Here is a 57,671-nt window from a genome sequence, read left to right on the forward strand (position 1 = left end):
AGCGTACCCATATGATGGAATAGATTCACATAATATAAAAATATTGTTAGGAAGCGTGTCGAAAAATATTTTTTTGACACTCCACCAACGGGTCAAACCGTTGATATATCAACATTTATAGAGGGAGGTGAGATAAAACGATGAGAGGCTTAAAAATAGGCTCTCTCTACAAGACTATTACTATTATTTTGTTCGCACTAATCTTTTTCTTAAATAATTCTATATCTGCTTATGCCGGACGTGTTTATGGGAATGGTTCTATACATAGTGGTTTTAATGCTAACAGACCAAATAACTACATTGATCCAACGATAAAACCACCTTTAGGACACAGCTGGAAGTATACTACTTCATCAGCGGCTCCTACAGAGAAGGGAATTACCCTTACTAATTATCGTATCTATTTTGGTGATGGAAATACGTTAAATGGATTTAGTGACCAAGTATATAGAACCAAGATAAATAGGACAGACCCTCTAGAATCTAGATTTAGGGTAGGGAACCCATTTCAGCTAACATATTCAGGTGGAGGTTCAGTTACTAGTTCTCTTGAGCAGTATAGTGATGGAACTGAATTGGCTTTTTACTTCGGTACCTCCGATGGTCGAGTGGGGAGGTTATATAATACTACTCTTGATCATTATAATGGAGAACAAAGGGTAACTCTGTCGCCTCAAATACCAGCCATGGGAGCCATCCGAGAAATAGTTCAAAACGGAAACATGCAAAGGGTATTAACGATGAGTGATTCGCAATTAGTGAATTATGATGCTGTTAATAAATCTGCTAAATGGTGGTACTACTTGACGGATAAGACACTTACACCAGGAAGATTTTCTGGTATCACTAACTTTACTCCTAACAATACGTATTCCAATGTAGAGGATTCTATTGTCGTAACGGATAATGGATTAGACGAAGGTTGGGGTCTTATCTTCAACGGTGTGAACAATGCAGCCCGTACAGGATGGCAGAAATGGAATTATGAGATTCGTTATAATGCTGGGATCCCAAAACATGTAGCGTATGATTCTGCTACCCAAAATATCTTTGCGATTGACCGAGAAGGTAGATTTTACGTTCACAACAAACAGGGTCAACTTCAGCATGGGACGTTCTTTTATGCCGGTGATCACACAACTAGAGGGTATGATTCAGTCGGTGGGGTTATGTTGACAGATAATTATGCTTTTGTAAGTACACTTGGTTCTACGCAAAGCTTAACGAACAGAGGTACAATCACAAGGTTTGATAAGCTCAATCCGTCAGCGAAAGCTACTTACGTACATGAATCTGCCATTACCACAACACCTTACCTTGTAAGTGGATTGCTTTACTTCGGGGATGAAAACGGGAAAATCTGGGCTATGAATCCAGACACCATGCAACTGGTAAATTGGTACTTGGATGAATCACTTTCTACTCCAAGAGCTTGGTATGATGTTGGAACTGCGGTTCACTATATCCTAGGAGCAGATAATCATATGATTGCTGCTACCGATACAACCATTGATGGATTTAAAGGAAGACCAGATTTTATAGTTAGTGCGACAGTAAACCCTAGCAATGCGGACTTAAATGGAAATCGCTATAACTTTACTACAAGCCCGTCAGAAGTTGCGTTTACCAATCACATCTATAATGCTGGGACATTCGATTATAATGTATACGATGACTTCCTAGGTAAAAACCATCAAAGGACTAATTTCTCCATCCGAAACACAGATAACAATACTTATGTATCTGTTAATAATGCAAATATATCGGCATCTAATGTTGCGCCTAGTCCATATCAGTCGAATTCATGGCCAACAGATCCGAGATTTTTCCAAGTGGGAGCCGGAATGACAGGTACACAGTCTTATCGTTTTACCCCACCAACTGAGGGTAAGTACGAAATTATTACAAGAGCAGATTCAGATGGAGAACAGCAAGAATTTAATGAAGGAAACAATAGTAGAACATCAATAATAGATGTAGTTGATATGAGAAAGCCAACAGCTCAATCAAATAAAACTATTTATAAACCAAATGAGACAGCTACTTTTACTCTCAATAAAACTCAACTTTATAGTTTTACTAAATATATATTCGAGATTTTTAACGAGAATTGGCAACCTGTCTATTACAAAGAGAGCTCTACGTTCGAAACAAATCAATCGTTCTCTACAAGTTATAGAGGGAAATATTATTATCGAGTTAGTATTGATAATAGGTACGGAGACCGAATATATGGTGACTATGGAACGTTTGATGTAGTAAATCAACCGCCTATTGCCAATTTTATTTGGAACCCATCTACCTTGTATAACGACACAAATGTAACATTTACAAATCAATCAACGGATCCTGACAATGACCCATTAACGTATGAGTGGTCCTATCAAGAACCAGGGACCACAACATGGACATCATTCTCAACAGCTCAACATCCTTCTAAAGTGTTAAATAAAAAAGGAACATGGGGTATTAAGCTTGTAGCAACAGATCCTTATGGAGAGAAATCGACAGCTATTAAATATCCTGAAGTAATTAATCGTAGTCCTTCTGTTACACTCACATATTCTCCTAGTTCACCTTACGAGGGAGATACGATTAATGTGTGTGCTAAACCGACTGACCCTGACAATGACCTGATATATTTAACTCTCTATTCTAAAAAGGGGAGCGGAGCTGAACAGGTTGTAATGACAAAAGGGAGTGTTACTCCAGGCACGGATAACTGTTATTCATTTGTTTCTCAATATGATCGTTATGATTTTCGTGTGGTTGCAACAGATGGTCAATATGATGCTACTGCTACTACTTGGGTGCAAGTTAAACCTTTAATTATCAAAGGATATGTAAAGCATACTTCTGATTGGGAAAAAGAACATGTTCAAAAAGGACATCTACCTTCTCAATTTTACTCTGGTGAAACCTTTGTCCTTGAAGCGGATGTTTCAGATTATCCAATCGAGTACGTGAATTCAACATTAAGCAATGCTTTATTAACTAATCAAACTACGTATTCAAAAACAGTACCTCTTTCTTATGCAAGAGCACTTGTTTATGGAGGACAGTTGTACGAGAAAAGCTTCCAAGAACCAAATACAGCTCTATCACAAGGGCCAAAGAATTTCATCTTTGAGGTAAAGTACACGAACGGGATCATAAAGCGTGACACTGTACAAGTCGAGATTATTGGAGACGTACTCTATGAAGGTTTTAAATTTCATAGAAGATATTAGTAAGGACCATAGATTAATCTATGGTCTTTTTACTTGATTACAGTTTCATATATGGTATAATTATTACATAGGTTGAAAGAACTGCATTTTCATAGTTATTGCTCCTTGAACCAAGCATGATTACCCAGTATAATAGATACATATTCTTTTTTCTTTTATTTTTTGCAACCTTATATACATAGGGTTAGCGGGTATTGTTTAGTAAACGGTTCTTTGGGGCCCAGGTTAATAGAGTTATATAGGTTTATTTCCTATACTCTTTTTACCTCTCCAATGAGCCGTTTTTTGTTTGTCTACATACATACTAAATTAAATTATCATTGGAGGAGATCATGATGAAAAAATTATTAAGTATTCTACTGTTAGGAACGTTAGTTTTGACTGCATGTGGGGCTGAGGAAGCAGCAGTAGAAAAGGAAAAAGAAAAAGAAAAGACTGCAGAGGAAAACAAGGAAGTAAAAAAGGAAAAAGAAGAAGAGTCAAAGGTTGAAGGCACAGAGAAAGAAGAATCTGCTACAGAAACTGAAGTGGTTGCTAAAGAAGAAGAGAAAGATGCGAGTACACAAACAGTTGCAACTAATAATCAAACAGCAACTCAAACTCAGTCTAAGCCTGCTACTAGTACAACTACGTCAAGTACAAATAAGACAAGCACAAGTAGTCCTTCAACAGCAACTCAGGCTAAGCCTAGTACAACAACAAGTCAGCCTGCGCCTAGTAAGCCAACGACTACTCAGCCAAGTCAACCGGCTCCTTCGCAACCAGCGCAACCTAGTCAACCGGCTCCAAGCCAACCTGCGCCTAGTCAACCTAGCCAGCCAGCTCCGAGCCAACCAGCTCCAACTCAGCCTTCACAACCAGCTAAAAGCTCAATGGAAATCGCTGTACAAAATGCGTTACCTGGTGGTTATTCAACAGGAAGTGACGGTTCATCAGTCATCATTCTAAAAGGTGGTTCTCAAATCGCTAGTACGCTTCCAGGAATCCTTACATTTAGTGCTTCGTTAGGTGGAGGAGATATGGATGCAGCGATGAGTGGAGCAACAGGTGTAGGAGGAAGCTTTTCCGACATGAAGGCCGTTGTAAATGCACTTTTAGCGGGCGAACCTGTTTCGCAAAGTGGAGGTACGTCAGGTATGAAAAGAAGTGGAGTTATCTATTTAACTTGGTAACTAGAACTTTGGAAGATAAAGACTATGGGATACATAGTCTTTTGACTCGAGTGTTTTACTTATCAAAAAGAGGTGATCATTTTTTGAAAGCAAGAAAAATAAAAAACTTAATAACGTGCACTCTTGCCTCTTTATTGCTAATTTCTACATTTTATGATTATATTTCACCTCCATCTGTGGAGGCGGCCGAATCACGAAAAGTAGCTGTTCCTTATGGAACGATTAATAAATATATGAGGTGGGAAGACCCTAAGATCGTTTCCTATCCAAACAGTGAATATGGAAACTACCCATCAACCTACCAATATAGTGATGGTGGCTTTACCGGAACACTTACTGCTAAGCGAATCATACTACGTCCAAAGCAAAAGGTTTATCATAAAGATGCCATTTATCGAACGGAATATCGAACTTTCACTCAAACTTACTCCAACGTATACGGTGGTAAAAATGATGATTATGTACCGTATTGGGTTGGAGTAAACGAGGATGGTTATAGTGGTAATATTCCTAGAGTTTCACTTTCGTGGACCGATAACTGGGTTCGTGGTAGAACCGCTTCTTTAACCCAATATTGGACTGATTCATACTTCAGAGAATTTTCGAGTGAAGTTCCTGAACCAGCAACTTACAATGGAACACACTATGACGCAACAACAGGGCAGAATGTATCCTATTCTCTCCCGAAGAGTGGGGGATTGTATTCTATTGAAGATAAAAAAATGTGGATTAGATACCGATCTTTAGGTAGGTCTGATTGGTATGATAAGAACGCTAACTATTATCTTGGGTTTATGTCTAATAACTCTACTAGTTATTATGCTGGTAACTGGACGGACGCAGAGCCTGGGGAAGCTCCTGACCGTTACTATGGTCTTCCAAGAAGCCTTTCACCAGCTGATGTTAAAATAGTCGATTGGGGTTGGGACGAACCTGGTGTGGTACATGCTGATTTTTATGCTAGTTTAAGTCCTACAAATGCGGCTAGATTAGTATATTCAAGTGGCTCATATTACTGGCGGTCAGAAAGTGGAAAGCTCAACAAATACAGACGAGGGGTTTGGATTGACTACGATTTGAATGTGCCTGTAAGTAAATATCGACAAGCGTATTCTGGAACCTTTGCACTTCCGGATTATGTACGAGATTATACAGGAACCGCAACATATCAAGGGACTTTATCAAAACAAGTCTTTGACCATTGGGATGAATATTACACATCTGATCAATGGGATGTTGAGGTAGAATATGAAGGAACGGTATATTCAACAAACCTAACAGCAAAATCAATAACGATTACGGATACTAATAACGCTTCAGTCACCCACTTAGTTAAGGGCAGACAATACAAAGCAACCATGGTGGTAGGGAATAATGGAGAATTAAATGTAGGTGCCTATAAGGTAGGTTTTTATGAACAGGGTACTCTTAAAAATCAACAAGATATATCTTCCCATAATTCTGGAACTGATAAGACCTTAACTTATACCTTTACTGCTGAAACAGCAGGTAATCGAACCTTTATGTTTAAGGCGGATAACAATAATGTAATTTCTGAAACCAATGAAACAGACTTGGATAATACCAAACAGAAAACAATTTTAGTTAATACATTGCCAACCGTTGATTTAACGTATACTCCAAACGATGTTTACGAAGGAGATACGGTACAAGTTTGTTCAAAACCGCAAGATGCAGACAATAACCCTTTGACTGTAAAGATTTTTATTAAAAAGGATAATGGGACTGAAACTACTGTCCTTACAAAAACGAATGTGGCTAGCGGTTCACAGCAATGTTATACCTTTATCTCAGAAGTAGGAAGGTATGATATAAGAACAACAGTTAATGATGGTTATGATGAAGTATCTACTTCAACTTGGTTTTACTCCAAACCACTTATTATCAATGGCTATGTTGATCATACAGACCTTTGGAAAATACAACATGCAAAAGAAGGAAATCTAGCTCACCAGTTTTATAGTGGAGAGAAGTTTTTACTAGATGCAGATACTTCACCTTATCCAACTGTTTATGTAAAGGCTACATTGAATGCTATTCGGACGGATAATAGTCTAGTAAGTAGTACCGTACCTTTAGCTTTTAAGACTAATATTCTATACAAAGGTGAGTTGTACGACGAGACTTTCCTACAATATCCTAAGAATTTAAAAGTAGGCCCAGCTACATTTGAATTTGAAGTGAAATATGCGAACGGTGTAATTAAAAAAGATACCGTAAATATTGAGATAATTGCAGATTCATATAAAACATTCTTATTACACAGACGATATTAAGTAGGTTACTTGCAGATCCAACGAAGGATCTGCTTTTTTATTGCCTATATAAAGACGAATTGTAATATACTGGAGTTATCCAAAGGTATAAAAATAATAACATTTATGGTACATTTGGATAGTAAAAACTCTTACATACACAGCAATTCTATAATATAATTACTTCAGTGAAATAAAGACTATTAGCAGAATTAATATATTATAAAACTTTTTTTATCCTAAAAAGTAGACATTAAAGGGAGATTAGTGGGCATAATTACCTAAAAGTCTACCAAAATTAGTTTAAATGGTATATTATGGTGATATAAATTAGAATTCTGAATTAAATTTTAAGGAAAAAATCTTAAGTTAGAATCTAGTAGTTTACCAAAGCCTTAACATGGCAAGGGAAGCGAAGAAATATAATCTTTATATGGACACTTGGATTATGTGGAGCGACTAGTGTAACCGGCCCTCTTAATTAAACAATTTATTTAAGAGGAGAAATGAATAATGAAGAAATTGCGAAACCAGGGTGTTTTCTTATTAGCGTATTCTGAATTTAATTTTGTCTAAATTCCGAATTTGTTTTTTAAATAAGAATATTTAACTTTTTTGAAAAAAATATAATTTGTACCCTAATTTATTGTGGAAATTTACAATAATACCTTTTGTAATTATGTACACTATAGTCAACACACACGGACAAAGGATGATATTTCATGCAAGAATCAATTATTAATGTACTTTATTATATAAAACGAGTAGTATTTCAAGGCGAAAATGAATCAATGACAGAATTAATTTATGTAACAAAAGAGAACAAAACTAATTCAGACGGTATTGTACATGTAACCCCAGAAATTATAGCTTCTTCTCTTAGAACGATTCCTTTAAGTGAAATTAACAATGAATCATTATCGTTTGAAGAAGGCGAAGGAAAAGTCTATATTTCAGAAGAGGAAGCATTAAAATTATCTAACTTAGCTACGATGGAAGTTGATCCAGAATTTCATAATAGAATAACAAAGTTATTTTAACCCTTGTACCTTTCTAGCAAAAAATGATAAAATTTGATTATAGTTTTTTTATGATTTTATTATTTTTTTGCAACCTATTTTAAGGTTAGCGGGTTCTCTATTTTAAACAACAGCGCCCTTTGGGGATGAGACGAAAACACACTTTTTGTTGTGTTTATTAAAGTCCATTCTCAAAGGGCGTTTTTTTGTGTCCTTAAATGGAGCGGCTTGAAGATCATAATTCATAAAACTATCTTAAAGAAACTTTAAGAAAGGGTGTTTTACATGGACTACATTTGTTGTAGTTGTAACAAATTTTGTAATGTTTCTTATTACAAGATTAAGGGCGCAGAGTATTGTTCTGAGGATTGTATTAGCAGGAAGTTAGGAGATGATGAACATGTTTAAAATTACATGTTTTGCTCCTATCGACCCTAGCGACTTAGAACAAAGACTAAAAGGAATCTATTTTAAAACTGTAAGAAAAGGCTTTGAATGGTCAATGGATGGCTCCACGTTTCGTATAGAACCGTTTGAGAATCAACCAAGAACCTCAATGAAAGCCTATCGTATCAGTTTTGATGGAGAGATACATGGAGGACAATATCTATTCGACCTAACAATCGGTTGCTTAGAACCTCTTGTAACATGTGTGGAGTGTATTCTGGATTACCCAACTATGAAAGACGTAGATTGGATGAAGGAATTAAGAAAAAGACCGTCGTATCAAATGATCGACCCTAGAGGACTATATATGAAGAAAGGGATAAGTGCCATTGTAACCAATGATTCTTTAACTCTTAAACTTCATAGTAGAAAAAACAATAATTTAAAATTAGTGGATGCATTGAAAGAGATTGATATTCTTCGAGAGGACTTGGTACCTAACGAAGACTGCAATCTCTTTTCTTGTTTACAGGAGGAAATCGCATGATGATGATCGAGTTTTATACGGGGATTGAAACACAATTTGTAGTGACTGAACACCGCATTTATCGAAATGGAGAGGTTATTGCTGAAGGGGATATTCAAGTTTACCACCTAATGTTAAATGAGCATGCTTTCTTTCACATTGAACAAGGTGAAAACAACCCACCTTTATTTCTTAAGTTAGATAAAGTAACAGCAGTCTTACCTAGTCAAGAAGTGTACAGAGGAACGAGACGTAATCGTACCGCTTTTAAAATGTCGTATTTGGTTCGTAAGCATGAAGAATGGATTCGTAATGAAGAAGTTATTTCTGCAGTTGATGGAACCCATGCACGACAAATTTTGAAAGCCCAACATGGCAATGATTTACGTGGAATTCGTTCTACTCATGTTCCTTCGATGTTGGTATCAACAACTCCAAATCAAAATCAAATGTAAGGTAAAGGTGATTACAAATGGCAGAGTCTAAAAAATATCGATTTCTAGATTATTTTAATCGTAATAAAAGCCGAGTGCTTCGTTTGCTAAAGCAAGAAGGGGAATATCAATCATTCTCTAGTGAGCATGGCTATTTATATCTATTAGAAGTTGGGAAGGTAGCTGGCAAAGCACTCAAATTACAAGTAGGTGTAAAGTCAGGAGAACTAATAATCTTAGATGTTGTAACAGCAGCATAATCAAGGAGGAAATTTCACATGAAGAAAAAACTTTTTAAGGCAACATTAACGAACACTACAGTTAAAGATTGTTTTGTTGGAGAAGATTGTATCGTAGATTTTCTTTATCAACATAGAGATTGTAGCAGTGTTCTACTAAAAGGTGAGATGAATGAATTTTATCTTAAAGCTGAGTATGGGAAAGTCACTGATTGTATGGATAAAGAGGTGGAAGAACGAATTTCTACTTCTTTGAATGACGTTAAATCAGCAGATAAAGAACAGAAATGGTCCCCATTGGAGGTATATAAAATAGACTTTGAAGTATTTACCCTGGAATCGGTTTATATCTATTCACCGAATAGAGAACAAGTTGAACAGGATTTTGCTCTTTGGTCTATCTTTGATCCTACGGACATTTCTCAAGTGGCATAATTTAAACATTTTACTTACTTCATAAGTAAACTCCCTTTCTAGTGGGGCTCTTACAATAAGACTCCCGTTATGCTAGATAGGGGGTCTATGAGGTGATAGAAATGGTTAAGAAAAAAGGACAAAAGGTAAATCAACCTTCGATTGCAGCATCTCTCATAGAGACATTTATCGAGGAAGGGTATTACCCCGAATTGAAACAATCAGAAGGAAAATTAAAAAAGCTTTCATCTTCCATACGAGAACAACTGAAATCGTCAGAAGTGAAGCGTCATGAATTTACGAAACATGGGTTAGTCGGTCGATTCATTGCCAAAAAGGTATATGAGACCGACTATCTTGCTTTAAATGAGTATTTATATGACGTAGGATTATTGCTTCAAGTAGCTGAAATTGATAATAAAGCTATCCAAAGTAATTTTCTTTACTTAGATATGATTCAGGAATTTAAATTGGAAGATACATTCTATGTGAAACCGAATTTCAACAAAGTGGGAAAGGAGTTAAATAAGCTCCCAGACTCTTTTGTGATTTCGGAAGATTGTGCGATAGATGAACTGGCCAGTCAAATAGCTACGTTAAAACCGCGCGTCAAAGAACTCAAGAATGATTACGAACGATTGAAATGGAAGCTCATTAATTTGCCAGAGTTTGTGCAAATGATGCATTTGCCAAAAGAGAAAAGAGAACCCATCCCACATAAGTATGGAAGCATCTCTTTAGTAGCCAACCAACCAAGATACAACATTCCTGTGATATATGAATATATCGGAGAGTGGTTGCTCATTGAGTATGGAAAACCCAACTCGGAGCTACTAGAACGTTTTATTTTGAATGGAACAATATCTAAAAAGGAAATAGACCAATTCAAAACCGTTAAGACGATTGATTTGGAATTTTCCGTTATGACTTTAGAGGATGAAGAGAAATTCCTGACTATGTTGGATAACAAAAATCGAACAGCAGCCGCTAATCGTATGGGTGCTTAATGGAGGACAAGTACTGATGAGACTAAAATATTATGTGGAAATGAAAGACCTAAGCAATGCAGAAGAATGGTCTAACAAGATAGATATATATGGGTATGAAAATGAAGTTACTGTCATGGCTATGGGTTTTATCAAAACTTATCCTATCACCGATTCAGTATCAATGGTCAATTGTATCAATGAGATCGTTGAAAAACTTGAAAAAGTGAATTGTGTTGTCATCAACCGAGAGGATAAGAGAGCAGCCTAACGCTCCACAAACTTATATATCTAGTAAACAATTCAAGGAGGTGTAAGTCCTTGCTAAATGGATGTTTAGCGGGGGCTTTGCCCTCCTTTTCATCTTTTAGTATGGACCTTATATGGCTATAGAGGAAAGAATGTTAAATCGTATTGAATCTGATGATAATTTCATGGAATGGATGTTAAATCCGGAGGAGAAATTAAAGCAATTCAATGACATTAAGGAACAAATGAAAGAGGAGTACTTAAAAGATTGTTTTGATTGGGTACTAACTTTTTCAGGTGGAAAGGATTCTTCATTAGTTGCAGCTCTTGTATGGCAAATGCTTGAAAGTCTACCTGTGGAATTGCGACATAAAAGGGTGCACATTGTGTCTTCTGATACGATGGTTGAAACAAATCAAATCACCAAACACTTACATGCTAATTTAGAATTGATGGCTCAGAATGGTAAAGAACTTGGAATTGAAGTTCATCTAGTAAATCCAAGAATGATTCAAAGATACTTTAGACATGTAATTGGTTTAGGGGTTATTCCTCCCGCTCCGGGTAAAGGTTTCTCCTGGTGCAGCGATCGTTTAAAAATCGGCCCCGTCAATGAGCTAATCAAAAAACTATTAAGAGAACAGCCAGTAATAATACCCGAACCTGAGCATGAGCACAGGTTAACTATATTACTCGGTGTGAGATTGGATGAGTCAATTCGTCGCGCCTCTAAAATTCGGGTTTATACTGGGGACGATGTATTTGGAAAACATGATTATGTACCAAATTCTAGAGTGTACCACCCGATTAAGTATATTTCTACAGATGACTTATGGAATTGGCTATCTTACAATGCGACAACACTCCCATGGGGAACTCCATTAGAAGAACTAAAAGCTCTTTACGGAGGAAATAACTCAAAAGAGTGTCCAGTTATTCGTAGTAAGAGTGAATTAAATCAATCATGTGGTTCTTCAAACAGCAGAAACGGTTGTTGGGTATGCCTTTATTCGGGGAGAAAAGATAAGATGCTGCAAGAATTAATTGATGGAGGAGATACCTCTGTTACCTATCTTGCAGAATGGAAAGCATTCCTTTATGACGTGACCTTTGATTGTAGATACAAGGATCCGATTAAAGGGATTAAAGATATCGAAAAGAAGACTAAAGATTCCTTAGATAATGGCTTTCTAGGTGATGAGAGTCTTTGGTATGCCAATGAATTTGAGCAATACACTGGAGAGTATCATACCTATGAAAGGGCATTTAAAGGGAATGAAAAAGGTGAGTATGATCCTGGGAAGTTTTCATTTGAAATGAGGAGAATCTTGCTCGAAAAGCTTTTCTACGCTCAGCAAATGGCGGGATATTCATTGATTTCAAATGAAGAGGTTGACCTCATTCTTCAGGAGTGGACCAACGAAGGTTTCCACGTTTCTTTAGAAGATATAAAGCCAATCAATCATCAATATGATGGAGCGGTTGTTCTAAAGCGAGATTGGTCTATTAATGAAAAAGAGACGACAAATCCTAACCCTATTTTCTATGTTCAACTGCCGATGAATATGTCCGCTACGGAACTAGCTGTCTATCATAAAGAGCGCCAGCGGTTAACAGGTAGAAGTATTTTCTGCTACTACGACCATACTGATCTTGCTCATATGAAAGCAGTCTATAACTCCGCTACGTTTATTGTATGCAAGGATAGTATCACTACTCAGGAACAAGCTAATGAGTACGTAAATGAGTGGTTTTACTTAGCTGGAACAAAAACGATGGGAACGGATGGACAACCCTTCACGAAAATGACAAAAGAAGCCTTTCATGCCACTTTAAATCATTTGATGTTAGATACTCTTCAAAACTCTTTAATATCGTTAGACAAGGAAATTAAGGGGTTAAAAGAGGATTCTACAGTCCTTGAAGAATTGGACCAGTCCGAACAGGAGAGATTATCGAAAAAGTGGTTACTTATTCAAAGGTGGATCAGGCCAAAACCACAGGAATTAAAAAGAGAAGAAAATTTATTTTCTTTTGAGGAAGGTTTAAATAAAAAAACTAAAAAACTAACAAATATAGCAACTGAACCTATACGAACAAACAATAATGGTCAGCTTGCATTTATAATTTAGGAGGAATTTCATTTATGGAAAAAATTAAAAATTTTATTTTTGGTGATACAGCAATCCTGAGAGTATTGGGTATTGTTTGGCTATCAGTAAGTTCAATAACTTTCTTAGCGGGTCTAATCATAAACAAAGAGTTTGACTGGGTATTCTTAGTTACATTCATTGTTGTCTGGTTCTTCATTCGTCTTTTTATTACTATTTCTAGCGAATTATTTATTAAGCTGGTTTATGGTACGGGACATGCGGAGTTACAGGTGTTTGATAATAATCGTGACCTATCTTTATTCAATGACTATGATAATATTTCTGATTTAGAGACCTTCCTAAAAGGCTTGAAAAAGCTAGAAATTTTATCGAATGGTTATTTAGTAGTTATTAATAAAATGGAACGATTTGTTTTTATGGTTGCTTTACTGTTGATGCTTATTCCAATGCCTTATATTGGTATTGCATTTGCTAATAAGGAGTACACTGATTTAATTAACTGGTTAGCTGTACTTGCACTAGGAATGGCAATTTATCAATCAACTGAGAGCCTAGGGAAGGAAAAATTAAGACAACGCATCACTCTCATTTCCGAAAAGATTGAAGCGGAAAAGAAGGTAGTGGAGGAACAAAAACAGCAAAGAATCGTTAACAATATAGAGTCTATGCTTCAAAAACTATCTAAAATATCAAATCATATGGATAGGATTGATAGGAAGTTAGATAGGTAAATAAATTGAGAGTTACTTTTAAGTAACTCTCAATTTATTACTATTCTTAATAGAGACTAAAAATGATAGTATAAAATAATGGTGGGTTAATTTTCCAATAACCCTGACCACTTAGGAGGAAATACAATGACAACGTCAAAAAAGGGAAGAAGCAAAACTAGTCAGAGTAGCATTGAACAAGAAAAACCCTTAAATTTATTTGGACTTATTTGTTGTTATGTTACAGCTGGATTATTAGTGGCAGCAATTCTTTATACGTTCACAGGAGTGATTGCTGATATAGCTTCCTGGGGACTTAATAAAGAAATAACCAAAGTGAAAGTACTAGCTTCCGTATCAATATTATATTTTGCTTTTGTTTTAATTAAGGGGTTAGGCGGCTTTTGGAGAAGTAGTGAAAGAAATGAAATAGGAAGCGGAATTACTAACTTTCCAAATCCTTTTTATGATCCTAGCTATAAAAAGGGACCGATCCTTCTACTTAAAGAATATCGTGATTTACAAAGACGTCTACGTTTAACAAGTACTCTCGTGAAAAAGAGCCAAAGTGCTTTAGATTCATTACAGAATACAACAAGAGGTCTTGAGGCAAAATTAAGAGTATTACTAAGACATAACGATAATGCCAATCGTCTATTAAAGTCTTATAACTTCCTTTATAAAGAAAATGATTCACAGTTCTCTTATAAGATGTTAAGACATGTTTTATCTGAGTGTATTACTGTACTTGAAAAAGACCAAAGTGATAAATCAATATCATTATTTCGAGTAAATGATGATGATAAACTAGAAATAATTGAGTCGGTACGAATTAATGCAGAGTCCATAGCTAAGCGAGTCTTTTCAAAAGGAGAAGGTTTTGCAGGTTATATTTGGAATACTGGTAAAGCCGAAATAGTAAATACTATTGACCAAGCGGATCATCGCTTTAATGATATGGGATTAGCTGCAACACCAATAGGTTCTATACTAGGTTTTCCTCTTATAGTTGACGACCTAATAGTAGGGGTATTATGCCTCCAATCTGAAAGTGCTAACGGGTTTAATAAAGAAGCTGATTTAAGAACAGTTGAATTCTATGCCCGTCTCTGTACGTTAATCCTATTATATGATAAACTTAATAAAAGTATTGATGTGAGAGGGTGAGTACTATGACTTTGCTTAAAGAATCAGTTAAGAAAACAGGTTATACGGATATTGATGAACTGTTAACCAATACTCATAACGTTCTCCAAGATGTGGATCAGCTACAAAAGGAGATTGAAGCTGCCTTAAAGTATAAGCCTAGTAACTCAAGGTCCCGAACTTCAAAGTGGAGAATTCGATTCAAAAGATAAACTAACGCAAAAGCCTTCTACATCTTGTAGTTGGCTTTTTTATTTTTTATTATTGGCATCATCATTAAGACCATTCATACTTTCCTCAACTAAATTCTTGCTTTGTTCTAATATCCCTCTGGTATAAGCTTTTATGGTCTCAAATTGCTCTATAATAGCTTGTTGCTCCGCTTCTAATTTTTTCTTTCTATTGGTTAGATCAACAGGCCTTGGAATAGTATTAATGTCTATAATTTTACCCACTACTAAAACCTCCGAACAGAATTATATGTACCTCAACATTATACTCTTCGTGGATGTTGTAAAGGGAGTAAGATAAAATACACTTTCAATATTTTTACTCTTAAGGAAGAAAACGTATGTTCGTTGTGGTATAATAGAGAAGACAATTGCATAGTTGCAGGGTGGGGCGATTGAGCCTTCCATTTGGGAGGTGATAAATCGTGGATTTGGATACAGCAATGTTCATGGTAGCATTGGTAACTCTAATCATACTTTTGATTGAAAAAATAAAAAAGTAAAACCCACCCTGTACCTTGGCCGGATCAGGTGGGCTCTACTTTAGATCTCACTAACATTCTGCCAATCGCACCCATTCTCCGATTATGCGTTGTTAAGGTAAGCGTAGTGTTACGAGCACTGCGCTTATTTTTAATATATGGATTATCTAACCCTATTATAGACTAATTTTACAAAAAAATAAAATAATTAAATGTAATCTAATACCAATTTATAAGAATTACTTATTATGTATACCAGGAGTAACTAAAATGAAAGAACGTTTATTATACTTAGATGCAATTCGCGGACTGGCTATTACAGGGATTCTATTTGTTAATATTATATCTTTTGGATGGCCAGAATTATACGATTCTAATCCTAGTTCTTTTTGGTCTAGCTCAACAGAGCAATGGATTCATGAATTTCTTCGAATCTTCATTCAATCTAATTTTTATCCTATATTTGCTATGCTTTTTGGAATAAGCTTAACCTTTGTTTTTAAGAGTGCAGAAAAGAGGGGATTCAACCCTTACTATATTTTTTCAAGAAGACTATTTTTCTTACTTGCGATCGGAGCAGCTCATGCTTTTCTAATATGGTATGGCGATATTTTATTAGTTTATGCGGTACTAGGCTTCATACTCCTTCCTTTCTACCGTTTAAAGCCAAAGAACATTCTTAAAGCAGCAGTTAGTTTATGGACAATCCCTAACTTGCTCTACGGTTTTCTTTTGATTTTATACGAGACAGAGCTACCGAAATATAACAACACAGATGTAATCCAATTAGTCATTAATAATTACCAAAGTAATTTTATTAATGGCTTCACTCAAAATCTTATAGATTGGAGCCAGCTCTATACAGTATCTAATATTCCTTTTATCTTTATTAGCATTTTCCCAATGTTTTTGTTTGGACTTTATTTTGCTAAGAGCCATTGGATAACGAAAATATCTTTAGAGCAATTCAATAGTCTCAGAAGATATGTATTAATCACTACTGGAATCATTGGATTTTCACTAAAATGTCTTCCAATAGTAAAACCAAATTCGCTAATTTCACATCACTTGTCAGAAGCGTTTGGAGGACCTATAATCGGCTTATTTTTTGTAGTATCCGTGTTGGTTCTGATGATAAAAACAAAATGCATGCTACCCTTTTTAAGCAATCTAGGAAGAATGTCTATGACAAACTATCTCTTACAATCAATTATCGGTTTTATACTTTTTAAGATTATTGGGTTGTATGGATTCGTTTCTCCAATAACTTTTATCCTTATACCATTAGGGATCATAGTAATAGAGGTCATTTTAAGTCATTTTTGGCTAAAGAAGTTCTCTTTTGGTCCTATAGAAGCCATTTGGAGGATGTTTACTTACCCCCAAGGTTAAAGAATATACAATAGTCAATAATAGTAAACGAACGTGTTTAGTATCCACACTAGATTTAACCTTTTTGTCTGAGTTTCTTCCCCTACATCTCTTTTCTCAGTTAGCACATAGGGTTAATATCAAATGAAAACTTACACGTTCTTGTTCTTTCTTAATAACGTTCAATTCTAATCAATCTTCCAAACTAACTTCCTATTCTTTTTATACATAAATACAAAAATAGTAATTTATTACCAATAATATCTAACTATTTTCCGTACTATCGTTCTATTTACGGAACATCTACTAAAAAGGTAATATTTTCTTGTACTTACATTATTAGGAGGTTTTGTATGAAGAAAAAACTATTACCTATTTCTCTATCTTGCTCCATTGCTCTAGCTTTATTCTCCCCAGGACTACAACTTGTCAAAGCAGAAGAAACATTACCCACTCCCACTGAAGAACAACCTACAACTATGCTATTTGAATCAGAAGGTTTAGCAATCTACCAAAAACTAGAGGCAGATGGATTCACCTACGAATACCATGAGAAAATTGTAACAGATGGTGATATTCAGGATGTCGAGATTACAAAGTATCGGTTAATTGGAGAAGATCAGAAAGTATTAGTTGATGAAAGTGAACAAACGATAGAAACTACTGAAGAAGGAATTTTATTAACTACAGATCAAACCGCAGAACCTATTTTAATAGAAATTCCCGAGGAAGAAGTAATTGTTGAGCCTGACCCAGATAACCCTGAATCTGGGAGTGTTGTAGAACCAGCTCCACCAATAAGCACAAGCTCTATTAAATCAGGTAAATATTCGGCGAGTGCTGTAAAATCCCAAACTGGTTCTGGTGGTTCATATGTAGCCGATACTCGATGGATTACATATTCTGATGGATCTGCTACCGCTATTATGAATGGCCAAAATCCATACTATAAATATACTCGTACTAGTAATGCGAACTTTTCAGTCTTTAAAGTAATGGCAAGTGATTTAAGAAAGAAAGAGTATGAGCTAACTGCAATTGGGGGAGCTATTACTATCGCGGATGCTTTGATAGATGCTATAAAAAGCGGAAAGATTCTTTCTTGGACATTATTAAAAACGGTTTCAAAGAAAGTATTAAAAAGTATTCCTGCTATAGGAACTCTTTATGCCCTTTATGATTACGCCACAACCTACTTGGATGCGAGAACATATTATCGTAGAATATAACATATAATGTAAAAAATTCTCATTAAGGATGGTAATATGTAATGGCATTTTTAAGTGTCTTACTTGCTTTTTTATATGCAGTAATTGCAGCTATACTCGTAAAGGTTATATCCAACTCTTTTTTAAAGCGAGGGAAACCATATGAGATTGGATTTTTTGTTTCTGCAATTGCACTAGGAGCGATTTCTTTAGGTATCTTACAACTGGATACTCCATTCGGCACTTTAAATTTCTTTTTAAAAGCTGGGATAACATTTAGCATTCTCCAATTGTTAATGTTACCTGTATTACTTGTATTGAAGAGAACAAAAAAACAAACCTATAATAAGTTTATAAAATGGTTTGAACAAACTTTATAATTTAGCACCAGAGGGCCACGTAAACACGTGGCTCTCTTTGTTACTCATATTAAATTTCCTCACCACCCCATCAACCATTAGTGCTAATATTTTACTATGGAGAGTGAGGTTGAAAGTCAATGAGAGCACTTAGTCAACGGGAAGTAGAAGATATTATGTCCAGCCTTTCAGAAGACCAAAGAAGCTATATTATCAAACATACGAAGCAAAGTAAAAAAAGTAAATGGATAGAGACATTAGCTAAGAAAAAAGGTATCGTTTTATCGGAGAATATGTCCCTGGAAGTAGTTGAAGATAAGTTGGATGAATGGATGCTAGTAGATGTATTAGATGGAGGATATGGTAACAGGCCCTATGAGTGTGAATGTGGAAAATCGCTACGTTTCCAGTACATTGTTTACCACAAAGGGGATGACAAAACCTATAAATTAGGAGAAACATGTTTCGAGCATTATACCGATCTTCAACCAGAGGTGCTTAAGGATATCTTAAAGGGGTTTCATCATGTGGATTTGGAAAGAGATGAAATTCTACTTAAGCTTAAGCAGAAGAGGTATCCTGATTTAACTAAATATCTTGTAATAGATAGTATTCCAGCGGAACTAAAAAAACAAATTCAGCTCCTAATTCCTCTTTCAAATAGTCAATTAGGAAATATACAGCATTTAATGAATGAACATGATTTACAAATTAAAAGAAATGAAGTCTATAAGGGCCTTACGTCCCAACAACTTCTTGTATTTAATTCACTAGACTCAAAAGAAAAAGTAGAAGTTTTAACAACAATAAGTAATCGTACCGGATACTTGGTAGATAAGGAGGACGCAGAGATGATTGGAGATCCTGGGATAATACAATTTGCCTCTGTTCATCTCCCACTACTAAAAAGGCATATAAAGATTTTCAAAAAATTTGTTGAGGAGTTAGAAAGAAAAGAATGGGAAGATGCAAAGGAAAGAGCAAGGGCAGTTGATTATGCGACGCTAATAGAAAATCATAAATATCATTTTAAGAAATTATTAGAACTTGAGAATGTAATGTCTCCTGGGCTTAGACAAGAATGTGAAGAGATGAAACAATCTATAAAATCCATCAAAAATGGAGGAACTATTGATTATGAAAGTTTCTCCGTCATTTTGAATAACCTTCTTACTGCACTTAAGATTTAATATCTAGAAAGGGAGTTACCCACAACATGAATGAAACAAAGGATAAGATTGGTTGTTTTGGATGGTTATTTATTATATCTTTAATCTTTATATTTTTAATCAGATTAAGTAATAGTGCTCATGAAGAACAACAACAAAAAGATGAAGCCACTCTTAAACTTGAACAACTTGCGTTAGAACGGAAACTAGGGGAAAAGGCAGAAGAAGATAAAAAGTTAGAAGATGAAACAAAAATGAAATTAACAAATGAACAAATCCATAATGTACCTGGGGAAACAGTTGATATTTATGGTGTTGAGTTTACAATTTCCGAACCATTTGAAACCAAAACTGAACCTAATCAATATGATAAGGAACATATTGATGAAAAAGTAGTAACTTTTGATGTTTCCATAGAAAATAATACAACTGAACCTATCACTATTGAATCATTTAGATTTACCCTATTTGAAAATGGTTATACCGTCCATGCAGGTGGGGTAAGAGAGTATATTGATTTTCCTACTCAAGAAATGGAAAGTTATTGGGGGAGAGACGATTATTTTCAAGGAGGCACAATTAATCCCGATCAGAAGGTTAGTGCCACTAGATCGTACTATATTTCTAAGAAACTAAGTTATTCTGAAAACCACAAAAAACAAGGGGGTGGTAGGTATACCTTAAAAATTGATTTGTCACCTCTACCATTCCTTCATTCTTTTGAGGAGAACATTATTATGTACGACTTTAATTTAAATATTGATACACATAATAACCGTCTTATATTTGAGTAATTAGATTTTATAAAACAATTGCTTACTAAACCATTTAATAGTAAAATTACAGTATATCTTTTTATTATTTTTTAATTTTTATGCAACCACTATTATTGGTTAGCGGGTTATGATATTAAACGTATGCGTCCTTTGGGATGAGATTTTAAGACACTTTATTTCTATGTGTCTATTAAAGTCCATTCTGAAGGGCGCTTTTTGCGTTTTAATATAAAATAATAAACTATTTTATTTCAGAAAGGGTGGTAGTAATGGCTGTAACAATGTCACAGTTATTAGGAATGCAAGAGGATGTAGTAGAGGATTGTAGAAAGAAAAGGAAAGCACTAGCTTCAAATGCGAAATACCGCATGTCAGTAGAGGTTCTTTTAAAAGATGGTACTCGTCGCTTTTATATTGCGAAGGAACTTGATCAAAAGAAAGCTTTACGCGAAGTATTAACATTTGTTGCTGCGATTGAAAGTGCTACAGGAGAAACAGTGATGTGGAGAAGAACAGGCGAAAAAACGTACCATATGAGTACCAATTATACGTCTCGTCCTTCTTTATTAGAGCGAGCAAAAACAGCTTTCTTAGGCTATTTCTTTGACTTAGAAAACTAATAAACTCACACACTAAAAAACTTTAACAAGGGCTACTGACTGAAATGAGTCAAATAAAACTGGAAAAGAGGAAAATGCAAATGAATAGATTAACGTTAACTGGTCGTTTAACTAAGGATGTAGAAATTCGTGGAGAAGAGAATAAAGTCGGTGTTTTTACCATTGCTGTGAATCGTAAATATACGAACCAACAAGGTGAACGCGATGTTGACTTTCCACAAATTAAAACATTCAATAAGTTAGCTGAGAATTGTGCTAAGTATTTAACTAAGGGTAGCTTAGTTTTAGTTGATGCAGAGATTAGAACTGGTTTTTATGAAAAGGATGGAAAGAGACAATATACTTTGGAGATTATCGCCAATGATGTTGAATTCCTTGATAATCGTAAAACTTCTTCTAATAGCAATTCTAATCCATCAAACGGTGATAATTCTTATGAAGAGCCACCATTTAATAATCAAGGTCCATTTACAGGAGCTCAAGAAGTTGATGATCCTGGTATTCCGGATTGGATGAGATAAAGGTTGGCTGAAATTCAAGAAACGTTCATTCTTTTACAGAGTGAACGTTTTTTATTTAATCAAATTTCAACCAAGAGAAACGTTAAAAAATTGCATATGCAAGAGGGAGCAAAGGACATTCGTTTCTTGCTCTTTTTTTGTTTAAGGAGGAATCAAAGATATGCTGCCGCATTGTTACAAGAATAAAGAAGCGGTTGAGCCTTTCTTACAAAAAGCAAAGGAATACCTTCCTTACCTCGCTTATATCACGATTTACTGTGCTTATAAGGATGAGGACCAGATGTTTAAGGTTGTTGCTCTGACACACCTAAAAAACTTCTTTAAAAAGGAAAAGATTTCAAAAGAGATATTTATGGAGCTTATAAGCATGTTAGACACCTTTCGGGATCCATACCAGGATTTTTATGAGAATGGTGGCTATCGCACGTGGGCCGATACAAAAACTAATATTCTAGGAGGATTATGTTAATGAGTCATGTAGGAAATAAGATCCGTGCTGGGTTCTTTGCAACCCCTATGAAACAAGGAGAATACTTAACTCAATTACTAGAAGTAGAGGGAAGCGGAGTTTGGCTGGACCCAACTTGCGGAGAAGGAGAAATCCTGAATCAGCTAGCAACCCCTTTCCAAACTGAGGATTGTAGAATCAGTACTTACGGAGTGGAATTAGATAAAGCCAGAGCCGAGAAAGCAGAAACCATTTTAACTCACCTTATCAATGCTCCTATTGAGAGCATGGTGATCGTGCGAAACGTTCTCCTATAACTCCTATGGAGGAAATGGAGGGACTATTTTGATAATAAAATAGTTACAACTTGTTTAACGAAGGAAGGAATGAAAGCCGTCATGTTGAGCTGAAACTTCCTCTCTAAGCTCCTACATGCGTGTCTACGGTGAAATAGATATGTATGAAGCTAGGTAAAGTCGGCTGAACCATATGAAATCGTATGAGATAGGTCGGGAGGCTACAAATTACTCATGGTGAGAATGTCTAAAGATAGACTGACGAACTTGCGAATGAACGAGTCTAGATGCTTAACTCCAACTCGGAGTGCTGCTAATACGCAGTGTGGGTGTCGGTTAGTACCCAGATGACTAGGAACCCCGATATTCCGAACTATGACGGATTCCATCCCACAGGCTCAGAGCAAGCACCTAAAAGTAAACATGTATAGCTAGTTAAACAGGAACGTTGTAAGCAACAGACTTCTATCCAAAACAGTCACCACTGGGAAGGTCGCTATAAGGATGTTAATCCGAAATGTGTTAACTGTTGTGAAAGTAGGGTCACAGTACCGTTGAAGCTATGGAAACATAGTGGAGGGATAGGCCCAAGTCTTAGCAATGTAAGTGTTAATAATCAAGCTGAATTGCATCTATCGAGTAGGAATGTGGGTAGAACATCGAAAGAAAGCAGGTGTTGCCACAATGCAAACTACTTTACGATATTGGGAGTACTATGAACAAACAGAAACCTTTTCTCAACTTTATGAGGATAGTAAACATGGTAAATCGTTCAAAGACCTTTATGAACTGATTATCAGCGAGAAAAATATCCTGCTTGCATACAGGAGAATTAAGTCGAATACTGGTTCAAAAACTCCGGGTATTGATGGATTCACAATAGATTCTTATAAGAATCTACCCAAAGATGAATTTATCAAAAAGGTTAGGAAAAGACTTTTCAACTACAAGCCCAAAGCTGTGAGAAGAGTATTCATTCCTAAACCCAATGGAGATTTAAGACCACTTGGCATACCGTCTATGATTGATAGACTAATACAGCAGATGATAAAGCAAATCTTAGAACCTATTGCTGAAGCTAAATTCTATAATCACTCTTATGGATTTAGATCGCTAAGAAGTACACATCATGCAAAATCAAGATGTGACTCACTAATAAACATGGGTAACTATCATTTTGTTGTAGATATTGATATCAAAGGTTTCTTTGATAATGTCAATCACAAGCGATTAATCCAGCAACTTTGGAATATGGGGATTAAGGATAAAAGGGTACTAGCCATTATAGGTAAAATGCTCAAAGCACCTATAGAGGGTGAAGGAATTCCAACGAAGGGTACACCCCAAGGCGGTATTCTCTCCCCCTTACTATCAAATATTGTTCTTCATGATCTAGATAAGTGGGTTTACTCACAGTGGGAAGGTTTCCCATCTAAATTTAATTACAAAAGACAAGGGGATAAAATATTTGCTCTCAAACAAACTAATCTTAAAGAAGGTTATATTGTTAGATATGCAGATGACTTCAAAATCTTTTGCAAGGATAGTAAAACCGCACTCAAATGGTTTCATGCAGTAAAACAATATCTAAAAGATAGATTAGGTCTGGATATATCCCCAGAAAAATCAAAAGTTGTTAACCTAAGAAAGAAATCAACGGAATTCTTAGGATTTACGATTAAAGCCGAGGTTAAAGGAACAAAAAGAGTAGCATTTAGCCATATTAGGGATAAGAAGAAGAAAGAGATTCATAGGAGAGCGAGAAACATTATTAAGCAAATCCGAAAATCTCCGACAACTAAAAATATCATGATATGGAACTCTTTTGTCCTTGGTGTTCATAATTACTTCAAGTATGCAACACATGTATATCTTGATTTCGCAGAAATATCTCATAAACTACATCGGTTGATGAAAAAGAGGCTTGGTAAGATAGGTAAGTTTGATAAACCACACAAACCCGGCCCGACTTATGAAAAGTTCTATGGTAAAAACAGTGTAAAAACTTGGACAATTCGTGATGTAAATCTATATCCGATCAAGGATATATCTACTTCAACGAATCTTAACTTCAGTCAAAACCTGACTCCATATACGGAAGAAGGAAGGGAACTTATCTTCACAAAGCTAAAACCAAACATCACAGCAGAACTCATAAAACTTATGAATGCAAACATTATAGGTCGTTCTGTTGAATACATGGATAATCGCATCTCTCGATACTCCATGAAAAATGGTTTATGTGAGATAACAAAAACTTTCCTAATAGCTGAAGAAGTACATTGTCATCACTATAAACCTATCAAGTTGGGTGGGGATGATTCTTTCAATAATCTAAGAATCATTTACAGGGATGTTCATAAGCTAGTACATGCTACTAATAAGGACACGATACTCAAATACCTTAATAAGCTGAAACTTAATGAAGAACAGCTTATTAAGGTTAATAAATATCGAAAGGTTTGTAAGCTAGAACCTATTAATATTACATTCTAAGATGGAACGCCGTATGAGCTGAAAGGTTCACGTACGGTGTGGAGCGGGGGAAAAGGCGGAGATAACTTCAAAGCCTTACCTATCGCTATCAGAATGATGCTGTCTCTTTCCTTTATCTTAACCCACCGTATGATTTAACGATGAAAGGCATGGACGACGATTCAGCAGAACGTAAAGAATGGACCGAGTTATACCGAAATACCCGCTATCTCAAAGAAAAAGGATTAATGATGTATGTTATTCCTTCTTATAGATTTGCGGATAAGAAGATTGCTCGATTCCTGGCCACACATTTTTATAATGTTGGTATGATGCGTTTCTCTGATGAGGATTACGATGATTATCGCCAGTGTATCTGTGTGACCTGTTAAGTGACTAAGCCTAAAATGGCGAAATCACTTGGATTTACTCATTTGTAAATCTAACTTCTGATTCGAAGGTTGGAATGAGGAAACCATGATTTCTGAAACGACCTCACTGATACTCCTACATGCGTTTATTAGGACAGGAATAGATGTATGAAGCTAGGTAAAGTCAGTTGAAAGTTACCGTAATGACAATCTTGTCACACGAAAGTCCTTTAGAGGTAAAGGATGTAACCTATAGGCTGGGTGTCTATAAAATGTCTATGGTGAGAATGACCAACAAAATATAGTCTGACGAAGTTCCGAATGTACGGGTCTAGAACTGGTCAATATCTAACGGTATTGCTGATATGAATATCAGGTGAATTATCGAAAAGTAAAAGTAGATGCTATGAAATTCGTACATCAATCTATGGTGATGTAAATTCACAGGCTCAAAGGAACCACCTAAGGACATATGCACAGATAGAATCAGAGGAACTGGGAAAGCAAAGGACACATCAAAAGGGGACTGTCATTCCTGTGGTTGCTATAAGGCTCCATTTGCCGAAATGCATTTACCTTTGTGAGAGTAAGGGCACTACCGTTGAAGTTTCTGTAATGGAAATGGAGGAATAGCCCTGAGTCTACCAAAAGTTAAACAGATATTCTAAGAGGCTTATTGCAAGGATCAGGTATGAACATGGGAAATCATTCCGAGAAAGGAGTGATCCACTATGCAAACACAATTACGGTACTGGTCATATTACGGTATGACCGAAACTTTCGACGAGTTATACAGAGGTAGCAAGGAAGGTAAATCTTTTGAACGTCTTTACGACATCATCACATCAAGAGAAAACATTCTACTTGCTTATCGCACAATCAAAACTAACAAGGGCTCAAAAACACCGGGAGTAGATGGAAGGACTATCAAAGATTTTCAGAACCTCTCGGAAGAAGGACTAGTTTCCTTTATTAAGAAACGTCTTTCTAATTACCAGCCAATGAAAGTTAGGAGAGTTTTTATACCTAAGCCAAACGGTAGCGTAAGACCTCTAGGAATTCTAAGCATGAGTGACAGAATTATACAACAAGCATTCAAACAGGTTCTTGAACCTATTTGTGAAGCTAAATTCTACAATCACTCATATGGTTTTCGTCCGCTAAGGTCTACACATCAAGCCCTAGCTAGAGTTAGTTCTTTAATTAACCTGACGAAACTCCACTATGTAGTAGATATTGATGTTAAGGGATTCTTCGATAACGTCAATCATACCCTACTACTTAAACAGCTATGGAATATAGGGATAAAAGATAGAATAGTCCTACGAATAATTAGCAAGATGCTTAAGGCTGAAATTGATGGGGAAGGCATTCCAACTAAAGGTACTCCACAAGGCGGTATCTTATCACCATTACTATCCAACGTGGTACTTAACGACTTAGACCAATGGGTATATGGACAATGGGAAAACTTCAAAACTCGAACCGGATATGATAATCCAAGCAACAAATACCGAGCCATCAAAAAAACAAAACTCAAAGAAGGTTATATCGTTAGGTATGCTGACGATTTTAAAATCCTATGTAGAGATTGGAAAACTGCCAACAAGTGGTATCATGCCGTGAGACTCTATCTAAAAGACCGCCTAAAACTCGACATTTCACCCGAAAAATCAAAAGTGGTCAACTTACGTAAAAACAAGTCCGAATTTCTTGGCTTTACATTAAAAGCTGAAACAAAAGGCAGAAAATATGTTGCACGAACTGGAATTACCGCTAAAAAGAAGGAACAGCATAAGGTGAAAGGACGCAGACTAATCAAACAGCTGCAAAAGAATCCTACACCCCAAAATGCACTTCTTTATAACAGCTGGGTACTTGGTATCCATAATTACAGTAAGCGTGCAACACTCGTAAATATACAATTTGCGAATATCGCCTTTCAATTAAGCAGAGCCCTATACAATCGTCTCAATAGAGTAAGTAAATATGGATACCCTATAAATGCACCTCCTTCATACAAGAAATTCTATAAATGTTCCATTAAGACTTATAGATTCGGAGATGTATACCTATACCCGTTGATGGATGTTAAATTTGAAACTCCATTAGGATTTTCACAATATTTAACACCATTCACCGAACAAGGAAGGCAGTATATCCATATGGAACTAAAGGGGAATGTTTTGATTGAAATAAGGAAACTTATGAAATCTAACATACCTAATAGAAGCATTGAATACTTTGACAACCGAATTAGCAGGTACAGCATGAAAAGCGGCAGATGTGAGATAACTGGTAACTTTCTACCAGCAGAACATGTCCACTGTCATCACTATGTACCTATTAGTCTAGGAGGAACAGATGATTTCAAAAATCTGCGAATCATAGACAAATTCGCTCACAAATTAATTCATGCTACAAACTCTGAGACAATAAACAAATATCTAAAATTGCTTAACCTAAAAAGTCAAGCAATAGAGAAAGTTAACAATTACCGTGAGAAGTGTCACCTAGAACCTATCTGTTAGGATAACTGAGGTAGATGGAACGCCGTATGATGGGAAACTATCACGTACGGTGTGGGACGGGGGAAAAGGTCAGGCTGTAATGTCTGTTTACGGAGGAAGTTTAATCACAACTATCCGAAGACTTACCTATCGTCATTCATTGGGAACAAGAAGTCAGGAAAACATAAAGAGTTTAATCAAAAGCTTTTTGATTTTCTTACTCATATGGAATCCGATGAATTTGTCCTAGAGAAAGTCACTCCGATTGATCGTTTTGTTACAGCGGGTAAGAAATGGAATGTACCTACAGGTGTAGAGGAGTTAAAAACCTTCTATACCAAGTTAGCGAATAAATGCGATTACGTGGATAGTATTCGTCAAAGCAAGGGATTCCAAGCCTTTATGAACCGTTCCAAGCCGAGACAATTAGAAATCGGGGGAAATCCTATTTTACCTTTAAATTCTGGTCAATTAGCACTCTTATTAGCTAGTGGAGCGGTAAACGGAGAAATAGGAGAGGGAGACAACTACCACTTAGTTCAGGGACTTGAGATCGTGAAGAAAATTCCTTCAACCGAACGCAAAGTCAATGAAAGTGGCAGTGTATCCGTCATAACGAAGATCAAAACTCGCCGGGAAGTGTCCGTTAAGGTAATCACGCCGAACGGTGTAATCATGAAGCTGGTCTAGGAGGAGAAAGATATGAAACTAGTAGAATCAAACATTACGGTATCTCTTATGCACGAAGGGGAATGGTACTTCATTGAAGTTCATGGTTTCTCTAATGAAATTACAGGTATCAAAATAGATGCAGGTAAGTTTTACATCCAATTTATCGGGGGGGACTTCGAGGAACCGCAAGAGTTTTGGATAGAGTATAACCAATCAGCCTTTAATGAGATGTGGCAATACGAGTTTAGAAGTGATTTTTCCTACTCCATACTACCGGAAGAATTAACACTTGGTATGCTTAACGATCTCTTCATGAGTGCTTACAGTATGGTTAAGGACCAGTCCTATACTTGCAAACACATGGGGGAATCAATGTGAGTCATTATATTAGGGTCTGTTCCTACGGAAATTATGAATTTGGGTATTATCAGACTCCTACTGGTAGATGTGTGGACGAATACCAGGTGGTAGCTCGTCTTTGGCTAAGAGAATTCAACTTCTTAGACGAACGCATTTTATCCTATGAGGATTCGACTCGAGAAGCAATTGAAAGTCTTTCTTTTTATGTGGAAGAGGGGTATACATTCCATAACTGTTACGGAAAGTATATATTTTCAGGTGGGTATCAGCTCGTACAATCAGATTCAGGTATTAAGCCTGTTATGCTGAGTATGGTTTAAAAAAAGAGACTGTAAAGGTCTTGTGGCATATAAAAGAGGTTTTGAAGAATTTATCTTCATGCCTCTTTTTTTACTTTAAAACATTATTGGAGGTTCATTCATGGAAAATCAAATGTCTTTATTTAACGTTGAAGAGAGTAATGTAGCGGTATTAGATATACGTTCGGAGCAACAAATCAATAAGAAGGTTTCGTACGATGTGGGAGAGAAGATCGGATTGGCACGTAAAGACTTAGCGGCACTAAGAAAGGGATTCGAGGATAATCAAACTTTTTCTGCTTTAGAAGAGATTGAAAATATTAGCTCTGTCCTTGCTGCTCAAATTATAACAAAATCTGAACTATTTAAAAGCTTTTCTTTGGAAAAAGAGAAAGAGAATTGTACAAAGCCTTCTGTAGCTCGTGCAAAACAATTGATCATCCAACGAGTAGATGCTACTCCAATGGGTGATTCAAAAGAAAGTCGTGAGCAATATATGAAGGCAGCGCAATTTGTGCTTCACCGCTTTGAAATGATTAAAGAAATGGAAGAGTTGTATTCATTTATTTCCGACGTTTCTTCTATCATTCGTAACGAAGGTGGAAACCGCTCTTTTTATGAGAAGAGAATTGATGAACTGTTAAACATGCAGAATGAACTAGAAAAAGGGTCAAAGGACTACGAAATAGTTGTCAATCGGTTAGAGAACTGCAAGGTCGTTATGAGAGGTATTGATCGGTCCAACCGTCTAGGGTTAAGCAGTTTAGGAAAGAAGTTCTGTAATCTTTTCAAAAGCCAAACAAGCTACAGTAGTACGATTAGGAATGCTCTTAAGGTTGAGTCGTGGGATGATCTATTAGGCAAAAAAGAGAAGAAGTCTTCAGGGAAGAGAAAGGCTGTTTGGGAGCGAACATTACCTGAACGTCCAGACCGTATCGGTGGTGCTCAAAGTACTGTAGAAAAGCCAGAAGATTTAGTACAATTCTTTGGCTTTCGTGGGGTTGAGTTCGGCCATTATGTGGATGATTCTAAAGCTACTGAACATCTTCTTCGTTCATCAGAAGCGATGATGGATCTTGCTGAATTACTCGAGGTAGATTATTCATTTATATCTCTTGATGGAACGCTTGCGATGGCCTTCGGAGCTAGAGGAAGAGGCGGTTCTGCCCTTGCACACTATGAACCATATTCTAATGTCATTAACATGACAAAACAACGTGGTTGTTTGGGTATCTTCGCCCATGAATTTTGGCACGGGTATGACTGTTACCTATACCGCATAAGCCATAACGGTAAATATGGAAAGTTAGACTATGCTTCAAACCCAGATACTTTAGGTTCACATATTGATCCTTTAGTTCCTATTCTGTTCGCAGAATTAATCGAAGTGATTAAGAAAGGGAAAAGCGTAGCTTACTTTGAGAATACGAATGACGATAAAACCTTTTGGAGAGGTACCGAGTTTAAGTCTTGTTACCGTCGTCACAACGGAGATTTATTGGCTGCTATGAATGAAAAGGTTGAATCGGCTAAAGCCCAGCTAGAGTCAGATATTCAATTCTATTCACGTATTAGTATCCATGCTGATCAAAGAATCGAAAAAGCGAAAAAAGCTTTCGAGAGAAATATAAAGAAGTTTGCTCAAGCCTTGGCTTGGTTTCATGAGCAACAAACCGGTGAGCGCGTGGAGAGAATTCCATATCCAACGGATAAGTCCAACTACTATCAAGCTTCCATCTCATTAGATAAGGGGAAGGTAGATAAGTATTGGAGTTCCAATGTGGAGCTTACCGCTAGAGCCTTTGAATCCTATATCCAAGATAAGCTTGTAGCAAGCGGAAGAAGAAGCGATTATCTTGTTGCAGGAACTAGGACGGATAACGTTGCTTTTCCTATGGGAGAAGAGAGAACAGCCATAAATGATAAATTCGATTTAATTTTCAAGTATCTACGTGATATTGAAATTTTAAAATAGGGGGAAAAGAGTATGACGTATTCATATCTATGTGTAGGTTGTAATCAAGGACTCAAATACAACGGATTTAAGGGCCAACAAGTGGTTCTGAAACATATCCGACATGGTGAGGTAATAGAGAGTATTCAAGGCGAATATGACGGTTATGGTCAGGTCATAAATGATAGCTGGGATAGTCTAAAAGAGGTTCAACGTTCTCTATGGTGCTTTGAGGATTCGATCGATTATAACAAGAAAGTCTATCAAGGTCAGTTGATGAACTGGATTGACTTCCGTATCCTAAAAGCAAAAGAACGAGGAATTGATATGGTACCAGGAGACAAAACATGGAAGTCGGGATATGATCTCACTCAGCATATGATAAACGAGTGGGAGAACATCCCCTTTATCCCTGTTGAACATCCACGTTCCGGTATTGAAGCATGGCATTTACCTTGTCATGAATCTTCTAGTAAAGAGCAGCTGGATTCTCACACAATCTCTAAGGTAGATCCTTACTTAGCGATGGGGGACTTATAATGGCTAAGCTATTTTATGACGAAGAGAAGATGAAACGGTTTGTCGATAAGGATCGTTACCTATCGTTTGTATATGAAGACCTACTCATGAGAAAGCATTCAAAGTCAGAAGCTTTGCTAGTAATCTTTAACAGTAACGTGTTGGGAGATACAGCAATGGAAGATGAATATAGCAAACTATAAAAGGCAAATTAGAGAGGATTTCCAATGGAAGTCCTCTTTATCATTAGGAGGAAAAAACGATGAATTTAAAGCTAAAAAAAGTATATAGTGTATCGAAAAAAGGAAAGCCTGAAAGGCCGAGATTATTCCTTCAGCATTTGATTTGCGAGGCTGCAGGGTTTGAACCAAAAGGTGAGATTCACATTAAGATTTTGGAAGAAAAGGAAGAGATTATCCTTCAAAACTTCCCCTTTGATGGAGAAAATGATATTCATACGGTCCATGTGTCCTCAAGAAAAAGTAAATTGAGTCAGCAAGAAAGACCTCTAATCGATACTGCTGGGGAACGTTACTCATTTTTAGACATTAATCAAAAGGTTGAAATGAATGTCTTTAGAAAAGGCAAAAAGGGTAGAGTCGTAATCAAAACACTTGAATATAAGTTGTTTGAGAATAATACGATTCCCACTCCGAAAGACCAGCGGATACGTTTTCTCAGTTTATGTGCGGGAGCTGGTGTAGGCACTTCAATTCTTGAATCAACAAATTATTTTACACCTATACAGGAGATAGAATTAGAAGATGATAGTACTGAAGTGTTACTACATAATTTTCCTAATTCTATGGTCTTCAATGGGGATCTTCGTGATTGTATGGACGTGGCCGAAGTGGACATGGCATTTGTCACCTTGCCATGCAATGAATTCTCAGTTTTAGGTGGATTGGAATCAGGCATTATGGATGATTTAGTACTTGCTACTTCAAAGATTCTTCAATCTTCAAAAGCAGAGGTACTCTTTTTCGAAAATGTACCTTCCTTCTTCCGAAGCAATGCTTGGGATAGTTTGAAGAGCTTACTACAAGAAGAATATCCTTATTGGGCTCAAAAAGATATTGAAGCATGGGATTTTGGAAGTATAGCCATGAGAAAGAGGACGTATGCAGTAGCTTTTAGGAGTGAAGAAAGATTCCTTCATTTTCAATTTCCGACTCCACCAAAGGGGAGAAGAAAGAAACTAAAAGACTTTCTAGACAGAGGGAATGTAGCGCATGAATGGAAGAGTATTGAAAAATTCATGGCATCATTTAATAGCCGTGCAGCCTGGAAAGAACGTAGTTTAGAGTTAACTTTCGTGGATAAGAACGTTGAACGAATTTCTTGCATTCCCAAGAGATATACCTCTCAATGCGCGTCTAATAGTCACGTTTTAAGCGAAGATAAGAAGTGGTTTAGGTTTTTATCACTTAACGAAATTAAACGCATTCTAGACATCCCAGAAACCTTTACATTCACTGATAATATCCAAAAGATAAGAAAAGTAGAAATGTTGGGGCAATCCGTCGACGGACGTGTTATAAAAGCAATTGCAAATCGAATTGCCTATACGTTCATGAAGGTAAAAACCGTTGCTACTGAAAATGTCAAAAAGATCAAGACGAGTTATAGTATTAACAACGGGGGACAACTTGAATTATTATTGACTTAATCAAAGACCAAAGGTGGGGCTTACTCTCACTTTTGGTCTTTTTTATTTAGGTTATGTTAAAGTTTAGGGTTGAAATTGATGGTATGTTGAAATTGATGGTATGTTGAAATCTAGTATAATTGTCGTAAGAACAAACATTTTGAAAGGCGGACGTAATGGAATGACTGACAAACCTAGATATTGTCAAAGTTGTGGAGATGAGGTACCTAAATCCGAGGTGTACGAACCTGTTGATCCTATCAACAAAAGACCTGTTTATGATAAAAGTAAAGAAAATGAACCACAAGTTATATTTGTTTGTGGGCATTGTTACCAAGATATACTGGGGATTCGATAATAATCATGGTTTAATATATTTATATACATAAGCAAAAGGAGATCTATTATGAAAATAAGAACAACTAGAAACTTCGCTTACATCGAACTATTTATATTTTGTATAGTTCTTTCAATGATAATCTTTATTTTTAAGTTGCCAAGCTTTCTATATGTTGTATTGGTGTTTGGATTTATTTTTAACACTATAGCAATAACAATAAAGTCTAAAAGGATCCGTCCTTAAAGGAATTTTAATATAATTTGTCACTGTTTTTAATTAAAAATGTCATAGAATTGTATGTAAGAATGTCATTAATATGTACAAGTATGTTCAGTACAAAAAGGAAAAGAACAGCTGATATTAATATAATTTTCATTGTTTGTAAGCAGTACGCAAGGGTAGTTATAGAGCTTCAATAACTTTTCTATCGTTTCTCTTTTTGGTTGGACTTCATCTCTTTCATAATATCGAATAGAGTCAACCGACATACCAATGGCATCAGCAACTTGTTTTTGTGTAAGATTCTTAGCTAATCTAGCTTGTCTCAGACAATTACCTAACGTATTAATCATACTAATCTTTCCTTCTTTTCTTTTTAATGGATATATTATGGGTAAATATCCCTATATAATATTTACTATAAATCATGGTTTAATAGATGTATAGAATTTTTTCGAATATCAAAGGGAAGAACCCTAGACAATTGCCGTACACGTATACGGTTTATTTTGTCTAGGGTTTTTTTAATGTATTTTCGGCCATTTCTTTTTCGAGAAATTATATTAGATTAGTAAATTTTTTTTATTAGTCTACCGATATTAAAAATACTATTCAAATTAAAATGAGAAAAAAGACACAAAAAAACCCACCCGCTCGTTTTCAAACATCTAAAACAGTTTGGCCGCTGACAGATGTTGAAAATTCTAAAGGTAGGATTTCTTACTAATTATTATGTATTTATTTTATCATGAGTACGATAATTTACAAGTAGGAAACCTTCGACAACACATGTTATTAAAGCTGGTCGGGAGAATCGGAGGAGACAGTGATGGAAGAGGAGTATCTCAATTTAAAAGGGAAGAAGGACAAACTAGAATACTTTAGATTGATTGATAATGGTAATCTATCCCCCAGGCTGAAACTTGTAAAAGAGGAAAAAGAAGAAAACTTATTAACACGTACTTATTGGGTTCCTGAACAAGATAAAGTGATCTATAGTGAGGATGAAGTACGAAAATTCTCACTGGACTCTTATGGTGAAAATATTCCTTACATAGATGGGGAATTAACCATCTTTAATAACTATTTGTTTGATTTTTGGTCTTACTACCTAAACGCGGAGGGACTAGCACTATACGGTCATTTGAAGCGTTTTGCTTATGGTTCTAAGGATTTCTGTTATCCGAACTTTGAACTAATCAGCTTAAAAATGGATAAGTCTCGACCTACTATTCATAATTACTTAGAGATATTGGAAAGATACGGTTTTTCATACAAATTCGGAGTGTACAACCGTTCAAGAGAGGGAGTAGAAGAAGGACCGATCTTTAAAGTTAGAAAGAAAGTACCCTTGCTAACAGAGGCACTTATTTACGGTAATCCTGATATAGAAATTCCGGATGATGCTCCAGGACATATTAAAAAGGCTCTCAAAAAAGAGCAAAAGGGATTACCGGAAAGACTCCGGAAGGAACATGAAAAGTACGTTGAAAGCATGATTAAGAATAACGAAAAAGTATCTATTGAAAACAAGATTGATTTTGAAGAAATATATAAACAATGGCAGAAATATGGTGAGCTTATTAAGGCTTCGAGAAATGAAGCAGCTGCCACATTAGAAAAAACACCTACCATTCAAGTAGCAATGGATAAATCGGAAACGATGATCTTAAAACATTTAAATCATTACGTCATGCAGAAGATCTCTAAACCTTCTTTTGAAACCTTTTTCAAAGACGTACAACTACAAGTAAACAATATCGAACACTCGGTTCATATTATTGCTCCAAACGAGTTTGCTAGAGATTATTTACAGCAAAAGTATGATGAACTTATTAAGGAAGCCTTGACGGAATATGATCCTGACATTGAAAAAATTGAATATAAATCCTTTAGTACCTCTGTATAAAACAGAGGTATTTTAAATTTTTTCAAAAGAGGTTATAAGGTCTTTAAGGGAGGATAAAATCATTTAAAGCTAGATTAAAAGATTTATAAACTAGGTTAATAATTTCGTAAGGTATAGGTTAATAAAATTTTAACCTATTAAACAATGCGTTTTCAGGATAGGTAATAGGTTAAAAATATTTTAAGGTAGATGATAGGTTAAAAGAATTTTAACCTCACCTTAAAAATCTTTTAACCAGAATAAATACAAAGGGGAATAAGATTTTAAATAATAATATATATTATAGCCACTTCATCTTCGCATTATTCTTAAACAATCTATCCACTTGTCGAATGAAGTCATTACAAGTATAATAAGCCTATATTTCTTTTTTATTTTTTTATTTGTTTGCAATCCTTTCATTTGGATTAGCGGGAATTTACTTTAGATATTACAGCCTTTGGGTTGATGGACTAATAGCAAGCTTGTACTATGTACTTTTTGCTATTCATTTCAGAGACTCAAGGGCTTTTTTGCGTTTATTTAGCCAATTTGATGGTGGTGTGTTCAAAGAGAATGGGATTTTTCCTGTTCTCTTTTTTATATATAAAAAACTTTAAGTTAGGGGCAGCATTACATGAAAAAGAGTGGTAAGTGGAAGAAGTATGATGGACCAAGTATGGAAGAAAGAGTAGAAAAACTTGTGTCGATTCTAGATGAAGGGGTGAAGAACTTTACGTATTCTCCAGAAGATTACAAAGCTCTTCTCGAAATGAAAGCACTTATGCCTAATTACTCATTCAGGAACCTTATGGTGGCTAAAGCTCAATATCCCAATGCTAGTTTTATTGCATCATTTAAGCACTGGAATGAGTTAGGTCGCAAAGTAAAAAAGGGAGCAAAGGCCATTAACATCTTCAAACCCAACTTCAAGAAGGTTGAGAAAAAAGATGACAATGGAAGTTCCTCAGAGGATTATCAGCTAATCGGTTTCGGCACCGTTCCTGTATTTGCTTATGAGCAAACAGAAGGTGACTCACTTCCGATCGATAAGGTACATATCAAGCTTGAAGGTGATTGTCCAGAAGCACGAGAGATTATCAAATGCGCTGAAACAATTGCACTAGGGGATGATTGTCCTGTCACTTACGGAGATGCAGATGGGGCTAATGGATATTATCGTCCATATACTCACGAAATCGTTGTTAGCGACACGCTTAGTATTAATCACCGTTGTAAAACACTTGTACACGAACTAGTACATTCAAGAGTCCATAGATATGACACGACCTCCTCTTCTAGTGAAAAAGAAGTGGTTGCTGAAGGTTCTGCATTTGTTGTTTGTTCGTTCTTTGGTCTCGATACATCTGATTATTCTTTCCGTTACGTTAAGTCATGGAAAAAGAATGATGATGACTCACTCGTAAAATACGGATCCCAGATATCTGATATCTCAGGAAAAATTATTAACGAGTTTAGAGCCTTGATGGAAAGCCAGGAAGAACATCTACAACAAACCGCTTAGAATCGCACAGAAAGGAAGTGCTTCAAAGGTGAGTGATCTAATAACAAGTCACCTTGAAGAATATGCTGGACATAAATTTTACGTCGAGCATGTTTCTACATCGTCTATTGGCAATTGGTTCCGTGTTCATATGACCAACGGAGTCATCCATAACCTAACAATTGGCTATGCAGATAGCATAGAAAAAGCTAAGCAAGAAGTCATAAAAGCGTTTAAAGAATATTTAGATGGGGTGTTGTAATCATGAAAATGAATGAAGTATCGCAAGCGACATATAAAAATGTCCCAATAACCATTTATTGTATTGAGGAAGGTCAATATGCAGGTCAATATTGTGCAGTGGTCCTTCCATTCAGTATTCGAACTTCTATTCGAGACAGCATTGGCGCTGCTCTTGATCGAGCAATTGCGAACATTGAAAAGCAACTGGCATCATGACGGACAGTTGGTAGACACCTACTGTACATTAAGGAGATGTAAATAATGAAATTCATTAAAAATAATGACGGTTATAACCAAGGATATGAAGTCGTTAAGGATGGGGAAGTTATTGGTTTTGTTTATAAAACAACACTAATTGACCTAACTGTAATGTGGAAAAACAACAAAAACGATGACTTATTCATTACAAGAAAAGATGCGTCAGAAGCACTTTTGTAACTCTTGTTGGATGGTACGAGAAAACAGTAACTCACTGATCAAGCAGTTTTTTTAAAGCTTGGAGATATAACAAATTGCAAATTGAATAGGGAGGTGTATCCCTTACCTCATAGTAGATAAAGGAACGCCATTCGGCTCCTTTATCTATTTTTGAGAGGGGAGCCAGAATGATTAATTGGAATCAAATTGAGGAAACAAATGAAAACCCAAAAATGTTAGAGCTTTACTTAGATCAAGCTTGGCAGAATGCTTTCTGTTATGCACTAGCGGTAGAAGAACCCGAGAAAGAATGGCAATCAGCTAAACTTCTGATGACCATTATTGCTGGGAGTGATTCTACCCTACAAGCAATGAAAGCATCTGTTGATATTGGTAGTTCAGGCATTTCATTTGGGCATGGAGAAAAGCAACTAACGGATTATAAATTTGTCTCTCAGTTCCGTATGTATAGTGATAAAGGCAAGTATGAATCGTTCAAGATGACCATTAACAGCAATCGGAAAGCAGTTGCCATTGTACATGATGATCTATTAGGAAATGGGGATTATATCCTTTCTTTTGAAGGCGACCCAGCTGAGGACCTTAGAAATTTGTTAGGTGGAGGAAAATTCGGCCTTAATATCTTACCTGAATGGAAAAACATCATTCTTGATGAGTTTGTGAGACGTGGATGTATTGAAGAGTTGAATTTTTATTTTGACCCATCATTATTCCCGAATGGACTTTCTATCTACAAACTGAAATTCAGCGAAGAGAATGCGGAACAGGAAGCAGACGACATTATCTCTGACATGATGAAAAAGGGAATGCTTAAGTTTCCTAAAGCGGGTACTGGTGCTTCAGTGGAATCCATTGAAGATTTAGGTACGTATATGACGAAATTTATGGACGATATGGTCAAAAAGGTTTCAGATAGGGTAACACCGATTCACAACCCAATTGTAGATCCTGTTCATCCACAAATTTCAACATACAAACGTGAACTATTCCCTGTACAAGCTCATGTGAGTACTGCGATTGCAAAGGTGTTAAAGAAGCAGAAAGTGGCGTTAATACAAGGAGAGATGAGCACGGGCAAATCCACGATGATGACAGCCATCCCAGATGTGTTAGCAGCGATGTCCAACAAGAAGGGATATTTCGCTTGTCGTGCGCTCGTAATTGAGTAGAGAGGTTATGTATCTAATAACCTATCGAAAGAGTGCTGTTTAATTAGCTCCTGGATAGCTCCCGATAATAAGCTATTTACAGAGAGAGGCTGAGACTCCCGTTTGCAAGACAGTAATGTTCTTGTGATGAGCAAGGGTGAAGTCGCAGGAAACTGCGGGCTTGGGTATATATGGTGAATAATCGTTTACTCTCGTATGTACGTTTCGTTACGAAGATGGCTAAGTTTAGAAGTATTTTAAATTTTGAAATGCATTAAATATGCCGTAATAAGCAGTTAACTTGACCCTATATGACATGGTAGGTATTGAGGATGAACTAATGGGAGTTCAGAGAATTGGTGTGAAACCAATCTGCGAAAGCATAACTGCCGGAACAAAGAGAGCACCTAAGTATACAGGTAACACTAATTAAACGGAAGCGAGGATTGCCCTACCCCTTAGTAATAAGGTTGATTTTAGGGAGGACTAGCATAACAGGGTAACTCCGAAAGCTAAGAAACCTAAACGTAATGAGGGTAACAGAGGGGGAATAGTACCAAAGAAGTGAGACTAAGAATCTCATGGAGGGAAGTCCCTTAGACTAATGTATTTATACAATGAGAGAAAATAATTAATAATTCGCCATCCTAGACGCAAGTGACTATTCATACGGAAGGACGGTGAATACGCCAATGGCTTTAAATAATATCTATTATGTAGATATGAAGCAGAGATTTATAGATTATCAAAAAGAAATACCTATTGACCTACTAAGTGAGTGTATTTCAGAGGGAAATGTGAATCTAGCTTTTAGAAAGCTAAGTGAATCAAGTGGGAAATACTCTCTTGGTGCTGATGGTACCAACATTGACACAATCAATGATGCAAATTTGAACACTCTCGATTTATGCGAGATTGTCAGAGAACGCATTATTAATAAAATCGTCAATCCCGTACGAAGAACTTATATCTCTAAAGAGAACGGTTCAAAACGTCCACTGGGAATCGGAAGTATCTGGGATAAACTAACGCAGATGTGTATAAAACTTGTACTAGAACCAATATTTGAAAATCAATTTGTCCCAAGCAGCTATGGTTTTAGAGAGCAAGTTAGTACACATAATGCCCTAGCAAAAGTCAAATTTTTCACCAATGGAACTGCAAAGCACCATTTCATTGTCAATATTGATCTGAAAGACTACTTCGGAACTCTCGACCCTAAAATCATGCGTAGAGAACTCTATGCAGGAGGGATTAAGGATAAATATATATTGAATTATATATTCCGACTTATCCGTTGTGGCTATATTGAGGAAGATATGTTTTATCACACTGATACTGGTGCTCCTCAAGGTAGTATACTAGGTCCTTTACTAAGTAATATTTACTTACATCGGACAGACATTTGGGTAAGAGAACAGTATGAAAATTGGCATGATAAAAGTGTGAAGAAGTTTCACAATGTGGACAATAAAGGTCAAAACTTCAAAAAAACCAATCTTAAACGTGGTGTTCACGTTCGGTATGCAGACGATATGCTTATTTTATGCCCTTCCTTAGAACATGCTAAAAGATGGTATCATGCTCTAGCCAGAAAGTTAGAAATAGGGCTCAAGTTAACTGTTAATCATGAGAAAAGCTCAATTATTGACATATCGAAGGGTGAAACTTTTAGATATCTTGGGTATGAATTCTACTACAGCAAAAAGCATAGAACATCATCACAGCAACTTGATAAGAAACGAATGGCTAAGATTGTTTCTGAAGCAAAACGTAGATTGAGAGAATTAAGAAAATATCCAAAGCTGCAAAATGTTCTAAATTGGAATGCCTTTGTCCGTGGAACACATAACTACTTCAAAGGAATGACAAATTTTAGCATATCATTCAGCAAAATCCATTGGCGGATTAACAGATTATTTCGACACGTTATGAAATGTATCGCAAAGTTCACTGACACTAAAAAGTCGGAAGAGGAAAAACATAATAATGCTCAGAGAAAATGGATAGATATGCAAGGATATAAAACATGGGGTAGAAATGGTTGGTGGGTCATTGCTAGAACTCCCGTTCTTGAACTAGGATGGGCTAACTGGGATAAAACACTAATTGGTCACCTTAGACAGAAAGTCAACAGGACAAACCCGTATGACTATGGGGAAAAAGCACACAAACCTGGGGTATCGCTTAATGAAATTGCATACCTAGTGAACACTAGTAACTACATTGGTAGTTATAGTATGAGATACAGAAACTATCGAGTTAGCTTATATAGTAGTTTACATGGAGTAGGATATCTAACAGGAGAAAAAGTTGATGTTGCTAATTATCATTGTCATCATGTTTTACCAAAGAGTAAAGGCGGTTCAGATGCATTTAATAACTTAGTTATTTTAACGGCTGATGAACATCGCATTTTACACAGCAAGAACTACATTCAGTTACTATCCTTGTGTAAACAGAGTAAGAAATATATTAAGAGAGCTAATTTTCTTATTGAACAGGTACATGGAGTAATGATTTGTAATAAATAACATTAGTTGGATAGCCGTATGCGTAGAAATGCGCCCGTACGGTTAGGGTTGGGGGAAAAGGAAGTTGGCTCTGTAATAGAGATTAACAAGTTGTTTAAAACAACCGACTATCCTTACCTATCAACATTTATGTGCCCTCCTAGTTTAACCAAAAAGTGGCCCGAAGAAATCTTGGAAATTATTCCTTATGCAGATGTTCATGTGATTGAAAGAACGGATCAATTGATTACTTTCCATCGAAACTGGACAAACGCAGGCAGACCAAAACCACAAAAACCGACGTTCTTTGTTATTTCGTTTACAACGATGCGTGGTGATTGTGCAACGGTTCCAGCGGTGCATTACGAATATAGAAAAACCAAGGTTCAAGAGGAAGAGAAAGAACTTCCGTATCGCGATGGATACTATTGTCCTTGTTGTGGCAAAGCCCACCAAGTCGTTGAATCAAAAGAAACCACGATTGACGAAGACGGGAATGAAGTAGAAAACCAAGTGAAACGGACGATGCAAGAGCATGAATTCGGAGAGTCAAGAAGACTACAAAACTCTAAGAATCCTGCAAATGCATTTTGTTCTGAATGTGGAGAAAGCTTATGGACGAAAAAAGTTCCTACTCGTTATGAATCTATTAACGGTTGGCTGAAGCATGAAAAAAATGTGAGCCATGCCTTGAAAGATAAAAATCATAAACTAGTAGAGCAGATTCAGCTGTCACAACCGGAAGTTCCTAAGCAACAAGGGAACCCAAGAAGAATTGCGACAGTCGAATACATTCGCCGTAAGATGCGATGGTTCTTTGATATTACAGTGGTTGATGAAATCCATCAGCTTAAGGCTGGTCTGAGTGCCCAGGGAAATTCATTGGGCAGTATCGCCGCTGTTTCTAAGAAAGTCATTGGCGGGACTGGGACGCTCTTCGGTGGAAAAGTGCGCCCATAAGGGCATTTAGTAATTCGACTTTAGGCAAGTCGTAGGAGTGTAGAGGCATCGATTGTCTCCTATCATCTACTAATTTACTCGTGAGGGAAACCAATAACGGGGAACACAGCATATTAGGTGAAAAGCCATAAGTCACCAAGTTGTCATGGTGCAACTGAATGGCAAGATGAAACCGAAACAGACGAGGATGAATGCTAAACTGCGTGAACGATAGCCAAAGGAGTCCTAGCGAAGACATAGACGGAAGACTTCTATTAACGTCTATTGACCAAATATTATCTAATAGCCTTGCCGTTAGATAATTACTGCTTTATAAATAGCTTTTCCGTTTATAAAGTTATGCCTCAGTGGTCTTCCAACCATAGTAAATGGTAAATGGCGAAAGTCGCATCCGACACTGGTTCAAGCCTATGTTACTAAATGTACTAAATGGGGATTGCCTAAGTTGGGATGCCTGTAAAGGCTATGGCACTTTAGGTGTCTGAATATCCAATATGGCAACAGAGAGTCCGTAGTAGTCCGAGCTAGGGAAAGCCTAGTACATGGCGAAGGGACCAAGTTATCTAGTCCAGAACAAAATCAGGAAGGTGTGGAGACACTTTGAGGATCCCAAAAGTAGTTATGGACAACCTAGTTGAAATGTCCAAGAGAGATGAGAATTACGTTTTCGAACGTATATATCGAAATCTGTATAATGAAGAGTTCTTCCTAGAAGCTTATGCAAAGTTAGCCAAAAAGGAAGGTAATATGACAGAGGGAACGGACGGAAAAACCATTGATGGTATGAGCATCGACCGAATTCGTAAAATTATTGAACAGTTAAAAGATGAAAGTTACCAACCAAGACCTTCAAGAAGGGAATACATCCCAAAGAAGCCAACAGGTCAAAGACCTCTAGGAATTCCTTCAATGGATGATAAGTTAGTTCAAGAAGTAGCACGTAGAATCTTAGAAGGGTTATACGAGCCTATTTTCCGTGATTCTTCACATGGTTTTAGACCTAAACTTAGTTGCCAAACTGCTTTAGACAAAATACAAAAAACATTCACTGGAGTTAAGTGGTTTGTTGAAGGAGACATCAAAGGATTCTTTGACAACATTGACCATCACACTTTAATCAACCTTCTTAGGAAAAGGATAAAAGATGAAAAGTTCATTCGACTTATCTGGAAATTCCTCAAAGCAGGATACCTAGAGGATTGGGTCTACCACAAGACTTTCAGCGGCACACCTCAAGGTGGCGTTATCAGTCCATTATTAGCAAATATCTATCTTCATGAATTGGATAAGTATATGGAACAATATGCTGAAGAATTCAATAAAGGTAAGAAGCGAAAACGGACACATGAATACAGAGCGTTAGAATGGCAACTAACGAAAATGAAGAAATCAGATGAAGAATGGGCTTTAATGTCCACTTCTGAGAAAAGGGAACACACCAGAGTTTACAAGGCACTCATTAAGAAACGTAATGAGATGAATGCGACTGACCCGTTTGATCCTGACTTCCGAAGAATCAATTATGTTCGTTATGCTGATGATTTTCTTATCGGTGTAATTGGCGGCAAGGGAGATGCACTAAAAATCAAACAGGATATTAAAGCATTCTTAGCTAATAAGCTAAAACTTGAACTATCTGTAGAGAAGACCCTTATCACTCATGCTCATAAGGAGAAAGCTAGATTTCTAGGTTTTGATATTGTAACAAGTTACAGTACACAACCAACAAGAAATAAAGATGGCAAACTCCAAAGGCAAAATAACGGTAAGGTTAAACTTTATGTTCCGAAGGAAAAATGGGTAAATAAACTTCTTGATAGGAACATTCTAAGAATAAACGATAACGATTGGAAAATGATTCATAGACCTGAACTTATCAATAATGACGACCTTGAAATTATTAGCATCTATGATGCTGAATTACGAGGATTCTACGAATATTACAAAATAGCAAATAACGTGAGTGTGCTTAATAAAATGGCATACATCATGGAATACAGTATGTATAAAACGTTTGCTAGTAAATATAAAATATCGGTTACAAAAGTCATAGATAGATTTAGTGTTAATGGAGTGTTTACTGTTCAATATGAAACGAAAAAAGGAATGAAATCTAAAACTTTAATTAACTCGTTTACAAGAGCAGAAAAAGTAAATAAAGATTTCAAAGTGGATAATCTGCCTAATGGTTGGATGTACAGTGGTATCACAAGCCTAATTGACAGAATGAAAGCTCGCATATGTGAATACTGCGGAGCAACAGATGTCGATTTAGAGATGCATCATGTCCGGAAGTTAAAAGACCTCAAAAAGAAGAAAAATCTTCAAAAGTGGGAAATGATTATGATCGCTCGTAACCGAAGACAATTAGCTTTATGTGCTAGAGGACACGGAAACGACTGTCATATGAAATTACACAAAGGACAATTGTAATTAAACTGGGTGGATAATAGTGAGCCGTATGCTTGGAGACTTGCAAGTACGGTTCTGGGGGAGAGTTGGTGGAAACCTACCATAGTAATATGGCAAGGCACCGCCTTCTTATCCCGTTGCGGAAGATGTCTATTACACTCTATGGAGATTATTCCCTCACCTAATGGTTGAGAATGGATTCGCGTACACAGAGGTAAGAAAATGGAATGAAAATTTCGGGAACATAGAGACGACCATTTATGGTTCAGATGATACTGGTGAATACAGTAACAAACAGTCTAGAGGCGGTGTAACAAGAAAGACAGAGAAAGTCATGCCAGGGATTTCTCCTTATGTTTTCTCTAAGTTTCTTGTGCAAAATTCCGTACTTGTTAGATTAGTTGATGTTTGGCCAGATCCAGTGGAGCTCGTGAATGTACCAACTATTCTTGTAGATTTGGATGAAGAGTTAAAGCCACACTACAGAAATATGGTTAATACTTTCGAGCATGCCATTAATAGTCGGGACGATGGCTATAAGCTGTACATGCCTCTTACTCAGAATGGAATTGCCTATCCTGATAATCCTTTCTCCTTCCCAGCATTCTCAATTAAAACAGAATCTGGTCACAGAGATTTAATTTGGTCTCCTGAAGAATTTCCTACAGACCATCTCTTAAACAAAGAGAAAAAGCTACAGGAAATTATTAAAAGTGAGTTGGAAGAAGGCAGAAAGAGCATTGTTTATGTAAGGGATACTGGTTCCAGTGTTGAGGGCAGAGATGTTCGTCCTCGTTTAAAACAGGTTCTAGAGCAACTTGGTGCAAAGGTTTGTATCTTAGATACATCTACCGTAAAAACCAATAAGCGTAGTGAATGGCTAAAACAGAAAATTGAGAAAGAAGGATACGATGTTTGTATTGTGTCGCAGGCTCTTGTTGAAGTTGGACTAGACTGTGCGACAAGAAGTTGCTAATTAATAGTGCTTCAATAAGAAGTCACCTTAGTCATTAAAGGTGTTCCCGCCCGAAACTGCTTTCTGAGTAATCGGATTGTTGGGTTGCATGAGGGTTAAATGCTTAATGGAGGAATTTACGCAGAATTCCAAAAGAGCTAGGGAAAGTTAGGAAGGTATAAGCGAAAGCTGAATCTTTGTAGTCTTCGTCACCGACAACAAGCGTACTGTGGTTGTTAAAGCTTGTAGATGTGGATAAGAAAAGTTCTACGGTCGAGGAACTGTGCAATGACCTATAGATCCACCGGAGTAAAGAGGGATGCCTAACCTAACGTATCTATTATTAGTGAAACTTGGTAAGCCCTATGCATTCCTCTCATTTGAGGTAGGGGGACCGTAAGGGAACCACAATATGCAGAGGGTAGAGGAATGTGGAAAAAGCGAATGCCGACATAACGAAAGTTAAGGTGAAAACTCATTAGTATAAGCCGTCGGATAGGGCAATACCCAAATCGAAAGATTGCTGACTTCCACGTGGTCATCAACATGTATAGAAAGCGAAAAGAATAATCCTTAAAAGAGAGGGAGATATGTTATGAAAACCAACAATCATGTTGCGTCGGCTGTTTCCCCACTAGTGGATAACTGGCATTCAATTAATTGGGTCCAAGTTAATCGCTACGTAAGGAAACTTCAACAACGAATCTATCGTGCCGAACAACTTAAACAAACAAGAAAAGTAAGGAAATTACAAAGGCTTCTTCTTAGAAGCAAAGCGAATTTGTTGCTTAGTATTAAACGAGTAACGCAAGAAAACAAAGGCAAAAACACTGCTGGAATTGATGGATATATTTCGAACACTCCACAAGAACGTATTGAACTATTCAACAAGCTCAAAATGTACAGTGTAAGAAATATTAAAGTCAAACCTGCAAGAAGAGTATATATTCCTAAAAAGAATGGAAAGAAACGTCCGTTAGGCATTCCTGTAATTATTGACAGAGTGTATCAAAACGTGTTCAAAAACGCTTTAGAACCACAATGGGAAGCTAAATTTGAAATGTCATCATACGGATTCCGACCTAAACGTAGCGCACATGATGCTATAGGCGACCTATACATTAAATTGAATAGGAAAACCAACAAAGGATGGATATTTGAAGGTGACTTTGAAGGATGCTTCGACAATCTTAATCACGATTTCATCATGGAACGTATTAATAACTTCCCGAATAACAAAATCATTAAGAAATGGTTAGAAAGTGGATACGTTGACAACGATACATTCTATTCAACAGATAAGGGAACACCACAGGGAGGCATAATCTCACCGTTATTAGCAAATATAGCCTTACATGGGATGGAAGAAGAAATAGGAGTTAAATACTTCTACCCTAAACGGGATGGCGCACAATTATACCCGAATTCAGTTGGTGTAGTTAGATACGCAGATGATTTTGTTGTTGTATGTCCTACGGAAGGACAAGCCCGTGGAATGTACGAGAAACTACAACCATATCTAGATAAGCGTGGTCTGAAATTAGCACAAGAGAAAACAAGAGTTGTTCATATTAGTGAAGGCTTCGACTTCCTTGGATTTAATGTTCGACAATACCCAACTAAAGAAGGAAACCAGTTATTCATTAAACCATCCAATGAAAGTGTGAAAAACGCCAAACGGAAAATCAAAGAAGTGTTTGACTGGGGCAAAGGTAGAGAAACAACAAAACTAATTGAAAAACTTAATCGAGTGATTCAAGGAATTGCAAACTATTGGTCGCCAACGGTAGCCAAAGTTATATTCAGAGACATTGATACTTATGTCAATGAAAGAGTACTAATTTACTTGAAACATAGACATCATAGAACTTCAATTAAGAAACTGAGAAAGATGTACTTTAAACCAGATCATACAGGTGTAAGTAAAGATAAATGGATATTAACGTGTCCTAACGACAATACCAAGCAGCTCATTTGTATGAGTTGGACGAAAATTGAAAGACACGTAAAGATTAAGCAACATAACAGTCCATTCGATGCTTCACTTAAAGCTTACTTTGATAAACGAGATGAAAAGATATTCGATAGGGAAAATACTAATTCAAAAAGAAAACTTGCGAAAAAGTCTAATTACAAATGCAGAGTTTGCGGAGAATCCTTACAGGGAGACGAACCTATTGAAACCAATCATACTATGCCTGTAATAATCGGAGGAAAAGATTCTTATGATAACTTCGAATTGTTACACAAATCATGTCATAAATCACATCATGTACTTTTGGAGAAATACGGTGGCGGTAAAACTTTACCAAAAGTCGTAGAGTATCTGAAAACCAATGGGATTAATAACGTGAATTCAAAAAAGGCAATCAATCTTATGAAAAAGGCTTTCAAGAAGTTTAAGTATTAAGTTGGTTCGGACGAAAGGTGGCTTGAGCCGTATGTGCTGAAAGGTACAAGTACGGTTCTTAGGGGGGAAAGAGGTGGTAACATCTCCGACCTACCCGACTGCTATGTACACCGACGCTCATTTTCTATCAATTTAGCTGGTCTCTTTTTACCATCAACCAAGCGAGTAGAAGAGCATGGCGTATCGGTCAATCCGAAGAATGCAGACTCTACTATCTAGCTTATAAGGATACGTATCAAGAAACCATGGCGATGCTTATTGCTCAAAAGAATAAGGCGGCTGGTGCAATTAACGGTGAGGCTTCTTCAGATGGACTTAATGCCATGTTAGGATCCGATGATGCAGACCTTCAAACGATGTTGATTGAATCTATTAAAAAAGGCAAAGTCCTTAAGGGAAGTACAGAAGAATGGACAGCGGAAGCTTCCGATCGCGCAAGAGAAATTCTAGCGGGAATCGGGAAGAAGAAGCAGAAAGTGTTAACACCTAAAGATCAATTTGTTGCTTGGGTCAACCAACACATCGAAACCGATTCTTCTAAAAACGTACTTATTCGCAAATCATCAACCATTACTAGTCATATTGAACAAGGGAAGATTAATGGATTTAGCTTCGTAAACCAAGTGTTAGAGGTAGATCTCATTGAAGCCTTTGGAATCGATTGTATTCAAGACGGAGAAATGGTTGCTTATTTAACCGAATATGAGAGAAAGATTGTTGCTGCTGAAGAACAGATTTCATTGTTTGAAATTAAGGCAGAAGACAAAGTAAAAACTAAAAAGAAACGTACTGCTCCGGTAACTGGACAATTAGCGTTTGAATTATTTTAGGGGGAATAAATCAATGACAATTACGTTAACCATCGATTGGCTAGTATATTTTTACTGGCTGGTCGAAAATTATATTTTTGTTAGAGTTCAAGAATTAAAGGTGCAACAATACTATGCTTATTATGAGCGTTTAGCTGAATGGGTAGAGGATTGTAGACAGCCTGTAGAGACTTTCGAACACCAACCTTATCTGGTAGAAACATCAATTAGTCAAGAACCGGTACTAGCTCCTGTTATTCCTATTAAACCAGTAGTTGTACAACCTGAACTTGATGAAAAGGCAGAAGGATTATTCGCAGAACTTCAACTTGAATTGGGAATGGATTCAAATTTAAGTGTAGAAGTAGACTATGAACCTATTGCTATCTATGAGATGGAAGAAGCACCAGCTGAGTTTGATTTCGACTATGACATGGTAAGCCTTGCAGATTATGATCAGCAAGATTTTATCGAGGAAGAGACTTTTGTTACAGCATATGAAGAAGAGTTTATCGACAATCAAGAAGATTGTATTCATATGGATGACCTTATGAGAGAAGAAGAAGTAACATCACCAATCGGTTATGAAGCCTTCGCTTCTGCCAAGATCGTAGATTGTATTGAAGGGCCACAGCAGTGGGTCGTTTCCGTTATTGGAATGGAAGAACAATATATTCATGTTTCTGATGGAAAGCGGATCTGGTTAAACATTGGTGAAAGAGCTTCTAGAATTCACAAGAATGACGTTTTAATTCTAGACGTTATTCGAAATGGCAAAGACATTCAGGTGGAAAATCTAGTACGAGTAGAGACATTTGCAACTGACGAGTACATGATACCTGATGAAGAACGATTCTTATTTGAAGATGATGTTCGAATTGCTATTTAAAAATAATTTCCAATTGTGCGACATTTTGTCGCCTTTTGGTGTAAGGAAGGAAGAAATTCCTTCTTTACACCAGATGTAACAGTAAACATTTGGATAAAAAAGTAGATATTTCAAGCATGAAACAATCTCTATAAATTTTTCTATATTTTCGACATGAAACGACAAAAACATGTAGGACATTTGGTTTATAATACGAAACACTTGCGTAGGATAATAGTAGGATATCCTTAACAAGTCTTGGAGATTTGTAATTGAGTCAATATAGAAAAAAAGACGATATAGAAACCATAAAGATAGAGAATTATAGAGAGTTAGTCTTTTTTCATGCAATAACTAAAAATATTAGCAAGGGAAAGGGGTCCAACAAGAATGGCTGCGCCTATACTAACAGAAGCTCACATCAGTGAAGTGAGCCAAACGATAAGAAATAAACAGATAGGAATTAACAAGATTGAATTTGTTTACAAGAAGGAACAGTTATACATAGATGCATTTGGAGTGGAAGGTATTCCTCAAGCAGATACGTACTATGAAAACATTGAAGACCATCTTGTATATTCGGAATTTTCATGGTTAGGACCATTATGTCGTAACTTCAAAGTAAACCTTGATGCAACGATAAATGTTGATCCGGAAGGGGAATTTGAGCAAGATTCTATTCAACTAGGTGTATATACAGCATTTTCGCGGCAAAATTCGAAACCACAAATTCTTAACCGTCTTATGCCACTACTGAATTCACTAGTTCCATTCCGCGCACATTTGTCTGAAGTAGAACTAGTTTGGCATGATGGTTGCTTAAATACGATCCGATTCTTCATGAACATTGATGCTAAAAAGGTTAACCCAATTATTAGTAACGCTCAGGCTCCTAATAACCAAATCCTACGCCAATGGGTTTCAACAATTGACCAGGCTATCGACTACAATAAAGGTCGTTATAAGCATCGAGTGAAATTACCAATCGTAAATGGAAGAATCAATATTGCAAAATATGAGACTGCTGTTTGCTTTAGATTGGAAGTTAAAGGTAAAAAATGATGAAGAAACTTACACATCCTATCATTCTTTCACTCTTTCTAATTTTACTATTACCGGTGACAGTTAATGCGAGCCCGTTACAATTTGGAGGAAACTCTGAACCAACACTAAACGAGCAATTAGGAATTTGGACAGATGGCGTAAATAATCTTGCTCCAACTATTTCTAATCTATTCTCCGCTATTTTCACACTCATGTTTCTATTCGGAGCGGTTAGGTTGGGATATTCTATTGTTACAAAGACGGGACAAGTGATGAAAGGATCTACTGGATTATTAATCTGGGTTCCAATCACATTCTTCTCGATTCGAGTACTAATGCTTTTATTGTTTACAACAGATAAAAAGGATGTTACACTGCTAGCAAGTGATTTGATAAACTTAATTACTGCTACTAGTTACTCCACTGTTGATTGGATGATCTCTATCGGACTCGTATTCTACTTGTTCTTCCATTTGATTAAACATCCTGAATTCGGGAGATGGAGTAAGCGGATGTGGGGCATTGCTGGTGTACTCACATTACTAACTATTCTAGCTCCAATTGTTTTAGGAGCCGTTTAATCTCAAAGGAAATGGGTGATCCTTATGTTAAAACTTGTGATAGATAATACAAAGAAGACCAATGACGCTGAAGCCATTACTTGTCGAAACTCTTGTGAGTATTTTGATGAGAAAACTGAAAAATGTGGTATACATCTTTCTGTTGATGTCGATAGTGCTTATGAAGCCTCAAAATGTGGTTTGTTCTTACACAAGAGCATGATGATTCCTGAATTACATAGAAAAACGGTCCAATCTCGTTTTGATCTTATTGAAGAAGAAGACAACCATTTGTTAGATGACCAGGAAATTTGGGAATTTGCAGGTAAGAAAGTGTACAAGAGTACCTATAAATATCCTCTCGAACCTGACTTCTCAGCATTTCGCGAAGATGCCTATTGGTACATTTCACCGTGTAAAACTTTTGGTTGTTGGGTAGTAAACCTATGTAAAAAGCCAATGCTAACTCCTATTGATAGGGAGCATGCCGTAACGGGCTGGACACCAAAAGTGTATAAGTCTCCCATACCTCTACATGATCACAAGTCCTCGATACCTCTTGCCTCAAAAGCAGTATGGGTTGTTGATGAAGAAGGGTATGGCCAATATGGTCTTTTAGCAAACGGAGTGGTTACAAATTTCTCTTCAGGCCCAAAGCCAGTAAATTGGGTAAAGTAGTGTTGAAATTACATAATAAAACACGTTATAATATATGTAACTTAAGACTAAAGGGACGAACCCTATTGTGAAGGCATACGTGCATCGTATGTTCTTTTGCAATAGGGTTTTTTATTTGTATTCGTAAGGAGGGACACTTATGGAGGAAATTTTGATTATCAATGAAAGGACTTCATTCCTAGAGGGATTGTCTAAACTTCTAGAAATAAAGTTTGGTAATGTGTTCGGCATTATTAAAAGGGACTCAAAAGACTTGAAGAACTTTAATGATGATACGATACCCAAACTAATTATTGTAGATGAAGTCTCTAATGAAGATACAGAGCATTTTCTTTCTGATATGCGTAAACGTGGCTCAAAGATTGTTGTCATGAGTTTAGAAGCAAACGAAATACACCATTTAGATTTAGATCTCTATAATGGATTTTTAATAAAGAACATGCCTACTTCAGATATGATACATGTGATTAGAAATATCCTTGAGTACAACGAGGTTTACGTCCATCCAGATGTTGGACATTTCTTCTTAAAGAAATTAACATCCAAATAAATTACAAAAAACACTTGATTTCAGTTTAGCATTTGGTATATTTATTACAAATATTAAACAAGAAATCGGGGGTTATTAATGATGAAAAAGACTAGTAGCTATTTTTGGAGGAAGCCAGGAAACAACTTACAAGCAAATTGGTAAAAAATACGGAGTTAACGTTTTGTTTCATTGTGGGAAGTCCCGGAACGGTGGGAATAAAAAAGAATTTAAAACCATTGTAAAAAAGGCGGATGTAGTGGTAATCCTTCTTGGAGCACTAGGACACGTCAGCATGGACATCGTTAAAGAAGTTTGTAAGGAACAAGGAATCCAAATGATCACCCATGATGGAAGAGGAGCAAGTGGGGCTATCCAAAAGTGTGTTAGCTTCTTCAACACACCTGCTGCAGCTTAGGAGGAACAAATGCTTAAACGCAACAAAGAGATGACTTTTAAAGTCGTCAATAAACAAAAGAAAAAAGTTGAACTACTAGAGCGGAACAGCTTTTAATCGATGCTATTCGAGAGATTGAGGACTTAGATGAGTTTGTTAGGCAAGTGAAGAAAATGGATTCAGGTGTTCTTAAAAGCAGATTACTTAATGTGGCAACAGATAAGATCGTTGAACCGCAGATATATCAATCGTAAATGGAATCATCAGTAACCTTCTAGGGAGATAGTACAATCTCCATCCCCTTAAAATGTTTTTTCTTGTACAGGCGGACGAAAGGATTACTCCTTATCTGCCTAGAGGGTTATTGTATTCAAATTTAATAGAAAGGTAGAACAAACCATGGTAGTTAGATGTATCAATGATTGCGGAAGCGAAAACTTCACTACAGACAAAGAATATATTGGGACCATTACTTCTGAAGGATTACAAGTCATCGATGATAAAGGGGAAGAGCACATTATCGCTAAACATCATCCAACTGGTTATGAACATGACGAGTGGTTTTGTTCTCGATTTTACATATTAGATAAAGAGCTCCATGTCATGTGAGCAATAGGAGGTTAGCGGGTAATGGGAAAAATGCTATTATGTGCTGAAAAACCTGCCCAGGCTAGGAAACTTTGTGAACCATTTAAACATACCGATAAGGGAGACCATATAGTCATTGCCCCGTGTGAAATTTTCCCTGACGGAGCAGTGACTATTTGGGCTGTTGGACATATCCTCGAACTATACTCACCAAGCGACTACTCAGAAGAATATAAAACATGGTCACTCGAAAACCTTCCAATTATTCCATCCGAATATAAATTAAAGCCGGTTCCTGATAAAAGAAAGATTCTTAATAATTACAAAAAGTGGTTAAAAGACCCGTCTATATCTACGATTGTCCATTGTGGGGATCCTGGAAGTGAAGGAGAACTACTTGTGACCGAAATACTCAGTTATTTAAATAACAAAAAGCCTGTCAAACGGTTCTGGGCAACTAGTTTAACTAAGGATTCCGTAACAAAGGCCTTTAAAAATATGAAGGATGGTTCTGAATATACCTCCTTATCCCGTGCTGCAATTGCTAGGCAACGTGCCGATTGGGTGTTAGGTATGTCAACGACTCGGGCATTAACTTGTCTATTAAAACAAAAGGGAATCAATAAAAAAGTCTTTTCTTCAGGTCGTGTTCAGTCTGCACTGGCCGGTATCATCTATCAACGTGATAAAGAAATAGAGACTTTTGTTAGTAAGCACTACTTTGATCTGTTTGGTACATTTCAATTCGGAGAAGATGTGCTAATTGGAAAATGGGTTAGCAAAGAATCTGACCATATTTTTGATATGGAGGAAGAAGTGCTTCGGGCATTTGCTGAGTATATTAAAACACAACCTGCTAAGGTTCATACGGTTGTAAATGAAGAAAAGAGAATTAAACCACCTCAATTATTTAACTTGTCTGCCTTACAAATTCAAGCAAATAAAATGTACGGAATGGCTCCTCTAGAAGTTTTAAAGTACTGTCAGTCTTTATATGATAAGTCTCTTTTGACTTACCCACGATCAGATTCACGATACTTAACTGAAGGGGAAGCTGAATGGATGCCTACCATTCTTAAAAACCTGTCTAAATATGATTGTTATCAGGTGCTGGTTAAGGAGGCAACAGGTGACATTTCTCAGAATAAGAGATATACGGACAGCTCTAAAGTTAGTGATCACTATGCCATCATTCCGACAGAGGACGAGGTTGATCCACTCACTTTACCAAAAGGAGAGCAACAAATCTACGACCTAGTAGCCAAATCAGTAATCGCCGCGCATTGTCCCGATTACGTGTACGATTCAACCGAAATACTTACTACCATCCAGGACCAATTTGCTTTCAAAAGTAAAGGGAATATTGCCAAAGAAGAAGGGTGGAAAGTCGTTTATAAAGGTGCTACCAGTACCGAAAAAGAGGATGAAGTAGATGTAACTCTACCTCCACTTAAAGAAGGACAAATGGGAAAAGTGATTGCCACTGATTTAAAAGAAGGAACAACTACCCCACCAGCTCGTTTCACCCAGGGGGACCTTATTGGGATTATGGTGAATGCCTCCCATTACGTAAAAGATAAAGGCGATTTCAAAAAGGCCGAACTTTCATTAGGTACAGAAGCAACTAGGGCAGGGATTGTAGATACACTTACTACACGCTATGTAAAGATAGTGAAAAACCAAGTCTTCATGCTGCCAGAAGGAAAAATTCTTATTGAAGCTCTAGGTTTAAATAGTTATGTTACCTCTGTCCTTACTACTGGACAAATGGACCGTTATCTTAAGGAAATCGAGAAAGGCAAAGGTGATGTAAATAAATTTGTCAAAAGGACGGAACAGATCACCGCTGAAATCGTAGAAAAACTTATAGCCGATTCATCGAATTGGGATTTCTCAGATTATATTCAAGAAATCAATAAAGCAGAGGAAATAGGAATATGTAAACTTTGTGGTGGGACAGTTGTTGAAAGAGACACCTTCTATGGATGTAGTAATTTCAGCAAAAACAACTGTTCCTTTAAGATTCCAAAGACTCTATCAGAGAAGACGATTAGTAAGGAAAATGCGAAAAAACTGTTAGCTACCGGGCAAACGGCTCTTATAAAAAACTTCCTTAGTAAGAAGAAAGAGAAAACATTCGATGCTTTTGTAGCATGGGATGAGAATCAAAAAAAGATTATCTATCGTTTTCCAAAATAACCATACAGAATGGAGAGGCCTTTATGAATTCAGCCATGTTACATAATGGACAGGTGGTTACTGCTGCAGAGTACAATCCTGACACACATGGAAAGAGGATTTATTGTATCGATAAAGCATGTAAGACCAATATCATCTATGTTCCAGGTACTGATTCTACCGTACCTTACTTTAAAACGACAGGTAAGAATGAGGACTCCAAACATAAACAGAGCTGTGGGTTCTTTAAGATACTAACATTTGAAGAAAGTATCGCGAAAGTTAATGAATATCAAGATGAATTATTAGATAAGGGTTTTCCAGAAACGATTATCCGATTAAATATGGCTCAGCTTGATCCGGATTATCAAAAAAAGGTAGTGGAGAAAGAGGAGTCTCAACAGAAGAAAGTAAAGGATCCTAATGAGATTAAAGTTAAGCAGGAGTCTACTACCCCCAACAGTATAAGCACTCTAAAGGCCGTTGTAAAGCTTCTTACTTTATATGAACCTGATACTCTAGCAACCATCTTAGTCAGCGTTAAAGGTAGGAAGATACCTTTATCCAAAATAGTAGTGAGTAGTGAACGTGCCCATGAACTAGCATGGTCTGGTGAAGCGGATGATACACTTAGCTACTTTGTATATGGGACCATTCGGAAAGTGATTAGAAGAGAAAAGGTTATTTATCTTAATTTTGAACCTGTTAATAATGTGGTCTTTAGTTTAGTTATTTTTGATAAGTACTTTAAACACTTCACTTATAAGGACGAGCAACTGGTTGACCGAAAAGTACTTGCTTATGGATTTAGATTAAAAAAGAACGAATTTAAAGGCAAGAATACTTCAGAGCTACATATTAAATCCAATAAATATATTGAGTTCTTACCTTAAGTCTTTCTTATTAACGTAGAGGTGAAGGAAAATGTTTATTCTTACAGATAATAGTAATGTGACGATGATTATTGTTACTAATGCCAGAGGAATCGTAATCGATCATAGCCTAAGGAGGGAAAATAGATGATACAAGCAATCACCAAGGACAAGAAGCTGATGAAATCTATTGAGGAACTTAGAGCCGCTATGATTGAAAGTTCTCGAAAAAAAGGCATTAAAAACATGGACACGGTGCGGTTAAGCCAGGAATTAGATAAACTAATTCTTACTTACCAGCAACGTCAGTAGTTATTTAGGGAGAGGAGAACAACTTTGTTTGATATATTAGGCGGTTTAGCGGTATTTGTATTTATTATAGTAGGAATGGTATCTCCGATAATTGCTTTTTTCTTTAGAAAAAAAGGATTCAAAGCCATTTGGAAAAAATCAAACTTGCTATTATTAGGGGTATTGATTTTTATCATAACTCCTATTTTAATAGCTAGTTATTATACCGAAGAGAAACCTTTAATTGATAAAATGGATAAAAAGTACGCACTAATAAAGAATGATTTACCGAAAGATGAAACCACTGAAAAAATCCTTGTAGAGTTATATAAAACTGGAGCTTCTACCAGCGGTAACAGGAATATAAACTATGTGGTCAATAATTACAACCATAAGGACTTTAATGGCAAGATTATAATAAGTGCTTTTTATGGAGGAAAAAAAATAAGTGAAAAAGAGTTTGAGTTGTTTTTGCTATCAAAGGAAAAAGGTTACGATGACTATATAGATGCTAACAAACTTAACATTAATAGAGACAAGTGGAAAACGGTAAAGATCAAATACAAAATAAAAGGTGAGTTTCCATCATAAGGCACAAAGAATTCTTAATCCCCTCTTATGAACAGACGGCCGGCCT

Annotated in this window: 58 protein-coding genes, 1 pseudogene and 1 riboswitch; of the genes and pseudogenes, 57 read left to right on the forward strand and 2 right to left on the reverse strand. The window is 36.5% G+C overall.

Features of this window, described 5'->3' with window-relative positions; genetic code table 11:
• The first annotated feature begins 140 nt into the window (after positions 1-140).
• The 14 genes from ACFFHF_RS17015 (at position 141) to ACFFHF_RS17080 (ending at position 15,114) form a co-directional block, all read left to right on the forward strand.
• Positions 141-3,230 (forward strand): hypothetical protein, encoded by a 3,090-nt coding sequence (locus ACFFHF_RS17015; RefSeq protein ID WP_377058661.1) that lies wholly within the window; start codon positions 141-143, stop codon positions 3,228-3,230.
• A gap of 332 nt (positions 3,231-3,562) precedes the next feature.
• Positions 3,563-4,402 (forward strand): RodZ family helix-turn-helix domain-containing protein, encoded by an 840-nt coding sequence (locus tag ACFFHF_RS17020; protein WP_160548326.1) that lies wholly within the window; start codon positions 3,563-3,565, stop codon positions 4,400-4,402.
• A gap of 83 nt (positions 4,403-4,485) precedes the next feature.
• Positions 4,486-6,699 carry a CARDB domain-containing protein gene (locus tag ACFFHF_RS17025; protein ID WP_160548325.1) on the forward strand — a complete coding sequence of 738 codons (2,214 nt, stop codon included), beginning with the start codon at positions 4,486-4,488 and terminating at the stop codon, positions 6,697-6,699.
• 378 nt (positions 6,700-7,077) lie between these two features.
• A riboswitch (cyclic di-GMP riboswitch) is annotated at positions 7,078-7,161 on the forward strand.
• Between the two features lie 239 nt (positions 7,162-7,400).
• The gene (locus tag ACFFHF_RS17030; protein ID WP_160548324.1) at positions 7,401-7,718 is read left to right on the forward strand and encodes a hypothetical protein; all 318 of its coding nucleotides are present in this window, start codon (positions 7,401-7,403) and stop codon (positions 7,716-7,718) included.
• 379 nt (positions 7,719-8,097) lie between these two features.
• Positions 8,098-8,631 carry a hypothetical protein gene (locus ACFFHF_RS17035; RefSeq protein ID WP_160548323.1) on the forward strand — a complete coding sequence of 178 codons (534 nt, stop codon included), beginning with the start codon at positions 8,098-8,100 and terminating at the stop codon, positions 8,629-8,631.
• Positions 8,628-9,065, forward strand: coding sequence for a hypothetical protein (locus ACFFHF_RS17040; protein WP_377058662.1), 438 nt, complete (start codon positions 8,628-8,630; stop codon positions 9,063-9,065). The genes ACFFHF_RS17035 and ACFFHF_RS17040 overlap by 4 nt, the downstream gene beginning before the upstream one ends.
• A 17-nt stretch (positions 9,066-9,082) precedes the next feature.
• Complete coding sequence (locus tag ACFFHF_RS17045) at positions 9,083-9,304, forward strand: hypothetical protein (RefSeq protein WP_160548322.1); 222 nt, start codon at positions 9,083-9,085, stop codon at positions 9,302-9,304.
• Positions 9,305-9,322: 18 nt separating this feature from the next.
• Complete coding sequence (locus tag ACFFHF_RS17050; protein ID WP_160548321.1) at positions 9,323-9,718, forward strand: hypothetical protein; 396 nt, start codon at positions 9,323-9,325, stop codon at positions 9,716-9,718.
• 92 nt (positions 9,719-9,810) lie between these two features.
• Entirely contained in the window at positions 9,811-10,704 is an 894-nt protein-coding gene (locus ACFFHF_RS17055; RefSeq protein WP_160548320.1) for a hypothetical protein, read from the forward strand.
• A 16-nt stretch (positions 10,705-10,720) separates the two neighbouring features.
• A complete protein-coding gene (locus ACFFHF_RS17060) occupies positions 10,721-10,954 on the forward strand; it encodes a hypothetical protein (RefSeq protein WP_160548319.1) in 234 nt (77 codons plus the stop codon).
• A 130-nt stretch (positions 10,955-11,084) separates the two neighbouring features.
• Entirely contained in the window at positions 11,085-13,064 is a 1,980-nt protein-coding gene (locus tag ACFFHF_RS17065) for an adenine nucleotide alpha hydrolase family protein (protein WP_377058663.1), read from the forward strand.
• Positions 13,065-13,078: 14 nt separating this feature from the next.
• Positions 13,079-13,777: a hypothetical protein gene (locus ACFFHF_RS17070; protein ID WP_160548318.1), complete on the forward strand. Its 699-nt coding sequence runs from the start codon at positions 13,079-13,081 to the stop codon at positions 13,775-13,777.
• A gap of 126 nt (positions 13,778-13,903) precedes the next feature.
• Entirely contained in the window at positions 13,904-14,923 is a 1,020-nt protein-coding gene (locus ACFFHF_RS17075) for a GAF domain-containing protein (protein ID WP_160548317.1), read from the forward strand.
• Between the two features lie 5 nt (positions 14,924-14,928).
• Positions 14,929-15,114: a hypothetical protein gene (locus ACFFHF_RS17080; protein ID WP_160548316.1), complete on the forward strand. Its 186-nt coding sequence runs from the start codon at positions 14,929-14,931 to the stop codon at positions 15,112-15,114.
• A 39-nt stretch (positions 15,115-15,153) separates the two neighbouring features.
• Here the strand turns inward: ACFFHF_RS17080 and ACFFHF_RS17085 are convergent, their stop codons facing one another.
• Positions 15,154-15,357, reverse strand: a complete 204-nt coding sequence (locus ACFFHF_RS17085; protein ID WP_160548315.1) for a hypothetical protein — start codon at positions 15,355-15,357, stop codon at positions 15,154-15,156.
• A gap of 527 nt (positions 15,358-15,884) precedes the next feature.
• Between ACFFHF_RS17085 and ACFFHF_RS17090 the strand changes: the two genes are divergently transcribed.
• From ACFFHF_RS17090 to ACFFHF_RS17180, 19 genes and pseudogenes are all read left to right on the forward strand, one after another.
• Positions 15,885-17,006 (forward strand): DUF418 domain-containing protein, encoded by a 1,122-nt coding sequence (locus tag ACFFHF_RS17090; protein WP_377058664.1) that lies wholly within the window; start codon positions 15,885-15,887, stop codon positions 17,004-17,006.
• Between the two features lie 332 nt (positions 17,007-17,338).
• On the forward strand, positions 17,339-18,214 hold the full coding sequence (locus ACFFHF_RS17095; RefSeq protein ID WP_377058665.1) for a hypothetical protein: 876 nt from the start codon (positions 17,339-17,341) through the stop codon (positions 18,212-18,214).
• 41 nt (positions 18,215-18,255) lie between these two features.
• Complete coding sequence (locus ACFFHF_RS17100; protein ID WP_377058666.1) at positions 18,256-18,573, forward strand: hypothetical protein; 318 nt, start codon at positions 18,256-18,258, stop codon at positions 18,571-18,573.
• Between the two features lie 119 nt (positions 18,574-18,692).
• A complete protein-coding gene (locus ACFFHF_RS17105; RefSeq protein WP_377058667.1) occupies positions 18,693-19,742 on the forward strand; it encodes a hypothetical protein in 1,050 nt (349 codons plus the stop codon).
• Between the two features lie 26 nt (positions 19,743-19,768).
• On the forward strand, positions 19,769-20,515 hold the full coding sequence (locus ACFFHF_RS17110) for a DUF4352 domain-containing protein (protein WP_377058668.1): 747 nt from the start codon (positions 19,769-19,771) through the stop codon (positions 20,513-20,515).
• Between the two features lie 251 nt (positions 20,516-20,766).
• On the forward strand, positions 20,767-21,117 hold the full coding sequence (locus tag ACFFHF_RS17115; RefSeq protein WP_377058669.1) for a DUF6018 family natural product bioysynthesis protein: 351 nt from the start codon (positions 20,767-20,769) through the stop codon (positions 21,115-21,117).
• Positions 21,118-21,197: 80 nt separating this feature from the next.
• Complete coding sequence (locus ACFFHF_RS17120; protein WP_377058670.1) at positions 21,198-21,638, forward strand: single-stranded DNA-binding protein; 441 nt, start codon at positions 21,198-21,200, stop codon at positions 21,636-21,638.
• 160 nt (positions 21,639-21,798) lie between these two features.
• The gene (locus ACFFHF_RS17125; protein ID WP_377058671.1) at positions 21,799-22,107 is read left to right on the forward strand and encodes a hypothetical protein; all 309 of its coding nucleotides are present in this window, start codon (positions 21,799-21,801) and stop codon (positions 22,105-22,107) included.
• Entirely contained in the window at positions 22,107-22,403 is a 297-nt protein-coding gene (locus tag ACFFHF_RS17130) for a DUF6094 domain-containing protein (protein ID WP_377058672.1), read from the forward strand. Before ACFFHF_RS17125 ends, ACFFHF_RS17130 begins: the two co-directional genes overlap by 1 nt.
• A 663-nt stretch (positions 22,404-23,066) precedes the next feature.
• Positions 23,067-24,878 (forward strand): group II intron reverse transcriptase/maturase, encoded by a 1,812-nt coding sequence (gene ltrA / locus ACFFHF_RS17135; protein ID WP_377058673.1) that lies wholly within the window; start codon positions 23,067-23,069, stop codon positions 24,876-24,878.
• Between the two features lie 98 nt (positions 24,879-24,976).
• Positions 24,977-25,249 (forward strand): annotated as a pseudogene (locus ACFFHF_RS17140) (DUF6094 domain-containing protein); the annotation flags it as partial.
• Between the two features lie 710 nt (positions 25,250-25,959).
• Positions 25,960-27,759, forward strand: a complete 1,800-nt coding sequence (gene ltrA, locus ACFFHF_RS17145) for a group II intron reverse transcriptase/maturase (RefSeq protein ID WP_377058675.1) — start codon at positions 25,960-25,962, stop codon at positions 27,757-27,759.
• 204 nt (positions 27,760-27,963) lie between these two features.
• Positions 27,964-28,428: a hypothetical protein gene (locus ACFFHF_RS17150; RefSeq protein ID WP_377058676.1), complete on the forward strand. Its 465-nt coding sequence runs from the start codon at positions 27,964-27,966 to the stop codon at positions 28,426-28,428.
• A 12-nt stretch (positions 28,429-28,440) separates the two neighbouring features.
• Positions 28,441-28,788: a hypothetical protein gene (locus ACFFHF_RS17155; RefSeq protein WP_377058677.1), complete on the forward strand. Its 348-nt coding sequence runs from the start codon at positions 28,441-28,443 to the stop codon at positions 28,786-28,788.
• Positions 28,785-29,090, forward strand: a complete 306-nt coding sequence (locus tag ACFFHF_RS17160; RefSeq protein ID WP_377058678.1) for a hypothetical protein — start codon at positions 28,785-28,787, stop codon at positions 29,088-29,090. The genes ACFFHF_RS17155 and ACFFHF_RS17160 overlap by 4 nt, the downstream gene beginning before the upstream one ends.
• Positions 29,091-29,190: 100 nt before the next feature.
• Positions 29,191-31,044 carry an LPD1 domain-containing protein gene (locus ACFFHF_RS17165; RefSeq protein WP_377058679.1) on the forward strand — a complete coding sequence of 618 codons (1,854 nt, stop codon included), beginning with the start codon at positions 29,191-29,193 and terminating at the stop codon, positions 31,042-31,044.
• A gap of 12 nt (positions 31,045-31,056) precedes the next feature.
• Positions 31,057-31,563, forward strand: coding sequence for a hypothetical protein (locus tag ACFFHF_RS17170; protein WP_377058680.1), 507 nt, complete (start codon positions 31,057-31,059; stop codon positions 31,561-31,563).
• The gene (locus tag ACFFHF_RS17175) at positions 31,563-31,745 is read left to right on the forward strand and encodes a hypothetical protein (protein WP_377058681.1); all 183 of its coding nucleotides are present in this window, start codon (positions 31,563-31,565) and stop codon (positions 31,743-31,745) included. The genes ACFFHF_RS17170 and ACFFHF_RS17175 overlap by 1 nt, the downstream gene beginning before the upstream one ends.
• 59 nt (positions 31,746-31,804) lie before the next feature.
• Positions 31,805-33,211, forward strand: coding sequence for a DNA cytosine methyltransferase (locus ACFFHF_RS17180; RefSeq protein WP_377058682.1), 1,407 nt, complete (start codon positions 31,805-31,807; stop codon positions 33,209-33,211).
• Between the two features lie 630 nt (positions 33,212-33,841).
• Here ACFFHF_RS17180 and ACFFHF_RS17185 read toward each other — a convergent pair.
• Positions 33,842-34,102: a helix-turn-helix transcriptional regulator gene (locus ACFFHF_RS17185; RefSeq protein ID WP_377058683.1), complete on the reverse strand. Its 261-nt coding sequence runs from the start codon at positions 34,100-34,102 to the stop codon at positions 33,842-33,844.
• A gap of 476 nt (positions 34,103-34,578) precedes the next feature.
• Between ACFFHF_RS17185 and ACFFHF_RS17190 the strand changes: the two genes are divergently transcribed.
• From ACFFHF_RS17190 to ACFFHF_RS17305, 24 genes are all read left to right on the forward strand, one after another.
• The gene (locus ACFFHF_RS17190) at positions 34,579-35,658 is read left to right on the forward strand and encodes a DnaA N-terminal domain-containing protein (RefSeq protein ID WP_377058684.1); all 1,080 of its coding nucleotides are present in this window, start codon (positions 34,579-34,581) and stop codon (positions 35,656-35,658) included.
• Positions 35,659-36,274: 616 nt separating this feature from the next.
• Entirely contained in the window at positions 36,275-37,162 is an 888-nt protein-coding gene (locus ACFFHF_RS17195; RefSeq protein ID WP_377058685.1) for an ArdC-like ssDNA-binding domain-containing protein, read from the forward strand.
• A gap of 28 nt (positions 37,163-37,190) precedes the next feature.
• Positions 37,191-37,403, forward strand: coding sequence for a hypothetical protein (locus tag ACFFHF_RS17200; protein ID WP_377058686.1), 213 nt, complete (start codon positions 37,191-37,193; stop codon positions 37,401-37,403).
• A 2-nt stretch (positions 37,404-37,405) separates the two neighbouring features.
• Positions 37,406-37,600: a hypothetical protein gene (locus ACFFHF_RS17205; protein WP_377058687.1), complete on the forward strand. Its 195-nt coding sequence runs from the start codon at positions 37,406-37,408 to the stop codon at positions 37,598-37,600.
• Between the two features lie 45 nt (positions 37,601-37,645).
• Positions 37,646-37,822, forward strand: coding sequence for a hypothetical protein (locus ACFFHF_RS17210; RefSeq protein WP_377058688.1), 177 nt, complete (start codon positions 37,646-37,648; stop codon positions 37,820-37,822).
• A 167-nt stretch (positions 37,823-37,989) separates the two neighbouring features.
• Entirely contained in the window at positions 37,990-38,991 is a 1,002-nt protein-coding gene (locus tag ACFFHF_RS17215) for a hypothetical protein (RefSeq protein WP_377058689.1), read from the forward strand.
• Positions 38,992-39,662: 671 nt separating this feature from the next.
• A complete protein-coding gene (locus tag ACFFHF_RS17220; protein WP_377058690.1) occupies positions 39,663-41,504 on the forward strand; it encodes a reverse transcriptase domain-containing protein in 1,842 nt (613 codons plus the stop codon).
• A gap of 18 nt (positions 41,505-41,522) precedes the next feature.
• Positions 41,523-42,443 (forward strand): hypothetical protein, encoded by a 921-nt coding sequence (locus ACFFHF_RS17225; RefSeq protein WP_377058691.1) that lies wholly within the window; start codon positions 41,523-41,525, stop codon positions 42,441-42,443.
• 600 nt (positions 42,444-43,043) lie between these two features.
• Positions 43,044-44,876: a reverse transcriptase/maturase family protein gene (locus ACFFHF_RS17230; RefSeq protein WP_377058692.1), complete on the forward strand. Its 1,833-nt coding sequence runs from the start codon at positions 43,044-43,046 to the stop codon at positions 44,874-44,876.
• 163 nt (positions 44,877-45,039) lie between these two features.
• Entirely contained in the window at positions 45,040-45,831 is a 792-nt protein-coding gene (locus ACFFHF_RS17235) for a hypothetical protein (RefSeq protein WP_377058693.1), read from the forward strand.
• A 574-nt stretch (positions 45,832-46,405) separates the two neighbouring features.
• Complete coding sequence (gene ltrA / locus ACFFHF_RS17240; RefSeq protein ID WP_377058694.1) at positions 46,406-48,220, forward strand: group II intron reverse transcriptase/maturase; 1,815 nt, start codon at positions 46,406-46,408, stop codon at positions 48,218-48,220.
• Between the two features lie 33 nt (positions 48,221-48,253).
• Positions 48,254-48,439 (forward strand): hypothetical protein, encoded by a 186-nt coding sequence (locus tag ACFFHF_RS17245; protein ID WP_377058695.1) that lies wholly within the window; start codon positions 48,254-48,256, stop codon positions 48,437-48,439.
• Positions 48,440-48,465: 26 nt separating this feature from the next.
• Entirely contained in the window at positions 48,466-49,050 is a 585-nt protein-coding gene (locus ACFFHF_RS17250) for a hypothetical protein (RefSeq protein ID WP_377058696.1), read from the forward strand.
• 13 nt (positions 49,051-49,063) lie between these two features.
• Positions 49,064-49,918, forward strand: coding sequence for a hypothetical protein (locus tag ACFFHF_RS17255; protein WP_377058697.1), 855 nt, complete (start codon positions 49,064-49,066; stop codon positions 49,916-49,918).
• Positions 49,919-50,287: 369 nt separating this feature from the next.
• Positions 50,288-50,959 (forward strand): hypothetical protein, encoded by a 672-nt coding sequence (locus ACFFHF_RS17260; protein WP_377058698.1) that lies wholly within the window; start codon positions 50,288-50,290, stop codon positions 50,957-50,959.
• Entirely contained in the window at positions 50,956-51,522 is a 567-nt protein-coding gene (locus tag ACFFHF_RS17265; RefSeq protein ID WP_377058699.1) for a hypothetical protein, read from the forward strand. The genes ACFFHF_RS17260 and ACFFHF_RS17265 overlap by 4 nt, the downstream gene beginning before the upstream one ends.
• A 24-nt stretch (positions 51,523-51,546) precedes the next feature.
• On the forward strand, positions 51,547-52,179 hold the full coding sequence (locus tag ACFFHF_RS17270; protein WP_377058700.1) for a hypothetical protein: 633 nt from the start codon (positions 51,547-51,549) through the stop codon (positions 52,177-52,179).
• Between the two features lie 139 nt (positions 52,180-52,318).
• The gene (locus tag ACFFHF_RS17275) at positions 52,319-52,729 is read left to right on the forward strand and encodes a hypothetical protein (protein WP_377058701.1); all 411 of its coding nucleotides are present in this window, start codon (positions 52,319-52,321) and stop codon (positions 52,727-52,729) included.
• A 100-nt stretch (positions 52,730-52,829) separates the two neighbouring features.
• Positions 52,830-53,126 (forward strand): DUF2325 domain-containing protein, encoded by a 297-nt coding sequence (locus tag ACFFHF_RS17280; RefSeq protein ID WP_377058708.1) that lies wholly within the window; start codon positions 52,830-52,832, stop codon positions 53,124-53,126.
• Positions 53,127-53,504: 378 nt separating this feature from the next.
• Positions 53,505-53,714, forward strand: coding sequence for a hypothetical protein (locus tag ACFFHF_RS17285; protein WP_377058702.1), 210 nt, complete (start codon positions 53,505-53,507; stop codon positions 53,712-53,714).
• Between the two features lie 21 nt (positions 53,715-53,735).
• Positions 53,736-55,892, forward strand: coding sequence for a type IA DNA topoisomerase (locus ACFFHF_RS17290; RefSeq protein WP_377058703.1), 2,157 nt, complete (start codon positions 53,736-53,738; stop codon positions 55,890-55,892).
• Between the two features lie 23 nt (positions 55,893-55,915).
• Entirely contained in the window at positions 55,916-56,764 is an 849-nt protein-coding gene (locus ACFFHF_RS17295; RefSeq protein WP_377058704.1) for a hypothetical protein, read from the forward strand.
• 126 nt (positions 56,765-56,890) lie between these two features.
• Positions 56,891-57,055 carry an aspartyl-phosphate phosphatase Spo0E family protein gene (locus ACFFHF_RS17300; RefSeq protein WP_377058705.1) on the forward strand — a complete coding sequence of 55 codons (165 nt, stop codon included), beginning with the start codon at positions 56,891-56,893 and terminating at the stop codon, positions 57,053-57,055.
• Positions 57,056-57,079: 24 nt separating this feature from the next.
• Positions 57,080-57,625: a hypothetical protein gene (locus ACFFHF_RS17305; protein ID WP_377058706.1), complete on the forward strand. Its 546-nt coding sequence runs from the start codon at positions 57,080-57,082 to the stop codon at positions 57,623-57,625.
• Positions 57,626-57,671 lie beyond the last annotated feature (46 nt).

Source organism: Robertmurraya beringensis (assembly GCF_042433785.1).
Classification (GTDB): Bacteria; Bacillota; Bacilli; order Bacillales; family Cytobacillaceae; genus Robertmurraya_A; species Robertmurraya_A beringensis.

Bases quoted from the DNA above. Each gene is read 5' to 3' on its own strand.
- ACFFHF_RS17220 (WP_377058690.1), top strand. From the start codon at position 39,663: ATGGCTTTAAATAATATCTATTATGTAGATATGAAGCAGAGATTTATA.
- ACFFHF_RS17270 (WP_377058700.1), top strand. From the start codon at position 51,547: ATGTTAAAACTTGTGATAGATAATACAAAGAAGACCAATGACGCTGAA.
- ACFFHF_RS17260 (WP_377058698.1), top strand. From the start codon at position 50,288: ATGGCTGCGCCTATACTAACAGAAGCTCACATCAGTGAAGTGAGCCAA.
- ACFFHF_RS17130 (WP_377058672.1), top strand. From the start codon at position 22,107: ATGAGTCATGTAGGAAATAAGATCCGTGCTGGGTTCTTTGCAACCCCT.
- ACFFHF_RS17050 (WP_160548321.1), top strand. From the start codon at position 9,323: ATGAAGAAAAAACTTTTTAAGGCAACATTAACGAACACTACAGTTAAA.
- ACFFHF_RS17210 (WP_377058688.1), top strand. From the start codon at position 37,646: ATGAAATTCATTAAAAATAATGACGGTTATAACCAAGGATATGAAGTC.
- ACFFHF_RS17285 (WP_377058702.1), top strand. From the start codon at position 53,505: ATGGTAGTTAGATGTATCAATGATTGCGGAAGCGAAAACTTCACTACA.
- ACFFHF_RS17215 (WP_377058689.1), top strand. From the start codon at position 37,990: ATGATTAATTGGAATCAAATTGAGGAAACAAATGAAAACCCAAAAATG.
- ACFFHF_RS17290 (WP_377058703.1), top strand. From the start codon at position 53,736: ATGGGAAAAATGCTATTATGTGCTGAAAAACCTGCCCAGGCTAGGAAA.
- ACFFHF_RS17300 (WP_377058705.1), top strand. From the start codon at position 56,891: ATGATACAAGCAATCACCAAGGACAAGAAGCTGATGAAATCTATTGAG.
- ACFFHF_RS17295 (WP_377058704.1), top strand. From the start codon at position 55,916: ATGAATTCAGCCATGTTACATAATGGACAGGTGGTTACTGCTGCAGAG.
- ACFFHF_RS17120 (WP_377058670.1), top strand. From the start codon at position 21,198: ATGAATAGATTAACGTTAACTGGTCGTTTAACTAAGGATGTAGAAATT.
- ACFFHF_RS17110 (WP_377058668.1), top strand. From the start codon at position 19,769: ATGAATGAAACAAAGGATAAGATTGGTTGTTTTGGATGGTTATTTATT.
- ACFFHF_RS17165 (WP_377058679.1), top strand. From the start codon at position 29,191: ATGGAAAATCAAATGTCTTTATTTAACGTTGAAGAGAGTAATGTAGCG.
- ACFFHF_RS17060 (WP_160548319.1), top strand. From the start codon at position 10,721: ATGAGACTAAAATATTATGTGGAAATGAAAGACCTAAGCAATGCAGAA.
- ACFFHF_RS17250 (WP_377058696.1), top strand. From the start codon at position 48,466: ATGGCGATGCTTATTGCTCAAAAGAATAAGGCGGCTGGTGCAATTAAC.
- ACFFHF_RS17045 (WP_160548322.1), top strand. From the start codon at position 9,083: ATGGCAGAGTCTAAAAAATATCGATTTCTAGATTATTTTAATCGTAAT.
- ACFFHF_RS17190 (WP_377058684.1), top strand. From the start codon at position 34,579: ATGGAAGAGGAGTATCTCAATTTAAAAGGGAAGAAGGACAAACTAGAA.
- ACFFHF_RS17275 (WP_377058701.1), top strand. From the start codon at position 52,319: ATGGAGGAAATTTTGATTATCAATGAAAGGACTTCATTCCTAGAGGGA.
- ACFFHF_RS17035 (WP_160548323.1), top strand. From the start codon at position 8,098: ATGTTTAAAATTACATGTTTTGCTCCTATCGACCCTAGCGACTTAGAA.
- ACFFHF_RS17100 (WP_377058666.1), top strand. From the start codon at position 18,256: ATGGCATTTTTAAGTGTCTTACTTGCTTTTTTATATGCAGTAATTGCA.
- ACFFHF_RS17235 (WP_377058693.1), top strand. From the start codon at position 45,040: ATGGTTGAGAATGGATTCGCGTACACAGAGGTAAGAAAATGGAATGAA.
- ACFFHF_RS17030 (WP_160548324.1), top strand. From the start codon at position 7,401: ATGCAAGAATCAATTATTAATGTACTTTATTATATAAAACGAGTAGTA.
- ACFFHF_RS17255 (WP_377058697.1), top strand. From the start codon at position 49,064: ATGACAATTACGTTAACCATCGATTGGCTAGTATATTTTTACTGGCTG.
- ACFFHF_RS17095 (WP_377058665.1), top strand. From the start codon at position 17,339: ATGAAGAAAAAACTATTACCTATTTCTCTATCTTGCTCCATTGCTCTA.
- ACFFHF_RS17015 (WP_377058661.1), top strand. From the start codon at position 141: ATGAGAGGCTTAAAAATAGGCTCTCTCTACAAGACTATTACTATTATT.
- ltrA (WP_377058673.1), top strand. From the start codon at position 23,067: ATGCAAACTACTTTACGATATTGGGAGTACTATGAACAAACAGAAACC.
- ACFFHF_RS17075 (WP_160548317.1), top strand. From the start codon at position 13,904: ATGACAACGTCAAAAAAGGGAAGAAGCAAAACTAGTCAGAGTAGCATT.
- ACFFHF_RS17080 (WP_160548316.1), top strand. From the start codon at position 14,929: ATGACTTTGCTTAAAGAATCAGTTAAGAAAACAGGTTATACGGATATT.
- ACFFHF_RS17180 (WP_377058682.1), top strand. From the start codon at position 31,805: ATGAATTTAAAGCTAAAAAAAGTATATAGTGTATCGAAAAAAGGAAAG.
- ACFFHF_RS17115 (WP_377058669.1), top strand. From the start codon at position 20,767: ATGGCTGTAACAATGTCACAGTTATTAGGAATGCAAGAGGATGTAGTA.
- ACFFHF_RS17195 (WP_377058685.1), top strand. From the start codon at position 36,275: ATGAAAAAGAGTGGTAAGTGGAAGAAGTATGATGGACCAAGTATGGAA.
- ACFFHF_RS17265 (WP_377058699.1), top strand. From the start codon at position 50,956: ATGATGAAGAAACTTACACATCCTATCATTCTTTCACTCTTTCTAATT.
- ACFFHF_RS17125 (WP_377058671.1), top strand. From the start codon at position 21,799: ATGCTGCCGCATTGTTACAAGAATAAAGAAGCGGTTGAGCCTTTCTTA.
- ACFFHF_RS17070 (WP_160548318.1), top strand. From the start codon at position 13,079: ATGGAAAAAATTAAAAATTTTATTTTTGGTGATACAGCAATCCTGAGA.
- ACFFHF_RS17225 (WP_377058691.1), top strand. From the start codon at position 41,523: ATGCGTAGAAATGCGCCCGTACGGTTAGGGTTGGGGGAAAAGGAAGTT.
- ACFFHF_RS17105 (WP_377058667.1), top strand. From the start codon at position 18,693: ATGAGAGCACTTAGTCAACGGGAAGTAGAAGATATTATGTCCAGCCTT.
- ACFFHF_RS17040 (WP_377058662.1), top strand. From the start codon at position 8,628: ATGATGATGATCGAGTTTTATACGGGGATTGAAACACAATTTGTAGTG.
- ACFFHF_RS17205 (WP_377058687.1), top strand. From the start codon at position 37,406: ATGAAAATGAATGAAGTATCGCAAGCGACATATAAAAATGTCCCAATA.
- ltrA (WP_377058694.1), top strand. From the start codon at position 46,406: ATGAAAACCAACAATCATGTTGCGTCGGCTGTTTCCCCACTAGTGGAT.
- ACFFHF_RS17020 (WP_160548326.1), top strand. From the start codon at position 3,563: ATGATGAAAAAATTATTAAGTATTCTACTGTTAGGAACGTTAGTTTTG.
- ACFFHF_RS17170 (WP_377058680.1), top strand. From the start codon at position 31,057: ATGACGTATTCATATCTATGTGTAGGTTGTAATCAAGGACTCAAATAC.
- ACFFHF_RS17090 (WP_377058664.1), top strand. From the start codon at position 15,885: ATGAAAGAACGTTTATTATACTTAGATGCAATTCGCGGACTGGCTATT.
- ACFFHF_RS17185 (WP_377058683.1), bottom strand. From the start codon at position 34,102: ATGATTAATACGTTAGGTAATTGTCTGAGACAAGCTAGATTAGCTAAG.
- ACFFHF_RS17065 (WP_377058663.1), top strand. From the start codon at position 11,085: ATGTTAAATCGTATTGAATCTGATGATAATTTCATGGAATGGATGTTA.
- ACFFHF_RS17175 (WP_377058681.1), top strand. From the start codon at position 31,563: ATGGCTAAGCTATTTTATGACGAAGAGAAGATGAAACGGTTTGTCGAT.
- ACFFHF_RS17150 (WP_377058676.1), top strand. From the start codon at position 27,964: ATGGAATCCGATGAATTTGTCCTAGAGAAAGTCACTCCGATTGATCGT.
- ACFFHF_RS17155 (WP_377058677.1), top strand. From the start codon at position 28,441: ATGAAACTAGTAGAATCAAACATTACGGTATCTCTTATGCACGAAGGG.
- ltrA (WP_377058675.1), top strand. From the start codon at position 25,960: ATGCAAACACAATTACGGTACTGGTCATATTACGGTATGACCGAAACT.